The sequence below is a fragment of the Spirillospora sp. CA-142024 genome, from assembly GCF_050942325.1.
Classification (GTDB): domain Bacteria; phylum Actinomycetota; class Actinomycetes; order Streptosporangiales; family Streptosporangiaceae; genus Spirillospora.
This window is the reverse complement of sequence record NZ_CP192077.1, coordinates 3478528-3534255: the sequence shown is the minus strand read 5'-3', so window position 1 is coordinate 3534255 and position 55728 is coordinate 3478528. Positions and strand designations below refer to the sequence as shown.

Genomic DNA, 55728 nt, shown 5'->3' with positions numbered 1-55728 from the left:
AGGCCGCGTCGCTGACGCTGTCCGCGGCCGACCGCGTCATCGTGCTGGCGGAGAGCTGACCCCCGGTTCACCGGGTGGTGGCGGCGCGAGATCGTGTCCCGCACGCAGGGCGCTCGTGACGCGCTCGCGCAGGGCCCGCTCGGCCCGCCGGGCGTCCTCGGCCATCCCGCGGATCTCCGCGCCCGCCATCTCGTCCCCGACGGTGCTCGCCAGCAGGTCCCGGTAGCGGGCGTTCTGCTCGGGCAGCGCCTGCAGGACCCGCGACTCGTGGTAGGCGTCGTCGGCCTCGCCCGCCCGGCGCGCGTACGCCTCCAGCGCCTCGATGCGCCCGGTGACCGAGCGGACCGAGAGCTCCAGCGCCCGGTCCTGCGGGTCGAGCAGGGCCCGGACGCGCGGCGAGAGCCGTTCCGGCTGCTGGGCGAGGCGTTCCCGGCGCAGCCGCGTGTGCTCGGCGAGGGCGCCCGCGATCGCCCATTCCTGCAGCGGCAGGACGACCGCGTTGTTGATGTCGTCCAGCAGCCCGGCGCCGTGCGACTGCGACCCGAGGACGGCGTCGACGGCGCGCTGGGCGCGGACGAGGAGCCGGGCGGCGGGCCGGTCGAAGTCGGCCGGCAGCAGGTAGGAGCCGTGGTGTTCGCGCGCGAGGCGGGCCGCGGCCGGCTCCCGGACGTGCCGCAGCGCGCCGAGGACCCAGCCGGCGAAGCTCGCGGCGGCGAGCACGACGGCGGCCTCGACCTGGCCGAGCAGCAGCAGGAGGATCTGCAGGGCGGGGGTCAGCATCATCGCGAGGACGGGGAGCCGCCCCCACCGCGCCGCGCCGCCGACCAGTTCGTCGTCGTCCAGGGAGGCGATGAAGAACACCCGCAGCCATCCGCCGGGCAGGACGCCGTAGAAGATGGCGAACGCGGGGATCCACACCAGCCGCGCCACGACCGTGGCGGCGCGCAGCCGCGGGGGCGGCGGCGCCGGCATGCTCGCCGGGGCGAGCCGCCCGGGCGCCGCGGCCAGCAGCGCGCGGTCCTCGCCGCCGATGGCGGGATCGAACACCGGACGGGGACGGTCCAGCTCGTTCATCGCCACTCCCCACCGTGTCTGGGAACCCTGTGCCCGCTGGTGGATCCGAGCCTTCCACCCGGCACCCGGTTCATTCCAGCTTGTCACGGAATCCGGACATTGCACGCCGCCGCCGGCGCCCGTCCCGCGGCACCGGCTAGCCCTGCAGCTCCGCCCAGACCTCCCGGTCGCGTTCGGCCGTCCAGATCCGGGGGCGTTCGACGCCGTCCAGCTCGTCCCAGAGCCGGGAGACGTCGAACGGCAGGCAGTGCTCGAAGATCGGCCAGCGCCCGTACTCGGGCGCGAGCGCGGCGTGCACGGCGGCGAACGCGTCCTTGAGCGTGCCGTCCTCCTTCCGGACCCGCCGGGTCTCGGCGATCATCGTGTCCAGGAAGTCGCGGGTCTGCGCGACGGCGGCGCGGGCGGCGTCCCTGCCGTGCGCGACGGCGCCGCGCCCCCCGACGAGCGTCTCGGCGCCGAACGAGTTGACGTGGTCGAGCGTGCCGGACGCCCACTCGCTGTGGAACGCGTCGCCGGTGTAGAGCGCCGCCTGCGTCTCGACGAGATCGCCGGCGAACAGGATCCGGTGCCGGGGCAGCCACGCCACGAGGTCGCCCTCGGTGTGGCCGCGCCCGCAGTAGGCCAGGTCGAGGTCGCCGCGGTCGCCGCCGAGGGCGATGGTGAGCGTGCTGGAGAACGTCAGTGTCGGCCAGGTCAGCCCGGGGATGCCGCCCGGGTCCTTGAACAGCCGGGGCATCCGGCCGTACTCCGACTCCCAGTCCTGCTCGCCGCGCTCGGCGATCAGCGCGCGGGTGAGGTCGTGCGCGACGATCACCGGTGCGCCGAACGCGCTCGCGCCCAGCGTCCGTACGGCGTGGTAGTGCGACAGGACGAGGTACCGGATGGGCTTGTCGGTGTGCTCGCGCAGCACGGCGAGCCAGTCGCGGGCCGCGGCGGGCGTGGCGCGGGCCTCGAAGCAGACGAGGAAGTCCTCGCCCTCGATCGCGCCGACGTTCGGGTCCCCCTCGGCCGTGAGCGTGTAGACCCCGTCGGCCAGGACCTCAAGCGTCTGCGTCTTGTCGCCCAGATCTGCGGACGACGCGAACGGTCTGGGCATGGGCGCCCCTCTCGCACTCGTGGCCGCGGCCCCGGTTCGTGGCGGTGCTGCAGGTGCAAGGGGTTCATTCCACGCGGAGCGGTCGATAACCGTCCCGCACCCCTGGGGGAGGACGGCCCGCGCGGGGTAGAAGGGATCTCGACCGTGCCGCGCGGAAGGAGGAGCCCCGGGTGAACGCCGCGCTCGGACTGCTGGCCGTCCTCGTGCTGACCGCCGCGACCGGCTACTTCGTCGCCCAGGAGTTCGCGTTCGTCACCGCGGACCGCCCGGCCCTCGACCAGCGGGCGGCGGAGGGCGACCGGGCGGCGGCGCGGGCGGTGCGGGTGATGCACCGGCTGTCGTTCATGCTGTCGGGCGCGCAGCTCGGCATCACGGTCACCGCGCTGGTGGTCGGGTTCATCGCCAAGCCCGCGCTGGCCGACCTGATCGACCCGGCGCTGCGCGCGGCCGGGGTGCCGCACGCGGCGTCGGGCGGGGTGGCGGTGGCACTCGGGTTCGCCCTCGCCACCGTGATCCAGATGGTGCTGGGAGAGCTGTTCCCCAAGAACCTGGCGCTGGCGCGGGCGGAGGCGCTCGCCCGCGCCCTGGCATCGTCCACTCTCGTCTACCTGACGTTCGCAGGGCCGCTGATCAGGCTGTTCGACGCGTCCGCGAACCGGCTCGTCCGCGCGTTCGGCATCGAGCCGGTGGAGGAGCTGCGGCACGGCGCGACGCTGGAGGAGCTCGGTCACATGATCGGCGAGTCCGGGGAGCAGCTCCAGGCGGGCCACGCCGACCTGCTGGAGCGGGCCCTGGCCTTCTCCGAGCGGGACGCCGAGGAGGTCATGGTCCCCCGCGTCGAGGTGGTGACCGTGCCCGCCTCCGCGCGCGCGGCCGAGGTCAGCGACGTCATCGCGGCGAGCGGGCACACCCGCTATCCGGTTCTCGGCGAGGGTGTGGACGATGTGGTCGGGGTCGTCGGGCTGGAGCAGCTGATCATGCTCGACGCGGACGCGATGGCGCGCACCGAGGTCCGCGAGATCGCCAGGGCGCCGCTGCTGCTGCCGTCGTCGCTGCCGCTCCCGGACGTGGTGCTCCGGCTGCAGGGCGCCGCCGAGCCGATGGCCTGCGTGGTGGACGAGTACGGCGGCTTCGCCGGGATCGTCACCTGGGAGGACGTCGCCGAGGAGCTGGTCGGGGAGATCGCCGACGAGAACGAGCCGGGCGAGGAGCTGGCGGTCCGCAGCGGCGAGTGGTGGACGACCGACGCGGGTCTGCGGATGGACGAGGTCGCCCACGAGACGGGCATCGCGCTGCCGGAGGGCGACTACGAGACCGTCGCCGGGCTGGTGATGAAGCGGCTCGGCCGGGTCGCCCGGCCGGGCGACGTCGTCCGGGTGGAGCTGCCGCCGGCCCGGCTGGACGAGCCGCGCCGGACGGCCGTGGTCGAGGTCCTGACGATCCACCGGCACGTGCCCAGGCTGATCCGCATCCGCACCGTGGAGGAGGACCGGTGAACCTCGCGCTGGGCGCCCCCGTCACGCTGGCGCTGCTGGCGGGCAACGGGTTCTTCGTCGCCACCGAGTTCGCGCTGGTGGCGGCGCGGCGACCCCGTCTGGAGCGGGCCGCCGCGCGGGGCGGACGGGCCGCGGGCGCGGCGGTCGCCGGTATCGACGAGCTGTCGCTCACCCTGGCCGGCGCACAGCTCGGCATCACGATGTGCTCGCTCGGCCTCGGCCTGGTGTCCGAGCCGGTGTTCGCGGACACCCTCACACCGCTGTTCCACGCCGCGGGGCTTCCGGAGGGGGCGGCGCACGCGGTCGCGTTCGTGCTGGCACTGGCGCTCGTCACGTTCCTGCACATGGTCGTCGGCGAGATGGCGCCGAAATCCTGGGCGATCGTCGATCCGGAACGCTCGGCGACCGTGCTGGGCCTGCCGTTCCGCGCGTTCGCGACCGTCGTCCGGCCGGTGCTGGCGGCGCTCAACGGGGCGACGAACCTGCTGCTGCGCGTGGCGGGCGTGCGCCCGGACGGCTCGCGGGAGGTGTCGCGCACCCCCGAGCAGCTGCGCAGCATCGCGGAGGAGTCGCGGCGGCTCGGGCTGATCGGGCAGCGCGAGCTGACGCTGCTCACCGCCGCGCTGGACGTGCCGCGCGCCCCGCTGGCCGGCCTCGTGGTCCCGGTCTCCGCCATCGTTTCGGTGCCGGCCGCGGCGTCACCGCAGGAGGTCATCGACGCCGCCGCCCGCACCGGCCACATCCGGATCATGCTGCGCGGCTCGGGGCGGCCGGACCAGGCCCGCATGGTGCACGTCCGCGACGCCTACGTGGCCCGCGCGCGGGGCCGCGCGACCCCGGCCGTGGAACTGGCGCACCCGGTCCCGGCGATGCCGATCGGCACCCCGGTCGGCGAGGCCGTGGCCACCCTGAGGGCGAACCACAGCCACCTCGGCCTCGCCGTCGCCCCCGACGGCCGCGTCGCCGGCCTGGTCAGCCTGGACGACCTGCTCACGACCCTGCTGACCGTCCGCTGACCCCGCGAAGCTGTCAACGTTGATTGACATGAACGAGATGTCAACCTACATTGACACCTATGAGCGATGGAGTGACGCTCGCCCAGGAGGCGAGCAGCCGGGACCCGGCGGTGGGGCTGCGGGCCGTGCGCGCGCTGCGCGAGCTGGCCGAGCGGCTGGAGGCGCTGCAGGTCGCCAGCGCGCGCGACCAGGGCTGGTCCTGGCAGGAGATCGCGGTCTGCCTGGGTGTGAGCCGGCAGGCCGTCCACAAGAAGCACGGCGGTGGGCGCCGCCTTCTCAAGAAGGAGCAGTAGAGGGATGTTCGAGCGTTTCACCGAGGAGGCCCGCCAGGCCGTCGTCGGCGCCCAGACGGAGGCGCGGACGCTGCGCGACCACCACATCGGCACCGAGCACGTACTGCTGTCCCTGGTGACCGGCGACGACGCCACGGGCCGCGCGCTGCGCGAGCAAGGGCTCGACGCGGCCGACCTGCGGACCCGGATCGCCCGCGTCAACCGGACCGGCGGCGACGTTCTCGACTCCGATGCCCTGAGGAGCATCGGGATCGACCTCGACGCCGTCCGCGAGGCCACCGAGCAGAGCTTCGGGGAGGGCGCCCTCGACGTCCCCGCCGGGAAGCTCGGACGGTACAACCGCGGGCACATCCCGTTCACGCCGAAGGCGAAGAAGGCCCTGGAGCTGAGCCTGCGGCACGCGATCCGGCTCAAGCAGAAGCGCATCCACAGCGGGCACATCCTGCTCGGCATCCTGCACGACGACGACTTCCTGTCGGTGCGGCTCGCGACAGAGGCGGGCGTGGACGTCGGGTCGCTGCGCGCGCGCATCGACCGGCTGCTCGCCTCCGAGGCCGCCTGACCGATGTGATTTCGTGGGGGCATGCCCGGACTGCTGGATTCGCTGCGCCGCCTCGTCCCCGCCGACCGGGTCGTCACCGACCCGGACGTGATCGCCGCCTACGCGCACGACGAGGCGGAGTGGGCGCCCTTCGGGACGCCCGCCGCGCTCGTCCGGGCCGGGTCGACCGAGGACGTGCGGGCCGTCGTCACCGTGTGCGCGGAGCGGGGCGTCCCGATCGTCCCGCGCGGCGCGGGCACCGGCCTGTCGGGCGGCGCGAACGCGCTGGACGGGTGCGTGCTGCTGTCCCTGGAGGCCATGCGGGACATCGTCGAGATCGACACCGCCGAGCGGCTCGCGGTCGTCCAGCCGGGAGTGGTGAACGACGCCCTCCGGCTGGCCTGCGCCGAGCGGGGCCTGTGGTATCCGCCGGATCCGGCGAGCGCGCCCTGGTCGACGATCGGCGGGAACGTCGCCACCAACGCGGGCGGCCTGTGCTGCGTCAAGTACGGCGTGACCCGCGACTACGTCCTCGCCCTGGAGGCCGTCGCCGGGCGCGGCGAGGTGGTGCGGCTCGGCCGCCGGACGGCCAAGGGCGTCGCTGGATACGACCTGTGCGGGCTCATGGTCGGGTCCGAGGGCACGCTCGGCGTGATCACCGAGATCACGGTGCGGCTGCGCTCGGCCCGCCCACCCGAGCGCACGATCGTCGGCTATTTCGACACCCTCCAGGCGGCGGGCGAGGCGGTCGCCAGGGTCACCGCGGCCGGGATCGTCCCGAGCGCGCTGGAGCTGATCGACCGGCACTGCCTGGAGGCCGTCGACGCGTGGCGGAACATGGGGCTGTCGGCGGACGCTAACGTCCTGCTCCTCGGCCGCACCGACCTGCCCGGCGAGTCCGGGGAGGCGGAGGCCGACGCGATGGTGCGGCTGTTCAAGGAGGCGGGCGCGACGTGGAGCGCCCGGTCGTCCGACGAGGCCGAGGCGGAGGCGCTGTTCTCCGCACGCCGGCTCGCCTACCCGGCGCTCGAACGGCTCGGGCCCGTGCTGACCGAGGACGTGTGCGTGCCCCGCGGGCTCGTCCCGGAGATGCTGACCCGCATCGAGGCCGCCGCGGCGGACAACGACACCCATATCGCCAACATCGCGCACGCGGGCGACGGCAACCTGCACCCGCTCATCATCGCGCCCGCCGGCGACGACGACGCCCGCGTCCGGGCCCAGCGCGCCTTCGACCGCATCGTCGCCGACGCCATCGCCCTCGGCGGCACCGTCACCGGCGAGCACGGCGTCGGGCTGCTCAAGCGGCGCGGCCTGCACGACGAGCTGGACCCGGCCGTGATCGCCATGCACCACGCGGTCAAGGGCGCGCTGGACCCGGCCGGCGTCTTCAACCCGGGCAAGGTGTTCGGGACGCCCTGACCGGCTCAGCCGCGCGCCGCCTCCCAGCCCTGGACCAGCAGGGCGGTGTCGTCGCCGACGAGGCCGACCTTGAGGCCCTCCTCGCCCTGCTCGACATGGACGCCCACCGGCCGCAACTCCGGGACGCGCCCGCCGTACAGGGCGTCGCGCTCGGCCATCGCCTCGTAGCCGCCCGGCCGCCACCAGTACACCTGGGGGCTGATCGGCCGCTCCCCGGTACCGGCGAGCCTGGCCGCGACCTCCTGGACGGTCTTCAGCGCGATGACCAGGTGCTGCTCCGTCCCGATCTCGTGGACCATGACGTACTCCGGGAGCGGGAACGCGACCAGCGCGCCGAACGGCAGCTGGCCGGGGAAGTAGCGCCGCAGCACCTGGACGTGCGCACCGATGTAGCGGTGCTGCTCACCGATGTTGGCGATCTTGATGCCCTGCACGTCGGTGGCCTGGACGTAGTGGGGCTCGCGCTCGATCGACTGCGTCAGCGCGTGGCCGAACGCCTCGCTCTCGGCGAGCCCGCCGAGGTCCGCCCGGTTGAGCGGGACGATCGAGTCCGGGTGGTCGACGACGACGGTCTGGAGCAGACCGGGCGCGAGCGGACGGGTCACGAGCGCGGCCCGCATCTGCTCGTCGAGGGCGTTCTCGGGGTAGAGCCGGACGCGCAGGCTCCCGGTGTCGAGGCGCCCGCCGGCCGGTGCGGGGGCCGGCTGCCGCTCGAACGCCTGCACCGCCTGGTCGGCGTACTGGGCCGCGATGCCCGGCAGCGCGGACCGCGGGTTCCGCCCGGCGTGCGCCCGCCATTCCGCGATGCCCGCCTGCACGCGGGCGCCGTCCTTGAGCGTCACTGCGACCGTGTCGGGGTCGGGCAGCGCCGCCTGGTAGCCGCGCTGCGCGAACGCGTCTATGAGGGCCATGCCGATGATGTCGTGGCTGTTGGGGTTCATGGTGATGTACGACTTCCGGCGAGGGCCATAGGTTCCTGGTCAGCCCCCGAAGGCTTGTGTGAGAGCGGCGACACAGGCCGCGCGGCGGCGGGGGTCGTCCGGGAAGCGCCGCCGGCACTCGGCGCCGATCCATGACGGGGCCTTGGGGCGGCTCGGGCGCGCCTTGTGCGTCGCAGGCGGACGAGGGCGTCGCACGGGGCGGTGCCGCGTGCGCGGCGGGACGGCCCGCTCCCGGCGGGGAGGCCGTCTCGGCAGGCTTGAGCGGCGCGCGGACGGCGTGCGGTGAGATTCGGCCGCCTTCCGTCCGGACGCGGGCGCGAGCGAAGGGCTGGGGCGCTCGGCGGACGGGACGGGTGTGGCCGCGTCCGGCGTCACCGTGCGGGGCGGCGCCGTCCGCGTCGTGGTGAAACCGGCGGCCAGGAGCAGCCCGGCGCCCAGGACGAGCGTGGCGGCGATGAGCGCCGGGCGGCGCAGGCGGGGGCCGGGCGGACGGGGTTCCGCGCGGGTGAACCCGGCGGGCGGGAGGCTGGAGGAGAGACGCACCCTCCGATCGTCACGCTGAGCACCCGTTCGGACACGGAGAATCGGGGCGACCGTTGCCACCTCGATACACCGGGCGGGGTCACCGGCCCGCGAGCAGCTCCACCACGGGCGCGAACTCCTCGACGAACGCGGAGGAGACCGACACGTACGACACGCCGAGTTCGTCCCGGCGCCGGGCCAGGGTGTCGGCCATCTCGCGGGGCGTCCCGGACAGCTGCGCGATCGCGCCGGACTTCACCATGGCCGCGGCGTCCACCTCCATCTGGCGGCTCAGCCACTCCGGCACCTCGTCGCCGACGACGTGGACCTGCGTGCACAGCTCCAGATCGTCGAACCGCTCCCCCGCCGCCGTCCGGACGATCCGCACGTACTCGGCGAGCTTCGCATCGTCGGTCATCGGCGGGACGCCGAACGCGACCGTGTCGGCGCGCCGCGCGGCCAGTTCCAGCATCCGGGGACGGGACGCCGCGACGAGCACCCGCGGCGGACGCCCGGTCCCGGAGAACAGGCCCTCCGGCGGGCGGGCCACCGCGTCGAGCACCTGCTCGACGCGGGCCAGCCGCTCGGCGCCCGAACCGTAGGCGACGCCGAAGAGCGCCGCGTCGTCCTCGCCGCCGGGCCTGCCCGCGCCGATCCCGAGCTCGAACCGGTCGCCCGTCGCGAAGGCCATCGAGGCCGCCTCCCAGGCGATCATGTTCGGCGGCCGGGTCGCCGCGGAGAGCACGAACGTGCCGACCCGCAGCGTCGTCGTGGCGCCCGCGGCGGCGGCGAGCGACGCCGCCGGCATCGCGGTGCCGGAGGTGTCGGGGGTCAGCAGCGTCGCGTACCCGAGTTCCTCCGCGCGCCGCGCCTGCGCCGCCCAGCCCGCGCCGTCCCGCGCCCACGCCGTCATCACCGCGAACCTGAACCGCCGATCACCCATCGCCCTGCCTCCCGTCGTGCCGTCGGACCCTTCTATTTGAGTGAGCACTCACTCAATTGTCAAGCCCCGGCACCCCCGGCCGGACTCCCATGCCGGTCCTAGCCGGCCGTGGCGATCGTGAAACGGCGCAGCGCGAGCGCCGGGTTCTTCTCCCGGACGGCCGCGATGCGCTCGGGCGAGACCTCCGCGGACACGACGCCGGACCCCTCTCCCAGCGCGGCCGCGACCACGCCCATCGGGTCGACGATCATGCTGTTGCCCGCGCCCGCCGGGGCGCCCTGGTCGGCCGCCGCCACGTAGATCGTGTTCTCGATCGCGCGGGCCCGGACCAGCGTCCGCCAGTGGTCCTCCTTCAGCGGACCCGGCACCCATTCGGCGGGCACCGCCAGGACATCGGCACCGGCGTCCACGATCCGCCGCGTCACCTCGGGAAACCGGACGTCGTAGCAGGTCTGCATGCCGAACGTGACGCCGTCGACGGCGAACGTCGCGGGCTCGCCGATCTCGCCGGGCCGCACGATCGCCGACTCCTCGTACCCGAACGCGTCGTACAGGTGGATCTTGCGGTACTCGGCGACGACGTCCCCGCCGGGAGCGACCGCCACGAGGGTGTTGGAGATGCGGTCGGAGTCGCCCAGCCGCTCGTTCATCCCGGCGACGACATGGACGCCGTGCCGCCGGGCCAGGTCGCCGAGACCGGTCACGAACGGGCCGTCCAGCGGCTCGGCCGAGTCGACGAACCGCCGGTCCATCTTCGGCACGGTGAACATGGCGAACTCGGGAAAGACCACCACCTTCGCGCCGCGTCCCGCGGCCTCTCCGGCGAGCTTGCCGATCGCCGCCAGGTTCTCGTCCTTGCCCGCCCCCGGCGCGAACTGCGCAACAGCGACCTGAACCATCCGTACCTCCCTACATCCGGTCGACGCCCGTCACCCGGACGACGGCCGCACCCTCCTGGTCGGAGCCGGCGAGATCGACCTCGGCGCCGATGCCCCAGTCGTGGTGCCCCGCGGGGTCGTCGAACACCTGCCGGACCCGCCAGAGCGCGTCCTCCGGGACCTCTTCGATCTGCAGCAGCTTCGGCCCCCGCGCGTCCGCCCCGGTGAGCAGCTCCTCATGCTCCTCGAAGTACCCGTCCATGGCGTCGGCCCACGCGTCGGCACCGAAGTCGGGATCCAGCGCGCCCAGCTCGTCGTAGCGTTCCAGCGCCGCCAGCTCCACCCGGCGGAACATCGCGTTGCGCACCAGCACCCGGAACGCCCGCGCGTTCGCGGTCACCTTCGTGACCCGCTCCTCGATCGGCTCGTCCAGGTCGTCGTCGGCGGGATTCGCGAGCTGCTCCCACTCGTCCAGCAGGCTGGAGTCGACCTGCCGGACCAGCTCGCCCAGCCACTCGATCAGGTCGATCAGGTCATCGGTCTTGATCGACTCCGGCACGGTCTGCTGCAGCGCCTTGTAGGCCCCCGACAGGTACCGCAGGACGAGCCCTTCGGCCCGCGCGAGCTCGTAGTACCCGATGTACTCGGTGAACGTCATCGCGCGCTCGTACATGTCCCGCACGACCGACTTCGGCCGCAGCGGGTGGTCGCCGACCCAGGGGTGCCCGGCCCGGTAGATCTCGTACGCGGCGTCGAGCTCCTCCTCCAGCGGCTTCGGGTGGTCGACGTCCTGGAGCAGCTCCATCCGCTCCTCGTACTGGATCCCCTCGGCCTTCATCTCCTGGACGGCCTCGCCCCGCGCCTTGTTGACCTGCGCGGCGAGGATCTGCCGCGGGTCGTCCAGTGTCGCCTCGATCACCGACAGGACGTCCAGCGCGTACGACGGCGACGCCGGGTCGAGCACCTCGAACGCCGCGAGCGCGAACGTCGACAGCGCCTGGTTGAGCGCGAAGTCCTCCTGCAGGTCGACGGTGATGCGCGCGTAGCGCCCGACGTCGTCTGGCTCGGGCAGCGCCTCCACGACCCCGCCCGCGAGCAGCGACCGGTAGATCGCGATCGCCCGGGAGATGTGCCGCCGCCGCGCCGCCGGCTCCTCGTGGTTGTCGGTCAGCAGCCGCTTCATCGCCTGGAACGCGTTGCCCGGACGCGCGATCACCGACAGCAGCATCGCGTGGCTCACCTGGAACCGGGACCGGAGCATCTCCGGCTCGGCCTCCTGCAGCTTCTTGAAGACGTCCTCGTCCCAGCCGACGAAGCCCTCGGGCGGCTTCTTGCGCTGGACCTTCCGCCGCTTCTTCGGATCGTCCCCGGCCTTGGCGAGGGCCTTCTCGTTCTCCACGACATGCTCGGGGGCCTGCGCCACGACGAACCCGACCGTGTCGAACCCGGCCCGGCCCGCCCGGCCGGCGATCTGGTGGAACTCCCGGGCCCGCAGCCGCCGCACCCGGTGCCCGTCGTACTTGCTGAGCGCGGTGAACACGACCGTCCGGATCGGCACGTTGACGCCCACGCCCAGCGTGTCCGTCCCGCAGATGACCTTCAGCAGCCCGGCCTGCGCGAGCCGCTCCACCAGCCGCCGGTACTTGGGCAGCATCCCGGCATGGTGCACGCCGATCCCGTGCCGGACGAACCGCGACAGGTTCCGCCCGAACTTCGTGGTGAACCGGAAGTTGCCGATCAGCTCGGCGATCCGCGCCTTCTCCGCCTTGGTGCACACGTTGACGCTCATCAGCGCCTGCGCCCGCTCGATCGCCGCCGCCTGCGTGAAGTGCACCAGGTAGACCGGTGCCTTCTGCTCGGCGAGCAGCTCCTCGATCGTCTCGTGCAGCGGCGTCACCCGGTAGTCGTAGATCAGCGGGACGGGCCGCTCCGCCGAGGTCACCAGCGCCGTCGGCCGCCCCGTCCGCCGCGTCAGGTCCTTCTGGAAGAACGAGACGTCGCCCAGGGTGGCCGACATCAGCAGGAACTGGGCCTGCGGGAGCTCCAGCAGCGGAATCTGCCACGCCCACCCCCGCTCGGGCTCGGCGTAGAAGTGGAACTCGTCCATGACCACCACGCCGATGTCGGCCTCGGCGCCGTCCCGCAGCGCGATGTTGGCCAGCACCTCGGCGGTGCAGCAGATGATCGGCGCGTCCGCGTTCACGCTGGCGTCGCCGGTCATCATCCCGACGTTCTCGCGCCCGAACATCTCGCACAGGTCGAAGAACTTCTCCGACACCAGCGCCTTGATCGGCGCCGTGTAGAACCCCACCTGGTCCTTGCCGAGCCCCGCGAACAGCGCCCCCGCCGCCACCAGGCTCTTGCCCGACCCGGTCGGCGTCGAGAGGATCACGTTCGCCCCCGACACCACCTCGATGAGCGCCTCCTCCTGCGCGGGATACAGCGTGATCCCGCGCCCCGACACCCACCGCTCGAACGCCTCGAACAACGAATCGGCGTCGGCGTCGTTTCCAGAGGGAAGCTCATCGATAAGGCTCACCCCTCCATCCTGCCCCCGATCCCCCACTGCCCGCGCCGCGCGCCGCACCCCGCTCCCCAGCCCGGCCGATCCCCGCGACCGCGCACAGGTCCGGAAAATGGCGATGCCCCGGAACGGGGGTCCCGGGGCATCATCGTGTCGTCAACGCCTACGGCGTCACACCCTCGGACTTGGCGACCAGACGCGCCAGCGTCCCGGCCATCTCCTCCTGACGCGCGGCCATCTTGCCTATCTCACCCATGATCAGATTGACCGCTGAACCGAGTTCTCGCGCGAGGTCGTCCTTGGTGACGAGGTTCTTGAGGTCGTCCTTGGTGGCCAGGTCAGCGAGGGTGACCTGTTCGAGGGGCTTGGGCGCCATGACGGGCATGTTATCTCTCCTTCTGGTCCTGTGTTCGCTGGAGAGCGACACCTCAACCTGACACGCCACGAGGACTCTCAGTCGTCATTCGATCACGTTTAGCCACAACGAGCCATCCTCGAATCACCCCACCCTCCGGCGACGTTCCCTTGGGTGCCCCTAGGCCAGGGTGTGCCCGTGCTCCATTGCGAGGGGGTTCAGGTCGGGGTCGCCGTAGACGCCGCGCATCGCCTCGAACGCGGCGGCCTTGTCCGCGCCGAACCGCCGCACGCGACGCGCGTACGCCGCGGCGGAGACGAACGTGGGCGGGTCGGTCTTGCTGTGGAACTTGTCCGCGTACATGACGAGCCGCTCCTCGCCGGTCTCGGCAAGGTAGTCGGCGACGGGAATCGGGAGGCCCTGCCGCTCGACGTCCTCCCGTGTGAGCCCCACGCCGGTGTGGTGGGAGCAGAACCGGCAGAGTTCCTCGGCGAAGCCCTCGTCCCGGAGAAGGTCGTGGCCCAGTACCCCGTGGCGCACGTACTCCCCGTGGTCGATCTCGCCGGACGGGCCGTACAGGCGGAAGACGCCGATGTCGTGGAGCAGGCAGCCGGCGCGCACGAGATCCTTGTCCAGGTCGAGCCCGTCGATGAGCCGCTCGGCGATCTCGCAGACGATCACGCAGTGCGTCCAGACGAGGTCGAACGCCTTCCGGCTCGGTGCGTGCCGCTCGTGCAAGGCCCGGATCTCGTCGTCCGCAGGAATCCTCACCCGCACGACCCTATGCCGGGCGGCCGCGCCGATCGTCTGGTGCGGGCCGTCCGGCAGGGATCGCGAGCCTCAGGCGGTCGTCTCCGTGCGGTCGGCGCCCCAGAGGGTGTGGAAGCTGCCCTCGCGGTCTACGCGGCGGTAGGTGTGGGCCCCGAAGAAGTCGCGCTGGCCCTGGGTGAGCGCGGCCGGCAGGCGGTCGGCGCGCAGCGAGTCGTAGTAGGCCAGGGCGGTGGAGAAGCCGGGTGCGGGGATGCCGAGGCGGGCGGCGGTGGCGACCACGTCGCGCCAGGCGTCCTGGGCGTCGCCGACGGCCTCGGCGAAGTGGTCATCGGTCAGCAGCGTCGGCGTGCCCGGGTCCGCCGCGTAGGCGGCGCGGATGCGGTCCAGGAAGCGGGCGCGGATGATGCAGCCGCCGCGCCAGATGGTCGCCATCGCACCGAGGTCGATGTTCCAGCCGTACTCGGCGCTGCCCGCCTGGATCTCGTGGAAGCCCTGCGCGTAGGCGACGATCTTGGACGCGTAGAGGGCCTTCTCGACGGCGTCGGCGAAGCCCGAGTCGGCGATGCTGCTGCGGGACGGCCCGGGCAGGTTCCGTGCCGCCTCGCGCAGGTCGGCGTGGCCCGAGACGGAGCGGGCGAAAACGGCCTCGGCGATGCCGCCGACGGGGACGCCCAAGTCGAGGGCGGTCTGGACGGTCCAGCGGCCGGTGCCCTTCTGCTCGGCCTGGTCGAGGACGACGTCCACGAACGGCTTGCCGGTGGACGCGTCGGTGTGCGCCAGGACCTCGGCGGTGATCTCGATGAGGTAGGACTCCAGCCGGCCGGTGTTCCAGGTGCGGAACACCTCGGCGATCTCGGCGGGGGCGAGGCCCGCGGCGTGCCGCAGCAGGTCGTAGGACTCCGCGATCAGCTGCATGTCGGCGTACTCGATGCCGTTGTGCACCATCTTCACGAAGTGGCCGGCGCCGTCGGGGCCGACGTGGACGCAGCAGGGCGTCCCGTCGACCTTGGCGGAGATGTCCTCCAGCAGCGGGCCGAGGGCCGCGTAGGACTCGGCGGAGCCGCCCGGCATGATGCTGGGTCCGTGCAGTGCGCCCTCCTCCCCGCCGGAGATGCCGGTGCCGACGAAATGGACGCCGCGATCGCGGAGCGCGGCCTCGCGGCGGCGGGTGTCGGCGAAGTTGGCGTTGCCGCCGTCCACGATCATGTCGCCGCGCTCCAGCAGCGGGGCGAACTCGTCGATGACGGCGTCGGTCGGGCCGCCCGCCTTGACCATGACGACCAGCCGGCGGGGCCGCTCCAGTGACGCCACGAACTGCTCCGGCGTCTCGGCCGGAAGGAAGGTCCCCTCGTCGCCGAAGCCCTCCACGAGCGACTTCGTCCGGGTCGGGGTGCGGTTGTGCACGGCCACGGGATGCCCGTGCCGGGCCAGGTTGCGGGCCAGGTTCCGGCCCATCACCGCCAGCCCCGTGACGCCGATTCGCGCCTTCTCCATTGGCTCACTCCTCCTCGTGTGCGACCCTGACCAAGGGGTTGTACGCGGATCATGATGCCCTCGTTCGAGCACCGTTCCCCGCGTTCGGCTGCGGGAACGGGACGCGATTCAGGATCCTTTTTCGATGGTGACATTCTCCAGGGGGGTGCGAATGCTGGGACTGCCGGACGAGGCGGCGGCGTGTCTCTTCGATCTCGACGGGGTGCTGACCCGGACGGCGGCCGTCCACGCCGCGGCGTGGAAGGAGATGTTCGACGGCTACCTGCGCGACCGCGCGCGGCGGACCGGTGAACCGTTCACCGAGTTCGACCCCGTGAACGACTACGGCCGGTACGTGGACGGCAAGAAGCGCGAGGACGGGACGCGCTCGTTCCTGGAGTCGCGCGGTATCACCCTGCCGGAGGGAGACCCGGACGACCCGCCCGAACTGGAGACGATCCGGGGCCTCGGAAACCGCAAGAACGCCCTCGTCCTCAAGCTCATCGAGGAGAAGGGCGTCGAGACGTTCGACGGGTCGATCGACTTCGTCCGGGCGGCGCGGAAGGCCGGGCTGAAGACGGCCGTGGTGTCGTCCAGCGCCAACACCGTCCAGGTCCTGCGGACGGTCGGCATCACCGGCCTGTTCGACGCGCGCGTGGACGGCGTGGTCGCGGCCGAGCGGCATCTGCCCGGCAAGCCGGCCCCGGACATGTTCCTCGAGGGGGCCCGGGAGCTCGGCGTCCCGGCGGCGAAGGCGGTGGTGTTCGAGGACGCGCTCGCCGGCGTCCAGGCGGGGCGGGCCGGCGGGTTCGCCTACGTCGTCGGAGTGAACCGGGTGGGCGACGCGCATGCCAAGGCGCTCGCCGAGCACGGCGCGGACGTGGTGGTCGACGACCTCTCCGAACTGATGGAGGCCGAGTGACCGAGCGGGAGGGCCAGACGAGCGCCGACCGGCCCGTGTTCACGGTGGAGCCCTGGTGCGTGCGGGAGCCGGAACTCCGGCTGGACCGGCTGGCGCAGACCGAGTCGGTGTTCGCACTGTCCAACGGGCATCTCGGCATGCGCGGCAACCTGGACGAAGGGGAACCCCACGGGCTTCCCGGAACGTACCTGAACTCCTTCTACGAGCAGCGTCCGCTGCCGCATGCCGAGACCGCCTACGGCTATCCGGAGTCGGGCCAGACGGTCATCAACGTCACCAACGGCAAGGTCATCCGGCTGCTGGTGGACGACGAGCCGCTCGACGTCCGCTATGGCCGCGTCCTTCGCCATGAGCGCACCCTCGACATGCGGGCGGGGACGCTCACCCGGCACGTGGAGTGGACGTCCCCGGCCGACAAGACGATCAGGGTGACGTCGGTCCGCATGGTGTCGCTGACCCAGCGGGCGGTGGCGGCGATCTGCTACGACGTCGAGCCCGTGGACGCGGCGGTCCGGGTGGTCGCCCAGTCGGAGCTGGTGGCCAACGAGGCGCTGCCCGGCGGCGCCAAGGACCCGCGGGCGTCGGCGATCCTGAGCAGCCCGCTCGTGAGCGAGGAGCACGTCGCCAACGGCACGAAGGTCCTGCTGCTGCACCGGACGCGGCAGAGCGGGCTGCGGATGGCGGCCGGGATGTCGCACCACATCGAGGGCCCGGAGTCGATGGCGATCGACACCGAGAGCTCCAAGGACGTCGGGCGGCTGACGGTCGCGACCCGGCTGGAGCCGGGCCAGCGGCTCCGCATCGTGAAGTACATCGCGTACGGATGGTCGAGCCGGCGGTCCCGGCCCGCGCTGCACGACCAGGTGGTCGGGGCGCTGGCGGGCGCGCGGCAGACCGGCTGGGACGGCCTGCTGACCGAGCAGCGCGAGTACCTCGACGATTTCTGGGAGGGCGCGGACGTCGAGGTCGACGGCGACGCCGAGATCCAGCAGGCGGTCCGGTTCGGCCTGTTCCACGTCCTGCAGGCGGGCGCGCGCGCGGAACGACGCATGATCCCGGCCAAGGGCCTGACCGGCCCCGGCTACGACGGGCACACGTTCTGGGACACCGAGACGTTCGTCCTGCCCGTGCTGACCTACACCTCACCGGGCGCCGCGGCGGACGCGCTCGCCTGGCGTCACATGACGCTGCCGCTGGCGGTGGAGCGCGCCAATCAGCTCGGCCTGGACGGCGCCACGTTCCCCTGGCGGACGATCCGCGGTCACGAGTGCTCTGGCTACTGGCCCGCCGGCACCGCGGCGTTCCACATCAACGCCGACATCTCCGACGCCGTCGTCCGGTACGTGGACGCCACCCGGGACGAGCAGTTCGAGCGGGAGGTCGGCCTGGACATCCTGGTGCAGACGGCCCGGCTGTGGCGGAGCCTCGGCCACCACGACGTGGGCGGCGTGTTCCGCATCGACGGGATCACCGGCCCGGACGAGTACAGCGCGGTCGTGGACAACAACGTCTACACCAACCTCATGGCGCGCCGGAACCTGCAGGAGGCCGCCGAGACGGCGATGCGCGATCCGGAGGGCGCCGCCCGGCTCGGGGTGAACGCCGAGGAGGCCGCGTCGTGGCGGGACGCGGCGGCGGCCATGCTGATCCCCTACGACGACCGGCTGGGCGTCCACCCGCAGAGCGAGAGCTTCACCAACCACGCCCGCTGGGACTTCGCGGCCACCAAACCCGACCACTACCCGCTGCTGCTGAACTACCCCTACTTCGACCTCTACCGCAAGCAGGTCGTCAAGCAGGCGGACCTGGTCCTCGCGCTGCACCTGTGCGGCGACGCGTTCACCGAGGAGGAGAAGGAGCGCAACTTCGCCTACTACGAGGGCCTGACCGTCCGCGACTCCTCGCTGTCGGCGCAGACGCAGGCGGTCGTCGCCGCCGAGGTGGGCCAGCTGGAGCTGGCGCACGACTATCTCGGCGAGACCGCGCTGATGGACCTGCACGACCTGAACCACAACACCCGCGACGGGCTGCACATCGCGTCCATGGCGGGCGCGTGGAGCGGGCTCGTCGCCGGGTTCGGCGGGATGCGGGCCGGCAAGGGCAGGCTCCGGTTCGCGCCGCGGCTGCCCGGCGGGATCAGCCGGCTGGCGTTCCGGATGCGGTACCGGGGCAGCCTGATCAAGGTCGGCGTGACGGCGGAGGCGGCCCGCTACGAGCTGCTGGACGGCCCGGACATCGAGCTGTGGCACCACGGCGAGCGGTTCTCCCTCGGGGACGAGCCCGTGGAGCTGCCGATCGAGCAGATCCCGGCGCGTCCGGCGCCCACCCAGCCGGCCGGCCGGGAACCCGCGCCGCGGCGCATCGACCCGCACAGCCGCGATCCGCGCCGCCGCTGACCCGCGGGCACCGGCCGGAGCCGCTAGCCGTGGGCGCCCGCCGCGCAGCCGTCACAGTCCGGATGCGGCGCGGCGCCCGTCCCGTTCGCCTCCACCGCGGGCGGGCGGGTCGCTCCGTCGCCGGTGCCGTCCTGCACGAGCAGCCGGCGCGGGCCCGGTCCCTCGTCGCCGAGCCGGTCGTAGGGGTTGGCCAGCGCGCACCTGCTGATCGACAGGCAGCCGCAGCCGATGCAGTCGGTGAGGTCGTCGCGGAGCCGTTCGAGCTGCCGGATGCGCGCGTCGAGGTTGCTTCGCCACGCCTCCGACAGCCGCGCCCAGTCCGCCACCGTGGGGGTGCGCTCCTCCGGAAGGGTGGCGAGGGCGTCGCGGATGTCGCTGAGCGGGATGCCGACGCGCTGCGACACCTTGATGAACGACACCCGGCGGAGGGTGTCGCGGCTGAACCGGCGCTGGTTGCCGGCCGTCCGGCGGCTGCTGATCAGGCCCTTGGACTCGTAGAAGTGCAGGGCCGAGACCGCCACGCCGCTCCGCTCGGCGAGCTGGCCGACGGTCAGTTCGTGCACCCGGTGCTCCAGCCGCGTCATGCACCGCATCCTATGCGGGCCCGACCACGGCCGAGGTTCCGGCGGCCGGGCTACGGGAGGGCCCTGGCGCCCATGCCGGGCCTGGTCTCCCGCGTGGCGTGGCCGAGCCTGCGCAGCCGGAAGGCGGCGCCGACCATGGCGGCGCCGAACAGGATGGAGAACAGCCCGATCAGCCAGACGATCGCCACCGCGCCGGACACCGGCCACGCGAACAGCAGGATCCCGAAGATCACCGAGATCGCGCCGGTCAGCACGTACGCCCACTCGCCCTTCAGCTCCTTGCGCAGCGCGAACGCGACGACGACCTCCAGGACTCCGGTCGCGACCGCCCACGCGGCGATCAGCATCAGCAGCACGAACGCGGTGATGCCCGGCCACACCAGGGCCGCGATGCCGAGCGCGATCCCGGCGACGCCGGACAGCACGAGCATGCCGCGCGGGCTTCCGGTCGTCCCGCGGAACGCCTCCGCGAGGGCGACCACGCCGTCCGCCAGCGCGTAGGCGCCGAAGAGCACGACCAGCGCCCAGACGGTGATGCCCGGCCATGCCCAGGCCACGATGCCGAAGAGGATCGCGAACGCGCCGCGCAGCGCGAGGACCCACCAGTGGCGGGTCATCAGCTCGAACATGCCTGCCTCCCGTGGCTCGGGCCTCCGCGTCCCGCGGCCGCCTTCCCCGCGGCGGGGCCTAGTCCCACTGCTTGCCGCTCGGCCGTGCCGGGATGCCCAAGCCCATCCCCAAACTAGGCAAATTCGGGTGATAGCGGATATAAGTCGCGCCCGTTCCCGGGCGAAACGCCGGGGAACGGGCGCGAGAGGCGCCGGCGGCTAGTGGTCCAGGCGGCGGACGAGGTCGTGGTACTCGTCCCACAGCGCCTTCGGCATGTGGTCGCCGAACTTCTCGAAGTGCTCGGGGACGAGGGCCGCCTCCTGCTTCCACACCTCGGTGTCGACCGACAGCAGGGTGTCGAGGTCGGCGTCGTCGATTTCCAGGCCCTCGGTGTCCAGCGCCTCCCTGGTCGGCAGGTGCCCGATCGGGGACTTGACGGCGTCGGCGCGGCCGTTGAGCCGCTCGACGATCCACTTGAGGACGCGGCTGTTCTCGCCGAAGCCGGGCCAGATGAACCGGCCGTCGGCGTTCTTGCGGAACCAGTTCACGTAGTAGATCCGCGGGAGCTTCTCCGCGTCGGTGGCCTTGCCGATCTCCAGCCAGTGGCCGAAGTAGTCGCCCATGTTGTAGCCGCAGAACGGCAGCATGGCGAACGGGTCGCGGCGCAGCTCGCCGACCTTGCCCTCGGCGGCGGCGGTCTTCTCGGACGCGACGTTGGCGCCGAGGAACACGCCGTGCTGCCAGTCGAACGACTCGGTGACGAGCGGGACGGCGGACGCGCGCCGGCCGCCGAACAGGATCGCCGAGATCGGGACGCCCTTCGGGTCCTCCCACTCGTCGGCGATGATCGGGCACTGCCCGGCCGGGGTGGTGAACCGGGCGTTCGGGTGGGCGGCCGGGGTCTCGGACGCCGGGGTCCAGTCGTTGCCCTTCCAGTCGGTCAGATGCGCGGGCGGCTCGTCGGTGAGGCCCTCCCACCACACGTCGCCGTCGTCGGTGAGCGCCACGTTGGTGAAGATGCTGTTGCCCCAGAGCGTCTTCACGGCGTTGGCGTTGGTGCTCGCGCCGGTGCCGGGCGCGACGCCGAAGAACCCGGCCTCCGGGTTGATGGCGTAGAGGCGGCCGTCGTCGCCGAACCGCATCCAGGCGATGTCGTCGCCGATCGTCTCGACGTTCCAGCCGGGGATGGTCGGCTCCAGCATGGCGAGGTTGGTCTTGCCGCACGCCGACGGGAACGCGGCGGCGACGTAGCGGGTCGCGCCCGTGGGCGGCGTGAGCTTCAGGATGAGCATGTGCTCGGCCATCCAGCCCTCGTCGCGCGCCATCGTGGAAGCGATCCGCAGCGCGTAGCACTTCTTGCCGAGCAGCGCGTTGCCGCCGTACCCGGACCCGTAGGACCAGATCTCCCGGGTCTCGGGGAAGTGCGTGATGTACTTCGTGGAGCTACAGGGCCACTTCACGTCCGCCTGGCCGGGCTCCAGGGGGGCGCCGACGGAGTGGACGGCCTTGACGAACGAGCCGCGCTCCTCGATGAGCCGCAGCGCGCCCTCGCCCATCCGCGTCATGACCCGCATGGACACGGCGACGTAGGCGGAGTCGGTGATCTCGACGCCCAGCTGGGAGATGGTGCCGCCGAGCGGGCCCATGCAGAAGGGCACCACGTACATGGTGCGGCCCTTCATGCAGCCGTCGAAGAGACCGTCCAGGGTCTGCTTCATCTCGGCGGGCGCGACCCAGTTGTTGGTGGGGCCGGCGTCGGCCTCGTTCTCGGAGCAGATGAACGTCCGGTCCTCGACGCGGGCGACGTCGGTGGGGTCGGAGGCCGCGTGGAAGCTGTTCGGCCGTTTGGCCGGGTCGAGGCGCGTGAGGGTGCCCTGGTCGACGAGGAGGCCGGTCAGGCGCTCCCACTCCGCGTCCGAGCCGTCGCACCATTCGACGCGGTCCGGCTTGGTCAGCTCGGCGATCCCGCGTACCCACTCAATCAGTTCGGGGTGGCCGGTAGGGGCCTGGTCGAGGCCGGGGACCTGGTTGGACACGGGCAACTCCTTCAGCTGTTCGCAGGATGTTTGCATGATGAACAACACCCGTCTTTTTGGCCATTTGGTCTGGACCAATCCCGTCGGCTTTTGGGCCTTCCTGCCCGCTTTTGTGATTGATATCACCTGGATACGGGGGCGGGCCGCGGGGTGCGTCCCGCCCTCGGCGTGAACCCGCTCAAGCTGGGTAAACGTGGGTTTCGGTGGCCTTCACGGCCGCCCAAATCGCGCTGCCCTCCGACAATTGGAGCTCCGCGACGGCGGCCGGAGTCACGTCCGCGACGGCGTCGAAAGGCGGGCCGGACAACCGCACCCGGACGCGGTCCCCGTGGCGCTCGACCGCGGCGACGCGGGTCCGCCAGAGGTTGCGGGGGCTGCCGTCGGGACGCGTCCGGTACAGCGCCACCGAGGATGGCGCGAAGGCCAGGAAGACCTCGCCGTCGAGCGAGTCCACACTGTCGAGGGTGGCAGCCCCGTCACCGATCGTGACCGCGCCCGCCTCGGCCCGTCCCCGGTACAGGTTCAGCCCGACCAGGCGCGCGACGTAGCCGGTGCGGGGGCGGCGCGCGACGTCGGCGGGAGTCCCCTCCTGGACGAGCCGGCCGCCCTCGACGACGACGATGCGGTCGGCCAGCACCATCGCGTCCAGCGGGTCATGGGTGACGAGCACGGCGGCCCCGGAGAACCCGGCGAGGTGGCGGCGCAGCGCGGCCCGGATCTCCAGCCGGGTGTGGGCGTCCAGGGCGGCGAGCGGCTCGTCCAGCAGGAGCAGCCCGGGGTCGACCGCCAGCGCGCGGGCCAGCGCGACCCGCTGCGCCTGCCCGCCCGACAGGGCCCGGGGACGGGCGGACGCGTGCTCGGCGAGCCCGACCCGCTCCAGCCACTCCGCGGCGATCCGGCGGGCGGCGCGGCGGCCGGTGCCTCGGCAGCGCGGCCCGAAGGCGACGTTCTCCAGCGCGCTGAGGTGCGGGAACAGCAGGTAGTCCTGGAAGACCATGCCGATGCCGCGGCGGTCGGGCGGCAGCGCGCGCAGGTCTTCGCCGTCCACCCGGACGTGCCCGCCCGCCATCGGGACGAGCCCGGCCAGCGCGCGCAGCGCCGTGCTCTTGCCCGCGCCGTTCGGGCCGAGCAGCGCCACGACCTCGCCCGGCCGGGCGGTGAGCGCGAGATCGAGGTCGAACGCGGCGCGCCGCACGACGAGCCGCGCGTCCAGTCCGCGGCTCCCGCCCTCTGCCGGGACCACCTCCCGGTCCGCTCCGCTCATCCCGCGGTGTCCACCCAGCGGTCCCGGAGGGCGGCCAGGACGAGGACCGAGACGGCGAGCAGGACCAGGCTGAGCACGATCGCCGCCTGCGGGTCGGTCTCCAGCGCCAGGTACACCGCCAGCGGCATCGTCTGCGTCCGGCCGGGGAAGTTGCCGGCGAAGGTGATCGTCGCGCCGAACTCCCCGAGCGCCCGTGCCCAGCACAGGATCGCCCCGGCGGCGACGCCGGGCGCGACGAGCGGCAGCGTGACCCGCCGGAAGATCGTCCAGCGGCCGGCGCCGAGGGTGGCGGCGGCCTCCTCGTAGCGCAGGTCGGCGGCGCGCAGCGCGCCCTCCACGCTGATCACCAGGAACGGCATCGCGACGAACGTCTCGGCGAGGACCACGCCAGCGGTGGTGAACGGGAACGTGATGCCGAACGTGTCGTCCAGCCATCCGCCGATCAGACCGCGCCGCCCGAGCGCGAGCAGCAGCGCGACGCCGCCGACGACGGGCGGGAGCACCAGCGGCACCGTCACCAGCGCCCGGACGAGGCGGACGCCCGGGAACCGGACCCGGGCGAGCACCCAGGCCAGCGGGACGCCGAACAGCAGGCACAGGCAGGTCGCGAGGGTGGCCGTGAGCAGCGAGAGCCGCAGCGCGTCCAGCACCTGCGCCTCCATGAGGCGGGTGCCGAGCGTCGACCACGGCGCCCGGGCCAGCAGCCCGAGCAGCGGCAGCACCAGGAACGCGAGCCCGGCCAGCGCGGGCAGCAGCAGGATCCACGGCGGCCGCCCCGGCAGCCGGTCGGCCTCCCGCCGCGGGGAGGCCGCCCCCCGCGCCCCCCGGAGCGCCCTCGGCGCCGGTCTCACGGCGCCTCGAAACCCGCCCCGCTCAGCGCCGCCTTGCCCCGGCTCCCGAGCACCGGCCCGATGAACTCCCCGGCGAGCGCAGTGCGCTTGATCACGATCCTCCTCGACGACCCCGGGCGTCAGCCCGGGTCCGGCAGCTCGACCACGACGTTCGTCGACTTCACCACGGCGTCGGCGACGACCCCCGCCCGCAGGCCGAGGTCGTCGGCGGCCTCGCGGCTCATCAGCGACACCACCCGGAAAGGCCCCGCCTGGATCTCCACCTGCGCCATCACTCCGTCCCGCACGACCTCGGTGACGATCCCCCGGAGCCGGTTGCGCGCCGAGGAGAACCGCTCAGCCTGGCCGGACGCCCCGCCCTCGCGCGCCTGGTCGCGCACGAAGGCGGCGAGATCGGCCCCCGGCACCCGCCGGTGGCCGTGCTCGTCCCGGGAAGCCGGGAGCCGGCCCCCGTCCACCCAGCGGCGCACGGTGTCCGCGCTGACCCCGAGAAGCGCGGCGGCCTCGCTGATCCTGAACGTGGTCACGCGGCCAAGCCTAGCCATCCGCAGATACCAGGGAAAGAGCGGTTCCAGGCCCGAATCTGCAAGGCCTTCAAGTAAGCCTCCCTGCGGATGCGGGGGAACGAGCCTCGCTCTCGGCGCCCTCATGCGAGACCCGCGGCCGCCCGGGTCAGCATGTCTCCAGCAGAACCTCGGCGATCATGCCGAGGTTCGCCGCGTCCACCCGCCGCTCCCGCCTGATCCGCCCGAAGTCGGACACCCCGACCTCGGTGCGCTCGCCGTCCGCCGCCACCCCGTGCGGACCGGAGGCCCGGAGCCGCGCCACCTCGTCCGCCGAGACCTCGGCGGAGTACAGGTGCACCCGGTGCGTGGACAGCGTGGCGGTCACCTGCCGGCTCCCGTGCGCGCGCAGCCGCTCCGGCTCCAGCGCCAGCCCGGTCTCCTCGGCGACCTCCGCGAGCGCGACCTCGGCCGCGCCGCCCGCACCCGACCCTCCCGGCAGCTCGTGGACGTGCCCGTGCACGCCCGGGCTCCGGTACTCCCGGACGAGCACGACCTCCGTCTCGTCGAGCGTCGCCCCACGCCGATAGAGGACGACGGCCGACACGTCCGGCCGCCCGATGACGATCTCGTTGTCCTTGACCCGGTCCTCGGCGGCCACCCGGACGCGGACGTGCAGGCCCCAGCAAACGCCGAACCGGAACACCACCCGCGCGCCGAGCAGGACGTCGCCCGCCTCCCGCTGCCCCGCGTACCAGCTCTGGAACGCCGCGTCACGCCACAGCAGCAGCGGGATCTCCCGTTCGCCGCCCGTCCGGGACGCGCCCGTGCCGATCCGGCGCAGCGCCGCCGCGACCGTGTCCCGCAGATCGGTCGCCGCCGGAACACCGAACTTCGTCGCGTAGTGCAGCAGGTAGCGGTTCCGCGGCGCGTCCGGCGGCGCGCCGAACACCACCCGGCCGCTGTCGTGCCACATCCCCCACTCCACGTTCGTGGTGAACGCGGGCATCGTCTCGATCTCGCGCGGGACCCAGAACACGACCTCGTCGGACAGATGCAGGCAGCGCTCCTCCCACTCGATCTGACCGTCGTAGTCGCCGTAGCGGTCGTGCCGGTGCTCGGGGACGAACACCACGAGCCGTCCGCCGCCGCGCCACCGGCCGCGCAGCTCGGCGACCGCGTCCGGGCGCCACGACGCGACCCCGCGCGTCCGGGGCGTGGGCCCGGCGAGGAAGACGGCGGCGTCCCACCGGTCCGGCGGTTCCTCGCGCGCGTAGACGACGGTGATCTCGTTCTCCATGCGGTGTGCCTCTCTCGGGCCGTGTGGATCGGCCATGTACGGGTAAACGGTGATTCAAAACAGAATCACACGCCCGGTCAGGAGGAATGATCATGACTGGGACCATGCGCGTACCACGCTCCCGCGGCGGCTTCAGCGGATTCCTGCTGATCCTGCTGGGCCTGTGGGGCGGCCTGCTGCCCTTCGCCGGCCCCTATTTCGACTTCGGCTTCGCGCCGGACGACACCTGGGTCTACAACTCCGACCGGCTTCAGCTCGGCATCGCTCCCGGGGCCGCCGCCGCGCTGGGCGGCCTGATCGTACTCTTCAGCGCCAACCGCGCGTTCGCGATGTTCGGCGCGTGGCTCGCCGCACTCGGCGGCGCCTGGTTCGCCGTCGGCCCGCCCGTCGCCACGCTCTGGGACGTCCCCGGGGTCGGCGCGCCGCTCGGCACGGGCGAAAACCGCCATGTCGCCGAGCAGCTCGCCGGGTTCACCGGGCTCGGCGTCGTCATCGTGTTCCTCGCCGCGCTCGCGCTCGGCCGGTTCGCGGTGGTCGGCGTCCGCGAGCGGGCATCGCAGGCCGAGCCCGAACCGGGCGGATCCAACACCACGCAACCGCTCGTCTACGGGCGGTACGCGCGGGAGAACCCGCCCGGGCAGGGACCGCCGCCGGCCGGCGACCAGCACGTCGCCGGCGAGACGCGCTACGACCGCTAGCGGTTACGGCCCCGCATGTTGCGGACGGACTTGGTGGTCTCGTAGCTGCCGCGCTCCTCGTCCAGCCGCACATCGTCACGGTCGGTGAACATGGCGACGAAGGCGACCAGCAGTCCGACGCCGCCGATCCACGGCTCCCGCCACGCGAAGCTGAGCGCCACGCAGACGACGGCAACGGAGATGAGCAGCAAGAGCTTCACGTCGCACCCCTCGACCGCGCCCGGTGTCCGGGGGACCCGGTCACCCGGACGAGAACATGTGTCCGCCACGGGATGAGCGAGTAATGGAAGACTTACTCGCGGCCCGTACGGGCATCCTGTCATGCCGCGGCCCGCCGGGGAAAGATCCCCGGCGGGCCGCCGGCCGAAAGTTCCGCTACTTCTTGCTCTTGCCGCGCTTTTCGCGGATCTTCATGGCGATGTCGAGCGGGGTCCCGGCGAACCCGAACTCCTCCCGCAGCCGCCGCTCGATGAACCGCCGGTAGCCCTCCTCCAGGAACCCCGACGTGAACAGCACGAACCGCGGCGGCCGCACCCCCGCCTGCGTCGCGAACAGCACGCGCGGCTGCTTGCCGCCCCGCACCGGGTGCGGATGGGAGTTCACCAGGTCGGCGAAGAACTGGTTCAGCTTGGACGTAGGGACGCGGGTGCCCCAGCCCTCCAGCGCCGTCTCGATGCCCGGCACCAGCTTCTCCATGTGCCGGCCGGTCTTGGCGGAGATGTTCACCCGCGGCGCCCAGCGGGCGTTGTGCAGCTGCCGGTCGATCTCGCGCTCCAGGTAGTGGCGGCGCTCCTCGTCCAGCAGATCCCACTTGTTGTAGGCGATGACCAGCGACCGGCCCGACTCGATCACCATGGAGATGATCCGCAGGTCCTGCTCGGCGAGCGGCTGGTCGGCGTCCACCAGGACCACCGCGACCTCGGCCCGCTCCAGCGCGGACTGCGTGCGCAGCGTCGCGTAGAAGTCGGCGCCCTGGTTCTCCCGGTGCCGCCGCCGGATCCCGGCGGTGTCGATGAACCGCCACGTCCTGCCGCCCAGCTCGATCAGCTCGTCGACCGGGTCGCGGGTCGTCCCCGCCACCGAGTCCACGACGGCGCGGGCCTCCCCCGCCAGCTGGTTCAGCAGGCTCGACTTGCCGACGTTGGGACGGCCGAGCAGCGCGACCCGGCGCGGCCCGCCCGGCTCGCCGAACGTCTCCGCCGGGGGCTCCTCCGGCAGGGCGTCCAGCACGGCATCGAGCAGGTCGCCGCTGCCGCGCCCGTGCAGCGCGCTCACCGGGTACGGCTCGCCGATGCCGAGCGACCACAGCAGCGCGGCGTCGGACTCGGCGCCCGCGTTGTCGACCTTGTTGGCGACCAGCACCACCGGCTTGCCGGACCGGCGCAGGATCTCCACCACGGCCTCGTCCACGTCCGTGGCGCCCACCGTCGCGTCGACGACGAACATCACGACGTCGGCCAGCTCGACCGCCAGCCGCGCCTGCTCGGCGATCGCCGCGGCGAGGCCGGACGAGTCCGGCAGCCAGCCGCCGGTGTCCACGACGGTGAACCGGCGGCCGCTCCACGCGGCGTCGTAGGCGACCCGGTCACGGGTCACGCCCGGGACGTCCTCCACGACGGCCTCGCGGCGGCCGAGGATCCGGTTGACCAAGGTCGACTTGCCGACGTTCGGCCGTCCCACCACGGCGACGACCGGCGCGGGCGCCGCGTCTTCGGCGACGTCATCGACGACGTCCACCGTTTCGATCTCGTATTCGCTCACTGTCACATTCCCCGGCGGGAGCCGTCAGGCGGCCCGCTACTCGTGCGCTTTGGCGAGGCGGACGACCGCCTCGACGACCTCGGCGAGGCTCAGCTCGGTCGAGTCGATCTCGTACGCGTCCGCCGCCCTGGTCAGCGGCGACGCCTTGCGGGTCGAGTCGAGCCGGTCCCGCCGGGCCTGCTCGGCCTGCGTGACGGTCACCGACGCGCCCGGGTCGGCGGCGAGGTCCTTCGCGCGGCGCGCGGCCCGCGCCTCCTCGCTGGCCGTCAGGTACACCTTCACCGGCGCGTCCGGCGCGACGACCGTGCCGATGTCGCGCCCCTCGACCACGATGCCGCCGGCCCCGATGATCTCCCGCTGCAGCTCCACGAGCCGCGTGCGGACCGCCGGGACGGAGCTGACGGCGCTGACCGCGTTCGTCACCTCGCGGGTGCGGATCGGGCCGGACACGTCCACCCCGTCCACCGCGATCGCGGGCGCGTCCGGGTCGGTGCCCGAGTCGATCACCGGGTCCAGAGCGCGGGCCGCCACGGCGACGCCGTCCTCGACCGGCACGCCGTTGTCGAGCATCCACCAGGTGACGGCGCGGTACATGGCACCGGTGTCCAGGTACCGCAGCCCGAGCGCGCGGGCGACGCCCTTGGACGCGCTGGACTTGCCCGACCCGGACGGGCCGTCCATGGCGATGACGAGCGGCACGGTCGCTCCCTCTCTGATCGTCGGAGCGCCCGCCGACGACGGATCGGCGGGCGAATCGGGCGGCGCTCGTCGCCGCGCCGGCGCGCGGGAGTCCCCGGGACAAGCCCCGGCGAAACAGGCTACCGGCCCCGCGGACTAGCCGGGCACGGACCAGCCGCGGGCCCGCAGTTCGGCGGCGAGGCGGTCGGCGGCCTCCGGGACGACCGACAGCTCCAGCACGCCCAGCGGCCGGCCCGGGGAGTGCTCGATCGTCACGTCCTCGATGTTGACCTGAGCGATCCCCGCCGCCTGGAAGATCATCGCCAGCTCGCCGGGACGGTCCGGGATGACCACCTGGACGGTCGCGTACGCGGGCTGGTCGCCGCCGTGCTTGCCGGGGATGCGGGACCGGCCCGCGTTCCCGCGCAGCAGCAGGTCGGCGACGTGCGCGGCGGCCTCCTCGCTGCCGTCGCGCAGCAGCGACGCGGCCACCGCGAGGTCGGTGGCGACGGCCTCCAGCACGTCCGCGACGGGCTGGGAGTTCGCCGACAGGATGCCGATCCACAGCCGCGGGTCGCTCGCCGCGATCCGGGTGACGTCCCGGACCCCCTGCCCGGACAGGCCCAGCGCCACGTCGTCCGCGCCGGTCAGCCGGGCGGCGACCGCGGCCGACACCACGTGCGGCGCGTGCGAGACGAGCGCGACGGCACGGTCGTGCTCGGCGGCGTCCACCTCCACGGGCATCGCGCCGCACGCCGTCGCGAGGCCGGTGACGGCCTGGACCGTCTCGGGGGTCGCCTCCGGGGTCGCGCACAGCGCCCAGGGGCGGCCGAGGAACAGGTCGGCGCGGGCCGCGCCCGGCCCGGACCGCTCGCTGCCGGCGAGGGGGTGCCCCGCCACGAACGTCGTCAGGTCGCAGCCCAGCTCGGCCGCCTGCGCCAGCGGCGGCGCCTTCACGCTCGCCACGTCGGTGTAGGCGGTGGCGAGGCCGCGCTTCTGCGCGTCCAGCAGCGTCACCGCGACCGCCGCGGGCGGCACCGCCAGCACCGCCAGGTCGGCGGGCTCCTCGTGCGCGCCGTCCGGCAGCGCCTCGCCGGCGCCCAGCTCGACGGCGAGCGCCAGGGCGGCCGCGTCGCGGTCCGTCAGCAGAACCTCGGCGCCGCGCTCCCGCATCGCCAGGGCGATCGACGTCCCGATCAGGCCCGTCCCGACCACGACGATGCGCCGTGCCACCACGTCCTCGCTCACGCCCGTCACCCTACTGCGCCCCACACCTTGCCTCGCTCCGTGTGGGGCGCTACTGCGCCCCACCCCATGCCTCGCTCCGCTCGGGCGCTACTGCGCGATGTCGAGGCGGAGCGCCGTCGCGCCGCGCAGGTACACGTGCTGGACGGCGGAGCGGGGACGGTCCGTCTCGATGTGCGCCATCAGCCGGACCACCCGGGGCAACGAGCCGGGGACGCCGATCTCGGTCGCGCACAGCAGCGGCACGTCGTGGAACCCGAGCTTGCGGGCGGCGAGCGCCGGGAACTCCGCCGTCAGGTCCGGTGTCACCGTGAAGATGACGCTGATGACGTCGTCGGTGCTCAGCTCGTTGCGTGCCATCACCGCGGAGACGAGCTCGGTCGTCGCCTCCAGGATCTGGTCCCGGTCGTCGGCGTCGATCTGCGTCGCCCCACGGACCGCGCGTACCGCCACAGTCGTCTCCCCTTCTCGTGTCCGGTGTCCTACAGCCCGACGGCCTTGTACAGCTCGCCGATCTCCCGCACGGTCAGCGCCCGCATCCCGCCCGGCTTCAGCGAGCCCAGCTTGATCGGCCCGAACTCTATGCGGGCGAGCTGCTGGACCGGGAAGCCGACCTCCTTCAGCAGCCGCCGGACGATGTGCTTGCGCCCCTCGTGCAGCGTGATCTCGACGAGGACGCGCCGGCCGACCTGGTCGAAGATGCGGAACCTGTCGGCCTTGGCGGGCCCGTCGTCCAGCGTCACCCCGGCCTTCAGGCGCCTGCCGAGGTCCCGCGGGATCGGCCCGTGGATCTCCGCCAGGTAGGTCTTGCTCACGCCGAAGGACGGGTGGGTGAGCCGGTGCGACAGCTCCCCGTCGTTGGTGAGCAGGATCAGGCCCTCGGTGTCGGTGTCGAGCCGGCCGACGTGGAAGAGCCGCTCGGGGACCTCCACGTAGTCGGCGAGGGACTTGCGGCCCCGCTCGTCCGACATCGTGGACACCACGCCGCGCGGCTTGTTGATCGCGTAGTAGCGCATCTCGGACCGGGTCTCGACCCGCTTGCCGTCCACGTGGATGACGGCGCGCTGAGGGTCGACGCGCTCGCCGAACCGGAACACCTTCTTCCCGTCGACGGTGACGCGGCCCTCGCCGATCAGCTCCTCGCAGTGGCGGCGGCTGCCGATCCCGGCCTCGGCCAGGACCTTCTGCAACCGCACGCCCTCGTTGTCACTCACGTGTCCTCAACTATGTCATCTGGCAGGTCATCGGGCAGGTAGGGGGCGAGCTCGGGGAGCTCGCCGAGGTCGCGCAGGCCCAGCCGTTCCAGGAAGTACCCGGTGGTCCGGTAGAGGTGCGCCTGCGACTCGGGGTCCTGGCCGGCGTCCTCGATCAGGCCGCGCAGCGTCAGGGTCCGCATGACGCCGTCGCTGTTGACCCCGCGGATCGCCGACACGCGGGCCCGGCTCACCGGCTGCCGGTAGGCGACGACGGCGAGCGTCTCCAGCGCGGCCTGGGTGAGCCTCGCCTGCTGGCCGTCGGTGACGAACCGCTCCACCACCGGGGCGCACACGTCCCGGGTGTAGAACCGCCATCCGCCGGCGACCTCCCTGAGATCGAACCCGCGGCCCTGCTCGGTGTATTCCGCGGCCAGCTCCCGCAGCGTCCCGGCGACCTCGCCGCGGGGACGCTCCAGCAGCTGCGCCAGCGTCATCTCGGTGACCGGCTCGTCCACCACCAGCAGGATCGCCTCGATCGAGGCGCGCAGCGCCGGAAGCTCCGGCGCGTCCGCGCCGGGTTCCTCAGTCATCGTCTCCCTCGTCCTTCCGGCCGGCCTCGTCCTTCCGGCGGGCCTCGTCGCCCTCGTCCTTCTTGGCGGCGCCCTCGTAGTCGTCGCCGACCTCGACGTCGCCCTCGTCGGTTCCGGTCCAGGTCACGTGCAGCTCGCCGAGGGGCGCGTCCTGCTCGAACGTGACGGCCTGCTCCCGGTACAGCTCCAGCAGCGCCAGGAACCGCGCGACGACCTCGTAGGTGCCCTCGGCGTCCGCCGCCAGGACGCGGAACGTCGTCCGGCGCAGCCGGCGCAGGCGCTCCACGACGATCGCGGCCTGCTCCTTGACGCTGGCCTTCGGCTGGTACATGTGCTCGACCGACACCGACGGCGGCGCCTTCGGCGTGAACGCCTTGGCGGCGAGCCGGGCGAACTCGTCCGGGCCGAGGCCGAGCAGCACCTCCGGCAGCAGGCCGGCGAAGCGCGGCTCCATCGGCACCAGGCGCGGGAACCGCCGGCTCGCGTCGGCGATGCGCCCGGCGATCACCTGCGCGACCTCCTTGTAGGCGCGGTACTGCAGCAGCCGCGCGAACAGCAGGTCGCGGGCCTCCAGCAGCGCCAGGTCCTCCTCGTCGTCGACCTCGCCGGACGGCAGCAGCCGGGCGGCCTTCAGGTCCAGCAGGGTCGCGGCGACCAGCAGGAAGTGGCTGGCCTGGTCGAGGTCCCAGTCCGCGCCGTGCGAGCGGATGTGCGCGATGAAGTCGTCGGTGACCTTGTGCAGCGACACCTCGGTGATGTCGAGCTTGTGCTTGGAGATCAGCCCGAGCAGCAGGTCGAACGGTCCCTCGAAGTTGTCCAGGTGGACGCGGAAACCCTGCTCCTCCTCGGCGTCCCGCCCCGGCTCGGGCGACGTGTCGTCCACGTCGCTCACGGTAGCGGACGACTCCTCCCGCGCTGTGCTCACCGGCCTCATCGTCCCATGCCCGGCGTGCGCTCGCACCACGGACGATCACGAGCGGTGACGGGACGTCCGGGGGCGGGCGCTACGACCCGGTCAGCCGCCGGACGAGGCCCTCCGCGTAGGCGCGGGTGAACCTGTCGGCCGGCCCTTGGACGTCGACCTGGCCGCCGGAGATGGCCTGCATCACCTGCGCGGGCTCCGAGACCAGCGTGCCGCCGACGAGCATGCCCATCCGGCCCGCCGGCAGCCGGTCCGCGTACGCCTGCGCGGCCTTGCCGGTCAGCTCACCGAACCGAGGCGCGTCCGCCGAGGTCAGCCTCAGCCGCACGGTCCAGCCCGGGCTGCCCCGCGCCGGGTCGGGCGGCACCGCCCTGATCTCCTCCAGCCGGCGGACGGTCAGCTCGTCGGAGCCGAACGTGTAGCACTCGGAGGCGCCCTCGACGGTGACGGCCCCGCCGGTGCACGGTGCGGCGGACACCTGCGCGACCAGCCTGAACGTCAGCGGTTCGCGCAGGTCGGCCGGGCCGGCCGAGGCGGGCGCGGGGTCGTCCCCGTCGCCGCCGGTGGCCACGAGGTAGCCCGCGAGGACGCCGATCACGAGGAGGACGGCGACGACCGCGGCGATCAGCACGATGACCGGCGTCCCCGGCCCCCGAGCGGGCCTCGGAGGCGGGAGGGCGCCGCCGGGCGGCGGGTCGTAGGGCAGCGGCGGGGGGTGGCCCATGTGCACACTCCAGCGGGGACTCCCGGGGCTCCGGGGGGTTAGGGGGTGCCCGACGGGGTCACTCGGTCTCCGCCCACCTGATGAGCACCTCCCGCGCCAGGCTCCGGTACGCGTTCGCGCCCATCGAGCTCGGGTCGAAGAAGGTGATCGGCTCGCCGGCGACCGTCGCGTCGGGGAACCGCACCGTGCGGTTGATCACGGTGTGGAAGACCTTGTCGCCGAACGCCTCGACGATCCGCCCGAGCACCTCGCGGGTGTGCAGCGTCCGCGAGTCGTACATGGTGCCGAGGACGCCGTCGATGACCAGGTCCGGGTTGATCCGGCCCTGCACCTTCTCGATGGTCTCCATCAGCAGCGCGACACCGCGCATCGCGAAGTACTCGCACTCCAGCGGGATCAGCACGCCCTCGCTGGCGGCCAGCGCGTTGACGGTGAGCAGGCCGAGCGACGGCTGGCAGTCGATGAGGATGTAGTCGTAGTGGTCGACGGCCGACTTCAGCGCGCCCTGCAGGATGTACTCGCGGCCCACCTCGTGGACGAGCTGGACCTCGGCGCCGGACAGGTCGATGTTGCTCGGCAGCAGGTCCATGCCGTCGACGCCGGTCTCGATGACGATGTCCTCCCACTCGGTGTCGCGTTCGAGCAGCAGGTTGTGGATCGTCACGTCGAGCTGGCGCGGGTCGCCCTTGCCGAGGCCGACCGACAGGGCGCCCTGCGGGTCGAAGTCGACGAGCAGGACGCGGCGGCCGTACTCGGCGAGCGCGGCGCCCAGGTTGATCGTCGTGGTGGTCTTGCCGACGCCGCCCTTCTGGTTGCAGACGGCGACGATCCGTGCGGGCCCGTGCTCGGCCAGTGGTTCCGGCTCAGGGAACACCGGTACGGGTCGCTGAGTAGGCCCGAGGGCCCGGCTCGGATCGGTCTCGATGGTGGCGGAGGAAAGGACTCCTTCCGCACCCTTAGTGCTGGTCACCAGATCCCTCCCCGGCGGCCCGGAAATGCCATCCAGAACCGGGACTCTAGGGCCGTCCACCCCGTCGCTCAAGCCGACGCGCGCCGAACGTCGGGATTTGTCGCCGCGGCGGATGGTCCGATTCGTCCCCCGGCGCACGTCCCCGGCGTTCAGTTCCTCGCGCGCGGATGCGACGTGGCGTACACCTCGCGCAGCAGCTGGACCGTGACGAGGGTGTAGACCTGCGTGGTCGTGACGGAGGCGTGCCCGAGCAGCTCCTGGACGACGCGGACGTCGGCTCCCCCGTCCAGCAGGTGCGTGGCGAACGAGTGCCGCAGCGTGTGCGGGGACACCTCCGACAGCTGCGCCCGGTCCGCGGCGGCGCGCAGCACCATCCACGCGCCCTGCCGCGAGAGCCGCCCGCCGCGCGCGTTCAGGAACAGCGCCGGGCCGCCGCGCCCGGCCCCGGCCAGCTCGGGGCGGGCCCGCACCAGGTAGGCGTCCACGGCCTCGCGGGCGTAGTCGCCGATGGGCACGACCCGGGCCTTGCCGCCCTTGCCGGCGACGCGCGCGAACCCGTCCCGCAGGTCGAGGTCGTCGACGTCCAGGCCGACGGCCTCGGAGATGCGCGCGCCCGACCCGTAGAGCAGCTCCAGCAGCGCGCGGTCGCGCAGGCCCCGGGCGGCGCCGGAGTCGCCGCCGGACGGCCCGGTGACGGCGGCGAGCAGCCGCTCGACCTCGTCAAGCGAGATGGCCTTCGGCAGCCGGCGCGGCGGCGTCGGCGGCTTGACGTCGTGCGCGGGATCGGCGGCGGCGAGGCCCTCGCGCAGCGCGAACCGGTGCAGGCCCCGCACGGCGACGAGCGCCCGCGCCGCCGAGCCCGCCGACAGCGGCGGGTGGTCCGCGTCGCCCTCGCGCAGGCCCACCAGGAAGGCGCGGACGTCGTCCTCGGTGATCTCCCCGACCGCGGTGCGGCCCCGCCCGTCCTGCACCCGCACGTAGCGGCGCAGGTCGCGGCGGTAGGAGCTGAGCGTGTTGGCGGCGAGGCCCCGCTCGACGGCCAGATGCCCCAGATAGGCGCGCACCGCGGAGTCGAGCGCGGAGCCCGCGCCGGCGTCGGACACGGCGCTCCGGGGGGACGGGCTCGGGGACAGGGCGGCACCTCTTCCGGCCGTGGGCTCCGGGACCCGCCCATCATGCCCCCTCCGCCCGCCGGAGGGGGACCTCATCCGGCTCAGTCCTCCGGCGCGTCGACCGGCCGCAGATCACCGAACCCGGACGCCCGCGCCGCGTGCACGGCGAGGATCCCCATGCAGGCGATCATGTTGTGCAGCTCACCGGCGAACACCTTGCGGACCGCCTCGTCCAGCGGCACCCATACGACCGGCATGTCGGCCTCCTCGTGGACGCGCTCGAAGCCGATCTGGTCGGCGGGCACCTCGGTGAGACCGCGGGCGAGGAAGATCCGGACCCGTTCGTCGGTCATGCCGGGCGAGGGGAACACGTCGAGCAGGGTGTCCCAGCGCTCGGCGCGGTACCCGGACTCCTCCAGCAGCTCCCGCTCGGCGAGCTTGTGCAGGGGCTCGCCGTCCACGTCCCGCAGCCCGGCGGGCGCCTCCCACAGCAGCCGCGACACCGGGTGCCGGTACTGGCGCAGCAGCAGCACCCGGTCGCGGTCGTCGAGGGCGAGGACGCCGACGGAGCCGATGTGCTCGATCACGTCGCGGCCGACGGCCTCCGTGCCGTCGCCGCGCGGCATCTCGACCCGGTCGCGCCGGACGCCGAACACGCGCCCCTGGAACGCCGTCGAGGACTCCACGACGTTCCAGCGGTCGGGCCGGTCGCGGACGTCGCCCGGCCCGAGCTCCTCGCCCCCGGTCATGACGCGGCCACGGTCCCCGCCTCGCCCTCGTCCGCGCGCACCTCGGCGTAGTCGATGGCGGCGGCGACGAGGCCGGTGAACAGCGGGTGCGGGCGGGTCGGGCGGGACCGGAACTCCGGGTGGGCCTGCGTCCCGACGAAGAACGGGTGCACCCCACGCGGCAGCTCGACGTACTCGACCAGGCGCCCGTCCGGCGACAGGCCGGAGAACCGCAGCCCGGCCTGCTCCAGCCGGTCGCGGTAGGCGTTGCTGACCTCGTAGCGGTGCCGGTGCCGCTCGGACACCTTCGCCTCCCCGTACAGGTCCCGGACGACGGAGCCCTCGGCGAGATCGGCCGGGTAGAGACCGAGCCGCATCGTCCCGCCCATGTCGCGCTCCCCGGCGACGACGTCGACCTGGTCGGCCATGGTGGCGACGACGGGATGCTCGGTGGTGGCGTCGAACTCGGCGCTGCCGGCGTCGGCGAGCCCGCCGAGCGTCCGCGCCGCCTCGATGACCATGCACTGCAGGCCGAGGCAGATGCCGAGCAGCGGGACGTGGTTCTCGCGGGCGTGCCGGACGGCGCCGAGCTTGCCCTCGATGCCGCGGACCCCGAACCCGCCGGGGATGAGCACGCCGTCCACGCCGTCCAGCTCCCGCTTGGCGCCCTCGGGCGTCTCGCAGTCGTCGCTCTTCACCCAGCGGATGTGCACCTTGGCGTCGTTGCCGAACCCGCCGTGCCGCAGCGCCTCGGTCACCGACAGGTACGCGTCGGGCAGGTCGATGTACTTGCCGACCAGCGCGATCGTGACCTCGCGGGCGGGTTTGTGGACGCGGCGGAGCAGCTCGTCCCAGGCGCCCCAGTCGACGTCGCGGAACGGCAGGTCGAGGCGCCGCACGACGTAGGCGTCCAAGCCCTCGGAGTGCAGCACCTTCGGGATGTCGTAGATGCTCGCGGCGTCCACCGCCGACACGACGGCCTCGCGGTCCACGTCGCACATCAGGCTGATCTTGTGCTTGAGCCCGTCGGTGATCGGCCGGTCCGACCGGCACACGATCGCGTCGGGCTGGATGCCGATGGAGCGCAGCGCGGCCACCGAGTGCTGCGTCGGCTTGGTCTTCAGCTCCCCGGACGGGCCGATGTAGGGCAGCAGCGACACGTGCAGGAAGAAGCAGTTCTCCCGGCCGATCTCGTGCCGGATCTGCCGCACCGACTCAAGGAACGGCAGCGACTCGATGTCGCCGACCGTCCCGCCCACCTCGGTGATGACGATGTCGACGTCCCCGTCGTCCGCCATCCCGCGGATGCGGTCCTTGATCTCGTTCGTGATGTGCGGGATCACCTGCACGGTGTCGCCGAGGTACTCCCCGCGCCGCTCCTTGGCGATCACGTTGGAGTAGACCTGCCCGGTGGTGACGTTCGCGGACCCGTGCAGCTCGGTGTCCAGGAACCGCTCGTAGTGCCCGATGTCCAGGTCGGTCTCGGCGCCGTCGTCGGTGACGAACACCTCGCCGTGCTGGAACGGGTTCATCGTGCCGGGGTCGACGTTGAGGTAGGGGTCGAGCTTCTGCATGGTGACCCGGAGGCCGCGGAGGGCGAGAAGCCGCCCGAGGCTGGACGCCGTCAGTCCCTTGCCGAGGCTGGAGGCGACACCGCCGGTGACGAAAAGATGCTTGGTAGGACGTGACCTACCAGTGGCTGCCGAAGGCAAGAAGGCGCTCCCGTGGTCGAAACGATGCGGACGGTACCGCACATGTCCACGGGCCTCTAGCTTATTGCATTTCTCTCCTCCTTCGGGCCCCGGGGGCCCTCCATCGTCGAGAAACGCTGTGCGATCGCTGCATCGCTCCGTCTCGCCTGGCGGCTCGCTGCGCGATCAGGGTCTCGCGTCGCTCGCCCCTGCCTTCGGACGCGATCGCGACGATTGAGCTCGTCGCGGGGTTGCGGCGGTGGCCGATGCGGGCGCGATCCGCTCCCGTTCAGTGCTGGCTGATGCGGACGCGGTCGCCGCGTTCAGCGGTGGCCTGTGCGAACGCGATCGCTCCATTCAGCACTGGCCGATGCGGGCGTGGTCGCTCTGTTCAGCCGTGGCTGAGCCGTACCTCACAGAGGCTCCCTGGGTCCTGAAGCTCAGCCGGGGCGCGGGCAGGCGAGTGCAGCGAGCGGGGCGCGCATGCCCGTCGAGCCGAGCGACCGCAGCGCCACGTCACCAACCCGCACGGTCGCAACGACCTGCGCCGTGGCGTGAGGATCGACCGGCTCGCGACGGGGGTTCCAGGGGGTCGCCCCCCTGGGCCGACACAGCCCCCTACAGACGGGGCGTGGCCGCTGTGGGCATGATCGTGCGGAGTTGCCTGGTGAGTTCGTCGATCAGGGAGCGGGCCTGGTCGGCGGCCTGGCGGGCAGCGTCGCGTTCCTGGGACAGCTCGGCGATCTGGGCGCGCTGCTCGGTGACGGCCTGGGCGAGCTGGTCGACCCACTGGTCGCGCTCGGCGAGCTTCTCGGCGACGGCGTCGCGCTCGGCGGCCAGCTGCCGCATCGCGGCGACCGTCTTGTCGCGTTCGCGGCCGGCCTGGTCGGCGCGGCCGCGGGCCAGGGTGAGCTCGGACTCGGCGCGCGCCTGCGCCTGGACGGCGGCCTCCCGGTTCCGCTCGGACGCCTCCCGCGCCTTGGCGCTGCCGTCGCGCTCCCGCTCGGCCTTCTTGGCGGCCTCGAGGGACTGCGCGGCCGTGTCGAGCGCCTGCTGCCGCTCGGCCTCGGCGGCCTCGGCCCGCCCGGAAGCGTCCTGGATGCGGCGCTCGGCGTCCTGGGCCCGCCGTTCGGCGTCCTGGGCGCGGCGCTCGTTCTCCTGGGCGCGCCGCTCGGCGACCTCGGCGCGGCGCCGGCTCTCGTCGGCCTCCTTGCCGGCGGCGACGACGGCGTGCTGCAGGTTCTGCGCGGTCATCTCCGCGTCGGTGACCTTGGCGCGGAGCGCCGACAGCTCGCCGTGGGCGGTCTCCAGGGCGCGGGACAGCTCGGAGGCCTGCTCGGCGACGCGGTCGCGCTCGGACTCGGCGGAACGTCGCCCGCCGACGGCGTCCTCGACGGCGCGCAGGGCGTCGTCGCGGGCCTCGCTCATGGCGTCGCGCTGCTGGATCGCCTGCCGGACGGTGGCCTCGGCCTCGGAGAGGCGCCGTTCGGCCTGCTCGACCTGGGCCTGCACCTGCTCCATCTGCGCGCGCGCCTGGTCGGCCTGGGCGCGGGCCTGGTCTGCCTGGGCGCGCCCCTGCTGGGCCTGGTTCCAGGCGGCGGCCGCGTCGCGCTGCGCGTTCTCCTTCTCGGTCTGGAGCGCGGCGATCTGCGTGACCGCCTCGTTCTGGACCTCGGCCGCGCGGCGCTCGGCGTCGGCGAACTGACGCTCGGCCTCCACGGCGCGGCGTTCCGCCTGCTCGGCCTGGCCGCGGGAGCGCTGCACCTCACCCCAGGCGGCCGCGGCGTCGCGCTGCGCCGACTCCTTCTCCGCCTGGATCGCAGCGACCTGCGACGACGCCTCGTTCTGGGCCTCGGTGACGCGGCGCTCGGCCTCCACGGCGCGGCGGTCGGCCTGCTCGGCCTGGCCGCGGGCGCGCTGCACCTCGCCCCAGGCGGCGGCCGCGTCGCGCTGCGCCGACTCCTTCTCCGCCTGGATCGCAGCGACCTGCGAGGCGGTCTCGGTCTGCGCCTCGTTGACCTTGCGCTCACCTGCGGCGAGCGCGTCGCCGATGAGGTCGGCCATCTGGCGGAGCCGCTCGACGATGTCCCACGGCTGGGCCTCGGGCTGCTCGACGTCGGGACGCACGAGCTCCCCGGTCCGGTTGTGCGGCCCCGGCTGGCCGTGCTGCGCCGGCATTCCGTGCTGCCCGGGCTTGGACATCTGGATCGGCTGCTGGGCGGCCGGAAGCGCCGGCGGCGCGCCCGGGTCGCGGCCCATGGCCGGCCAGGGCGACGCCCCGTCCGGGACGCCGCGGGCACCGCCCGATCCGTTCAGCTCGCTCACCGGTCTCCTCGCCTTTCGGCCGGGAGCCCGGCGACCGGCATGGCGCCGCTCATCCTGCTCGCTGCGTCCATCGCCCGACGGCTCGTCACTTCGATCACGTGTCTCCTCGCCCGGCGGCGCACGGCCGCGTTCGCGGGGGTCGTTGTGCACATCTCGCTCGCTCCGCAGCCGGCCCTGTGGCTCCTCGCTTCGCTCACCAGAGGCACTCTAGTCCCGACCAGCGGAACGTTTGCCCAGTTTGGGGTTTACTTTCTCGGCCCCCGTCCGGTGTTCGCGCACGCAGGACGCCTGTTCACGGCCCGCGCGGCCCGTCCGACGGTGCCATGGGTCACATCCCGGCCGGGGCCCGGCGCGGGTGGGACAATCGCGCGTCATGGAGCTTCGCACCCTGTATCCGCCGATCGAGCCGTACGACTCCGGGCTGCTCGACGTCGGCGACGGAAACCGTATCTACTGGGAGGTCTGCGGCAATCCGGACGGCAAACCCGCGGTCATGCTGCACGGCGGCCCGGGTGCCGGGTGCAGCCCGGCGCACCGCCGGCAGTTCGACCCGGAGGCGTACCGGATCGTCCTGTTCGACCAGCGCAACTGCGGGCGCAGCCTGCCGCACGCGAAGGATCCGGAGGTGTCGCTGGAGGCGAACACCACCTGGAACCTGGTCGCCGACATCGAGCGGCTCCGCGAGCACCTCGGCATCGAGCGCTGGCTGGTGTTCGGCGGGAGCTGGGGCAGCGCGCTGTCGCTGGCGTACGCGCAGACGCACCCGGACCGGGTGACCGAACTGGTGCTGCGCGGCATCTTCACGCTGCGGCCGTTCGAGCTGTACTGGTTCTACCAGGAGGGCGCTTCGCTGCTGTTCCCCGACCTGTGGGAGAAGTACATCGAGCCGATCCCCGAGGACGAGCGGGAGGACCTCGTCTCGGCGTTCCGCGAGCGCCTCGACTCCCCCGACCGGGACGTGCGGGTCGCGGCGGCGAAGGCGTGGGCGACGTGGGAGGGCTCGACGATCACACTGCGGCCGGACCCCGAGCTGGCCGCCGGGTTCGGCGAGCCGGACTACGCGGTGGCGTTCGCCCGCATCGAGAACCACTACTTCGCCAACGAGGGGTTCTTCGAGGAGGACCAGCTGATCCGGGACGTGGAGAAGATCCGCCACATCCCGGCGGTGATCGTGCAGGGCCGCTACGACGTGTGCACACCGGTCGCGACCGCATGGGATCTGCACCGCGCGTGGCCCGAGGCGGATTTCCACATCGTCGACGACGCGGGGCACGCCTACAGCGAACCGGGGATACTGCACCGCCTGATCGAGGCGACCGATCGCTTCGCCGGAAAAGACTGACGCGCTCCGTCCGGCCGGGCGCACGAGACGGCCCGTCGTCGGCCGCCGAGAATCGGCCGCACTCCAATGCGGCCATCTGATGTCCGGAATGCGCTCGGCGCCCGGTTTCCATGCCGGGCCCGGGCGTGTCGGATGCGACCCGAAATCCGCGAGTTCTTACCCCTTGGAAACCGCAGTCTTACCCGATCGAGATGATCCCTCCCCCTTGAAGGTGAGGGACCCCGGCCTCCCAGGACCCGCGTCAACGCCTTGCCGCACACCCGTCCCAGGCCGCTCGCGGGCGGACGACCTCGCGCGATGCGACGTGACGCCCGCCGCACCCGACCCGTTGACACCGAATCCATGTGACTTACCTCACACAACCGATACATAAATGCGCTCCCGGACCGGCGGCCGAACATTAAGGTGACGTTCAGGAAGTGCCCTGGACGCTTCCGCGACGCATCGGGGAGTCCCTCCTGCGTATCAGCGGGAAATGTGCGCGACGGCCCGAGCAAAGCCCGACGGAATTGCCGCGAAATCGGCGAAGCATTTAACCCTACCCACTGGGCCATAGGGCTAAACATCACGCTGATAACAATCAGTCGCGATCACGGGCCGAGATTCGCTAAGTTGCCTGGACATGGCAGCGCACCCCCTGGAATCACCAACCGGACGCCCCGATGGAAACGAGACGAACGCGGAAGTGCGACTCCAGGAGCCGAGCCTCACCGATGGCCCGCAGCTGTGGCGGCTCGCCCGGGACTCACGCGTCCTGGACGTCAACTCTCCGTACAGCTACACCCTTTGGTGCCGCGATTTCGCGGACACTTCCGTGGTGGCGCGTGACGGCGCGGACCCGTGCGGTTTCATCACCGGGTACGTCCGCCCGTCCCGCCCGGACACGTTCTTCGTGTGGCAGGTCGCCGTCGACCACGACCATCGCGGCCAGGGACTCGCCCGCCGCATGCTCGACCGCCTCGCCGACCGGCTGGCCCCGCGCGGCCACCGGTACATGGAGGCGACGGTCACGCCGGGCAACACCGCCTCTACCGCGATGTTCGAGTCGTTCGCCCGGGACCGCGGGTGCGAGCTCACCCGCAGCCCGCTGTTCGGCGCGCAGCACTTCCCCGAGGGGGGACACGAGCCCGAGGTGCTCTTCAGGATCGGACCGATCACCGGCGTGAACTGACCCACTCCTCGACCCCCACCCGCTCCCACCCCGACTGCCTGGAGGCAGAGATGGACGTTTTCGCCCGCCTGGAATCCGAAGTCCGCGGCTACTGCCGAAGCTGGCCCACCGTGTTCACCACCGCGCAGGGCAGCCACATGACCGACGAGAACGGCAAAACCTACCTCGATTTCTTCGCCGGCGCCGGGACACTCAACTACGGGCACAACAACCCGCAGCTGAAACGCCGGCTGCTGGACTATCTCGCCAGTGACGCGATCGTCCACAGCCTCGACATGTACACGACGGCCAAACGTGAGTTCCTGGAACGATTCAACGAGCTCGTTCTGAGCCCTCGCGGCCTCGACTACAAGGTGCAGTTCCCGGGCCCCGCGGGCAACAACTCCGTCGAGGCCGCGCTGAAACTGGCGCGCAAGTACACCGGCCGCGAGACCGTCGTCAGCTTCACCAACGCCTTTCACGGCATGACGCTCGGCGCGCTCGCCGTCACCGGGAATTCGATGAAGCGCACGGGCGCCGGCGTGCCGCTCGGGCACGGCGTGGCGATGCCCTACGACAACTACCTGGACGGCCGGACGCCCGACTTCCTGCTCTTCGAGACGATGCTCGACGACAGCGGCAGCGGCCTGGACAAGCCCGCCGCCGTGATCGTGGAGACCGTCCAGGGCGAGGGCGGCATCAACGTCGCCACCGCCGAGTGGCTGCGCGGCCTGCAGGACCTCTGCCGCCGGCAGGACATCCTGCTCATCGTCGACGACGTCCAGATGGGCTGCGGCCGCACCGGGCCGTTCTTCAGCTTCGAGGAGGCCGGGATCACCCCGGACATCGTCTGCCTGTCCAAGTCGCTCAGCGGCTACGGGCTGCCGTTCGCGGTGACCCTGATGAAGCGCGAGCTGGACGTGTGGGAGCCGGGCGAGCACAACGGCACCTTCCGCGGGTTCAACCCCGCGTTCGTCACCGCCGTCGCCGCGCTGGAGGACTACTGGACAGGCGACGAGTTCGAGAAGCAGACCCTCGCCAAGAGCCAGCAGGTCGAGGCGGCGCTCGACGACATCGCGCTCACGCACGCCGGGGCGATCGACTCCGTCCGCGGCCGCGGCCTGGCGTGGGGCCTGGTGATGCACGACGCCGAGATGGCCCCGAAGGTGTGCGGCGAGGCGTTCGCCCGCGGCCTGCTGATGGAGACGTCCGGGCCCGAGGGCGAGGTCGTCAAGCTGCTGCCGCCGCTCACCACGACGGAGGCCGAGCTGGACCGCGGCCTGGAGATCATCGCGGACTCGGTGGAGGCCGTCCGCCAGAAGGTCGCCGTGTGAGCCGCCCCGGACACCGCACGGCACCACCGGAAGAGGAGATTTCATGATCGTTCGTTCCCTTGGGGAGATCATCGGCACGGAACGCGACGTGCAGGCGCCGACCTGGTGCAGCCGCCGGTTCGTGCTGGCCAAGGAGGGCGTCGGCTTCTCGCTGCACGAGACGATCCTGTACGCGGGGACCGAGACGAGGATGTGGTACGCCAACCACATCGAGGCCGTCTACTGCGTCGAGGGCCAGGGAGAGCTCACCAACGACGAGACGGGCGAGAAGCACAAGATCGAGCCGGGCGTGATGTACCTGCTCGACGAGCACGAGCACCACACCCTGCGCGCTCACACGGACGTGCGGACCGTATGCGTCTTCAACCCGCCCTGCACGGGGCGGGAGGTCCATGACGAGAACGGTGTCTACCCCCTGCTGACCGAGGAGGACGCATGAGCATCATCGAGTCCCACCCGACCATCGACGACGCCTACCCCACCCGGAAGGCCGCCGAGGCGGCGCTGCTGTACCGGCAGGACCCGGTGGTGTACGGCACCGCGCAGGACGGCCCGGTCGACGCCGCGACCCTGGACTCCTTCGAGGCCAACGGCTTCCTGTCCGTCGACCAGCTGCTCGCGCCGGAGGAGGTCGAGGACTACCGCGCCGAGCTGCGCCGGCTGTCGGCCGACCCGCAGATCCTGGCCGACGAGCGCACGGTCACCGAGCGGGGCTCGGACGAGGTCCGCTCCATCTTCGAGGTGCACAAGATCAGCGAGGTGTTCGCCGAGCTCGTCCGCGACCCACGCGTGGTCGGGCGGGCCAGGCAGATCCTCGGCTCGGAGGTTTACGTGCACCAGAGCCGGGTGAACTACAAGCCAGGCTTCACTGGCAAGGACTTCTACTGGCACTCGGATTTCGAGACCTGGCACGCGGAGGACGGCATGCCCCGGATGCGCGCGGTGAGCATATCTATCGCGCTCACCGAGAATTTCGTGCACAATGGCGGGCTAATGATCATGCCTGGCTCGCACAAGACCTTCGTGGCCTGCGTCGGGGAGACCCCGGACGACCACTACAAGGAGTCCCTGCGCGGCCAGGAGGTCGGCACGCCCGACCCCAACAGCCTGTCGATCCTGGCCGACAAACACGGGATCGAGCTGTTCACAGGGCCGGCGGGCTCTGCCACCATGTTCGACTGCAACTGCATGCACGGCTCGAACGGGAACATCACCCCGTTCCCGCGCTCCAACGTGTTCATCGTGTTCAACAGCGTGGAGAACACATGCGTCGAGCCGTTCTCGGCGCCCGCGCCCCGTCCGACGTTCATCGGCTCCCGTGACTTCACTCCCGTCGGCGCCGGAGGCGCTTCCGAGGGCCTGTCCGGGGCCTGAATGATCACAACAATTCGATAACCCCGACCCACCCGCTCAGCGCCCGTAGGGGGCCGTCCGGCCCCCTACGGGCGTTGAGCACACCCACCAGGAGTTCAACGATGACTTCTTCGAGACGCGACTTCCTCCGCAACGCGGTGCTGCTGTCCGCCGCGGTGCCGCTGGCCGCGGCGGGCTGTTCGACGACGAATCCGGAGGAGGAGAAGTCGGGCGGCGGCACGCTGGACAAGGCCAAGAGCGCCGGCTCGATCACGGTCGGCTTCGCCAACGAGGCGCCCTACGGCTACACCGACAAGTCCGGGAAGCTGACCGGTGAGGCGCCCGAACTGGCCCGCGTCATCTTCAAGAACCTCGGCATCGACGAGATCAAGGGCGTCCAGGTCGACTTCGGGGGACTCATCGCCGGGCTCAACGCCAAGCGGTTCGACGCGATCGCCGCCGGCATGTTCATCACGCCGGAGCGGTGCGCCTCGGCCGCGTTCGCCAACCCCGAGTACGTCGCCAAGAGCGCCTTCATGGTGCCCGAGGGCAACCCGAAGGGCCTGAAGGCCGCTGAGGACCCGGGCAAGAAGGGCGTCAAGGTCGGCGTGCTCACCGGCGCGGTCGAGGCCGGCTACGCCGAGAAGACCGGTGTGAAGAAGGGCGACATCAAGACGTTCGCCGACCAGGCGAGCGCCTTCGAGGGCCTGAAGGCGGGGCGCATCGACTGCATCTGGCTGACCCGCATCTCGCTGGCCGACCTGCTGACCAAGCACAAGGGCGAGGGCTTCGAGGTCACCGACGCGTTCACCCCGGTCATCGACGGCAAGGAGCAGCTGGGCGCCGGCGCGTTCGCGTTCCGCAAGGCCGACACCGATCTGGTGAACGCGTGGAACGAGCAGCTCGCCAAGCTGAAGCAGGAGAACAAGCTGCTGCCGATCCTGCAGCCGTTCGGCTTCACCCAGGCGGAGATGCCCACCGCGGACGACACCGCCGCCAAGTTCTGCCAGGGCTGACCCGTGTCCGATGTCCTCGACAGCTATCCCCAGTGGCTGGACGGGGCGTGGGTCACGGTCCGGCTCACTCTCCTCGGCGGCGCGCTGGCGCTGGTGCTCGCCCTGATCTTCGGGTTGGCGGGCACCTCGCGCCACTCGGGCGTGCGCGTGCTGAACCGGGTGTACGTGGAGTTCTTCCGCGGCAACGCGACGCTCGTGCTGCTGTTCTGGTTCTTCTACGCGCTGCCCCTCATCGGCCTCCGGTTCTCCACGATGTTCGCGGCCGTGCTGGCCCTCGGCCTGAACGTCGGCGCCTACGGCGCGGAGGTGGTCCGCGGCTCGATCAACGCCGTCCCGAAGGCGCAGTACGAGGCGACGATCGCGCTGAACTTCACGCCCCTCCAGCGGATGCGGCGCGTCCTGCTCCCCCAGGCGTTCGCGCTGATGCTCCCCCCCTTCGGCAACCTGATCATCGAGCTGATGAAGGGCACGGCCATCGTGTCCCTGGTCGGGCTCGTCGATCTGACCCGGGTGTCGAAGAACATCCAGGGCAGCACCGGCCAGACCGTCGCGGCGTTCTCGGTCGTCCTCGTCCTGTACTTCGTGATCGCGCAGATCCTGCAGCTGTTCGTCCGCTACGCCGAGCGGCGCGTGGACCGCATGCTGGGCCGCAGGCTGCCGAGTGAGCCGTCCCTCGGGACGATCGCGGCCGGCGCGCCGGGGACGGGGGTGAACGCCTGATGAGCTGGGACTGGCAATACTCAGGTGACATCCTCCCCGACCTGCTGGACGGGCTGCGCTACACGGTCATCGCGACGCTGCTCGGCTATGTGCTCGCGCTGGTCCTCGGGCTGGTGTGGACGCTGCTGCGCCGCTCGCCGAGCCGGGTCTTCAACCAGGTGATCCGGTGGATCACCGAGTTCATCCGGTCCACGCCGCTGATCCCGCAGCTGTACTTCGTGTTCTTCGTCCTGCCCGCGTGGGGCATCACCATCGGTTCGCTGACCGCGGGCGTCCTCACGCTCGGGATCCACTACTCGACCTACACGGCCGAGGTGTACCGCGCCGGGATCGCCGACGTCCCGAAGGGTCAGTGGGAGGCGTGTACCGCGCTGAACCTGCCGCGTTCGCGGGTGTGGCTCGATGTGATCCTTCCGCAGGCGATCCGGCGGGTGATCCCGACGCTGGGCAACTACCTGATCGCGATGTTCAAGGACTCGCCGATGCTGCTGGCGATCAACGTCGCGGAGCTGCTGTTCTCCGCGTACCAGGTGGGGTCGAAGTCCCTGCAGTTCCTGGAGCCGATCACGATGGTCGGCCTGTTGTTCGTCATCGTCAGCGTCATATCCTCGATACTTGTCCGCCGCTTGGAGAGGCGTTATGCCACCAACTGACACCACACCGGAAGCCCCCACGCCCAACGGGCCGGACGGCGGCGCCGAGCAGAAGGACGCCGCCGCCGGACAGGACGCGTCCACGCAGAAGGAGAGCGTGTCCACGCAGAAGGGCGGCGCGACGAAGAGCGAGCCGGCCGCCGACCTGCCGCACGGTGAGGCGCCCGGCATCCGCTTCGAGAAGGTCGTCAAGCGGTTCGGCTCGAACGTCGTGCTCCGCGAGCTGGACTTCACCGTGGAGCCTGGCGAGCGCGTGACGCTGATCGGGCCGAGCGGGTCGGGCAAGACCACCATCCTGCGGCTGCTGATGACCCTGGAGACCCTCAACGAGGGGCTCATCTGGATCGGCGACGAGACGCTGTGGCACATGGACCGCGGCGGCAAGCGCGTCCCGGCGAACGAGAAGCACCTGCACGAGATGCGCAAGCAGGTCGGCATGGTGTTCCAGCAGTTCAACCTGTTCCCCAACATGAACGTGCTGCGCAACCTCACCGAGGGGCCGGTGCGCGTGCTCGGGGTGTCCAAGGACGAGGCGGTCGAGCGCGCCAGGGGCCTGCTGGACATGGTCGGCCTGTCCGACAAGGAGAACGCGCACCCGACCCAGCTGTCGGGCGGCCAGCAGCAGCGGGTGGCGATCGCGCGGGCGCTCGCCATGCAGCCGCGCGTCCTGCTGCTGGACGAGGTCACCTCCGCGCTGGACCCGGAGCTCGTCGTCGGCGTCCAGGACCTGCTGCGCGACATCGCGCGGCAGAGCGACCTGACCATGCTGTGCGTCACCCACGAGATGACCTTCGCCAAGGACATCTCCAACCGGGTCCTGATGTTCGACCAGGGCCAGATCGTCGAGGAGGGCCCGCCGGAGCAGATCTTCGGTGAGCCGTCCGAGCAGCGCACCCGGGATTTCCTGCAGGCCGTTCTCGCGTCCTGACCAGGGACCCCATCCCCGCGTCGCCCGCGTCCCCGTCGCCCCGGGGACGCGGGCGACTCCCGTTTCAGCGCATGCCGGGCCAGGCGGCGGCCACGAGATCCGCCCAGGTGGGACTGGCCGGGCCGACGCCGTACTGGCGGGCGACCTCCGCGGGCAGGCTGCCCATCGGGGCCTTTGCCGGGTTCTCGGCGATCTGGTCGACGATGAGGCCGGTGAGGCCGCAGTCCTGCTCAAGACGGGGGAACGCGGCGTGCACGCGCTCGGCGAGGCCCTCGGGGAGCGACCCGGCGCGGAGGCCGGCCATGTCGGTGCCGGTTCCGGCGTGGGTGAGCGCGATCTCGGGCCGCATCAGGTGCGCGATGCCGGTGCTGGTGTGCAGGGCGATCGCCTCCCAGACCACGCGGGTCCGCTCCTCGTCCAGGCCGTTCCCGCTCACGAACCGGGCGGCGAGGTCGGCGCCGTCCACCTCGAAGCGCCGGCCGCCGTTCCCCTGTTCGGTCAGGCCGAGGTCGTGCAGGACGCTCGCCAGGAACAGCGCCTCGTCGTCGTAGTCGCCGCCGGGGTGAAGGCCCCGCGCCTCGCCGAGCGCACGGCCGAACAGGTAGGTCCGGACGCTGTGGTGGGCGAGCGCCGCCGTGCCCGTGGCGAACACCAGGTCGTACGCCTTGCGGGTCAGGTCGGTGTCGGGCATGGAGAATTCGGCGAAGCGGTCGGCCATCGAGGCTCCTCGGGTGTGCTGTGAACGGACCCCACCGATCGTGCGGTGCCGGACCGGAGGCCGAACAGTGTCCGGACTGCCGATGTGCGCTACGTTCTGGCCATGCACGTGGTCGCGGTCCTGGCGCTGGACGGAGTGGTGGCGTTCGACCTGTCCATCCCGGGCCAGGTGTTCGGTGTGACGACGACGTCCGGGAACGTCCCGCTGTACGAGATCCGGGTGTGCACGCCGCCGGGCGGTGCGGAGACGTCCCCGATGCTGGGGCGCATGCGGGTGGACGGCCCGTTCGGGCTGGACGCGCTGGCCTCGGCCGACACCATCGTCGTCCCCGGGCATGAGGACGCCCTGTCCGCTCCGCCGGACGAGGTGCTGGACGCGCTGCGCGACGCCGCGTCCCGCGGCGCCCGGATCGCGTCGATCTGCGTCGGCGCGTTCGTGCTCGCCGCGGCCGGGCTGCTGGACGGGCGGCGCGCCACCACGCACTGGCGGTACGCGGCCGCGCTGGCCCGGCGGTTCCCCGGTGTCGAGGTCGACCCGTCGGTGCTGTACGTGGACGGCGGCCAGGTCCTCACCTCGGCCGGGGTCGCGGCGGGCATCGACCTGTGCCTGCACATGGTCCGCCACGACCACGGCTCCGCGGCGGCCGCGCGCACCGCGCGGCGGATCATCATGCCGCCGCAGCGGGACGGAGGCCAGGCCCAGTTCATCCGCCATGAGGACCCGCCGGACGGGGACGCCGCGCTCCAGCCCACGCTGGCGTGGCTGGAGGCGAACCTGCACCGTCCGCTGACGCTGGACGACATCGCGCGGCACGCGTCCGTCAGCGTCCGGACCCTGACGCGGCGGTTCCGCGACCAGGCGGGGACGACGCCGCAGCAGTGGCTGGCGCGGGCCCGCGTCCACCGGGCGCAGCAGCTCCTGGAGAGCACGGACCTGCCGGTCGAACGCGTAGCGGCCGAGGCCGGGTTCGGCTCGCCGGTCACGCTGCGCGCCCACTTCGCCCGCCGTGTCGGGGCGTCCCCCCTCGCATACCGGAGTGCCTTCCGGGCTCGTGATCACCCCCGCCCGGACGTCTGCCGAACGTGATTCTGTACCGTGGCGCTACCGGACAGGGGAGGACGGACAGTGGCACGAGCAGAGGACGGCGCTCGCGGAGCGGACGGGGAACGGAGGTGAGGCGGTGAACACCGCGATCGCGGGGCTCGGGATGACCGAGCTCGGCAAGGTGTACGGGCGGAGCCCGCGGCGGCTCGCCGCCGACGCGGTACGGCTGGCCGCCGCCGACGCGGGCCTCGCGCTCGGCGACCTGGACGGCCTGCTGGTCAGCCACGGCATGAGCGGCTCCCCCGGCATCGAGCTGGCCGACACGCTCGGGCTCCGCGACCTGCGGCTGCTGTCCCTGGTCAGCTCCTTCGGGGCCACGGCCGGGGCCATGGTGTCGTACGCCGCGATGTCGGTGCTGAACGGGTCGGCGACCACGGTCGCGTGCGTGTTCGCCGACGCGCCGCTGAAGCCGAAGCAGTCGTCGGGCTCCGCCTACAACCGGGACGCCCGCGAATGGTACGGCTTCGGCGGGATGACGGCCGCGCTCGGCCTGCGCAGCGTCAACTCCCACTACGCGCTCGCCGCCCAGCGCCACATGGCCCGGTACGGGACGACGAGCGAGCAGCTCGGCGCGATCGCCGTGTCCACCCGCGCGTGGGCGGCCGGCAACCCGCTCGCCCAGATGCGGGACCCGATCACGATCGAGGACCACCAGAACTCCCGCTGGGTGTCCGAACCGCTGCACCTGCTGGACTGCTGCCTCGTCTCCAACGGCGCCGTCGCCGTCATCGTGACCAGCGCCGACCGGGCCCGCGACCTGGCGCGCCCACCCGTCCACCTGTGGGGCTGGGGGCAGGGGCATCCCGGGCATCGCAAGGAGCGCGGCAGCGACTACGGCCTGACCACCGGGGCCGCGGCGTCCGGCGCGGCGGCGATGAAGATGGCCGGGATCACCGCGGCCGACGTGGACGTCTGCGAGCTGTACGACTGCTACACCTACACCGTCCTGGTGACGCTGGAGGACTACGGGTTCTGCGGCAAGGGCGAGGGCGGCGCGTTCGCCGCGTCCGGCGCGCTCGGCCCCGGCGGGTCGCTGCCGACCAACACCGGCGGCGGGCAGCTGTCGGCGTACTACATGTGGGGCATGACGCCCCTGTCGGAGGCCGTGATCCAGGCGCGCGGGGACGGCGGGGAGCGGCAGGCGCCGTCCGCCGGCGTGATCCTCGTCAGCGGGAACGGCGGCATCCTCGACCACCACTCCACGCTGATCGTCAGCCCGCACGAGAAGGGGGCCTGACCATGGACATCGGCGTTCTGCGGCGGGACGGCCGGACCGACCCGTTCTTCGACGGCGCCGCCACCGGCCGGCTCGTCGTCAAGCACTGCGAGGCGTGCGACCGCTGGTTCGCGCCGGACGCGTCCGGCTGCCCCGGCTGCGGCGAGGAGGACCTCGGCTGGGCGGAGGCGAGCGGCCGGGCGACGCTCGTGACCTGGACGATCCTGCCCAAGGACCCGCCCGCCTTCCTGGCGCTCGTCGAGCTGGCCGAGGGGCCGTGGCTGCACACCCGCCTGGACGGCGTATCCCGCGACGACCTCCGCGAGGGCCTGGCGTTGCGCGCGACGTTCGAGCACCCGGACGAGGGCGAGGCGTACGTCCTGTTCCGGCCCTAGACCGAATGCGGTTCGGTCCATTAGCGTCGACGTCATGAACACCGAGGTCTGCGCACGGTTCGGCATCGAGTTCCCGCTGTTCGCCTTCAGCCACTGCCGCGACGTGGTCGCCGCCGTCACCAACGCCGGCGGCTTCGGCGTCCTCGGGGCCGTCGCCTACACCCCCGACCGGCTTGAGGAAGAGCTGCGCTGGATCGACGACCACGTGAACGGCCGCCCCTACGGCGTGGACGTCCTCGTCCCCGGCAAGATCGACAAGTCGGCGGAGGGCGGCGGCGGCCTCGACGCGATGCTCGCCGCCATCCCCGACGAGCACTGGACCTTCCTCACCGGCCTGTTCGCCAAGTACGACGTCCCGCTGCCGGACTTCGAGAAGGCCAAGCGCTCCAACGCGCGCGGCGGCACCCAGGTCACGGCCAAGGGCGCGACCGAGCTGATCGACGTGTCGCTCGCCCACCCCATCGGCCTGATCGCCAGCGCCCTCGGCACCCCTCCCCCGCTGATGGTGGAGAAGGCGAAGGCCGCCGGGATCCCCGTCGCCGCGCTCGTCGGAACGTCCGAGCACGCCCGCCGCCAGGTCACCGCGGGAACGGACCTGATCGTCGCGCAGGGCGGCGAGGCCGGCGGCCACACCGGCGAGATCTCCACGATGGTCCTCGTCCCCGAGGTCGTCGACACCGTCGCACCGGTTCCCGTCCTCGCCGCGGGCGGCATCGCCACCGGACGCCAGATGGCCGCCGCGCTCGCCCTGGGCGCGTCCGGCGTCTGGTGCGGCTCCGTGTGGCTCACCACCGAGGAGGCGGAGACGTCCCCGCCGGTGAAGGAGAAGATGCTCGCCGCCACGTCCCGCGACACGATCCGGTCCCGCTCCCGCACCGGCAAGCCCGCCCGCCAGCTCCGCTCCGCCTGGACGGACGAGTGGGAGGGCCCCGCGAGCCCGGGCGCACTCGGCATGCCGCTCCAGATGATCGTCGCCGAGGGCGCCATGCGGCAGATCACCAAGGTCGCCGAGTCCGGCAACCCGGGCGCCCAGGCCCTCGCCAACTACTTCGTCGGCCAGTGCGTCGGCCTCATGAACACCGTCAAACCCGCCCGCCAGGTGGTCTACGACATGGTCGAGGACTTCGCCAACGCCGTCGACCGCCTCAACACCATCACCGAGGCTGACTGAACGGCGGCGGGCCCGGGAACCGCATCCACACGGTCGTCCGATCGCCATCCGCCCGGACGCCCCACTCCAGCGCCAGCGCGTCGATGATCCGCAGGCCGCGTCCGTCCTCGGCGAGCGGATCGTCCCGCATCACCGGCAGCGCCCCGAGCGCCCCGTCGTCGGTGACCTCCGCAACGACATCCCCGCCCAGCACGGTGAACACGACCGTGACCCGCCCACGCCGCCGACGCCCGGACGCCGTGTGCTCGACCGCGTTCGTGAACGCCTCGTTCACGCACGTTTGGACGTCCGCGAGGGACGGATGCCCGTCCCCCAGCACGTCCCGGACGAACACCCGCGCGAACTTGGCCGCCTGCACCACACCCGGCAGGGTGAGCGCCGCGATGACCTCGCTGATCGCCATCAGAGTCCTCCCTCTCGGGACTCAGGCTCCAAGCGCAGCGCAGCCGCAACAACACGTTCCGTATCCCCCGAAAGGACTCCCCACTAAAATTTCAGCGGCGGTCGGTTCTCCGGACATCTGACTCCGCAGCGTGACACTCTGATCGCATGTCGGAAGCGACCCTCTCGACCACTCGCCGCCGCAAGATCGGAAGAGTCCTCCGCCGCCTCAGGGAGGAGTCCGGCTACACCCTCAAGACCGCCGGTAAGCACCTCGAACGCTCCCCCTCGTCCCTCAGCCAGATCGAGAACGGCGTGCAGTGGCTGCGCCTCCGCGACCTCGGCTTCATCCTGGACCAGTACAACGTCCCGACGGACGTCCGCGCCGCCCTCATGACCCTCGGCGAGCAAGACCGCCAACCCGGCTGGTGGGACGCCTACAAGGACCTGGCCACGCACGAGGCCCTGGATCGCGTCTCCCTCGAACACGACGCCTCACGCATCATCACCACGGAGACAACGTTCATCCCGGGCCTCCTTCAAACCGAAAGCTACGCCCGCGCGGTCAATTCCACGAGAGTTCCAGTAAGGCCAGACAACCTGGTAGAGCGCTATGTAGCCTTCCGCATGGCACGGCAGGAGATCCTTCACCGGGAGAAGCCGCCATGCCTAGAAGTGATCCTCGATGAGGCAGTGCTTCGCCGAGTGCGTGGCGGTCGCCAGGTCATGCGCAGCCAACTCCGGAGGATCCTCAACGAATCCGAGCAGGAGCATGTCATCCTGCAAGTCCTGCCACTGGCTGTGGACCCCGGCTCGGCATACGTTGGCCAGTTCCAACTCATTGAAATCGGCTGCCCACCGATCCTAAGCACAGTGCTGACCGACCATTTCACGGGTCAGTGGATCATGGAGGGTGGTCAAGAGATCCAGCTCTACCGTGAGAAGTTCACAGACTTGCGGACTTCAGCACTCCCCGAACCTTCTTCTCGCGAACTGATCAACAGAATAATCTCAGAGCTATGACGGGTTCAGAGTTGCCATACGTCATCTGGCGCAAGAGCACCTACAGCGGCTCCCAGGCTGACGACTGCGTCGAGTTGGCGTCCATCTGGCGCAAGAGCAGTCACAGCGGCTCACAAGCTGGCGAATGCGTCGAGGTGACGCCGACCGGGCGGGCGGTGGCCGTGCGGGATTCGAAGGATCCGGACGGGCCTGTGCTCGCCTTCGAGCCGCAGGCGTGGAGTGCGTTCCTCACCACCCTCAAGCGGCAGGACGGCTGATCGGGTGAACGGTGCTGGCGTGCAGAGGCCGGAGCGTCCGGCGGATCTGCCGGAACCGTCCGAGCTGTGGGTGCGGGCCGCAACGATGGCAGCGGTAGAGGCAGCGATTCCATACGACTTCTCCGCGTCGTTCTCGGTCCACTCCAACGGCGTCACGCATGATGATTCCGGCGGCAATGAGTGGACCCTGGCACTGATTGAAGGGGGACGGGCCGTCCTGTACGGATGTGATCACGAGGCGAGCGAGACCAGGTTCCGCGAACCGCCTCTCGATCTGCTGGCTGACGCACCCCACTGGCTCCCCCTCAAGCGGCTTCAGTACCTCCAGGACGGCCACGAACTCGGATTCGTCTACTGGTACGACGCCGAGTGGCGGCGGGTCGAGTATCCGGCGGACGTCCGGGACGATGGGCTGGCCAGCACGGTGGGCCGCACAGTCGATCTGCAGGCACTGGTCTTCACCGTGGCCGATGTCGTGTTCGGCTACAAGCTGGGCGAAAGCGTCGACGCCGACGAT

Annotated in this window: 58 protein-coding genes (2 of these 58 cut by a window edge); 25 read left to right on the top strand and 33 right to left on the bottom strand. The window is 72.1% G+C overall.

Translation table 11 applies throughout. The annotated features are described in order from the left end of the window. Window positions 1–59 carry the 3' end of a CASTOR/POLLUX-related putative ion channel gene (locus ACQPZP_RS17115; protein WP_433478595.1) on the top strand. It extends 1819 nt beyond the left edge of the window, so only the last 59 of its 1878 coding nucleotides appear in the window; the start codon falls outside the window, past its left edge; its stop codon occupies window positions 57–59. Here ACQPZP_RS17115 and ACQPZP_RS17110 read toward each other — a convergent pair. After that, entirely contained in the window at window positions 37–1074 is a 1038-nt protein-coding gene (locus ACQPZP_RS17110; protein ID WP_433478594.1) for a hypothetical protein, read from the bottom strand. The genes ACQPZP_RS17115 and ACQPZP_RS17110 overlap by 23 nt on opposite strands. 136 nt (window positions 1075–1210) lie before the next feature. Next, window positions 1211–2170 (bottom strand): MBL fold metallo-hydrolase, encoded by a 960-nt coding sequence (locus ACQPZP_RS17105; protein WP_433478593.1) that lies wholly within the window; start codon window positions 2168–2170, stop codon window positions 1211–1213. Window positions 2171–2340: 170 nt separating this feature from the next. Between ACQPZP_RS17105 and ACQPZP_RS17100 the strand changes: the two genes are divergently transcribed. The 5 genes from ACQPZP_RS17100 to ACQPZP_RS17080 are packed head-to-tail and all read left to right on the top strand — an operon-like array spanning window position 2341 to window position 6938. After that, window positions 2341–3666: a hemolysin family protein gene (locus ACQPZP_RS17100; RefSeq protein WP_433478592.1), complete on the top strand. Its 1326-nt coding sequence runs from the start codon at window positions 2341–2343 to the stop codon at window positions 3664–3666. Beyond that, window positions 3663–4682: a CNNM domain-containing protein gene (locus tag ACQPZP_RS17095; protein WP_433478591.1), complete on the top strand. Its 1020-nt coding sequence runs from the start codon at window positions 3663–3665 to the stop codon at window positions 4680–4682. The genes ACQPZP_RS17100 and ACQPZP_RS17095 overlap by 4 nt, the downstream gene beginning before the upstream one ends. Window positions 4683–4741: 59 nt before the next feature. Beyond that, window positions 4742–4975, top strand: a complete 234-nt coding sequence (locus ACQPZP_RS17090) for a helix-turn-helix domain-containing protein (protein WP_067794089.1) — start codon at window positions 4742–4744, stop codon at window positions 4973–4975. Window positions 4976–4979: 4 nt separating this feature from the next. Next, on the top strand, window positions 4980–5537 hold the full coding sequence (locus ACQPZP_RS17085) for a Clp protease N-terminal domain-containing protein (RefSeq protein ID WP_433478590.1): 558 nt from the start codon (window positions 4980–4982) through the stop codon (window positions 5535–5537). Between the two features lie 21 nt (window positions 5538–5558). Next, window positions 5559–6938, top strand: coding sequence for an FAD-binding oxidoreductase (locus tag ACQPZP_RS17080; protein ID WP_433478589.1), 1380 nt, complete (start codon window positions 5559–5561; stop codon window positions 6936–6938). Between the two features lie 5 nt (window positions 6939–6943). Here the strand turns inward: ACQPZP_RS17080 and ACQPZP_RS17075 are convergent, their stop codons facing one another. The 8 genes from ACQPZP_RS17075 to gndA all read right to left on the bottom strand — a co-directional run bounded on the left by ACQPZP_RS17075 (window position 6944) and on the right by gndA (window position 15366). Beyond that, window positions 6944–7879, bottom strand: a complete 936-nt coding sequence (locus ACQPZP_RS17075; protein ID WP_433478588.1) for a hypothetical protein — start codon at window positions 7877–7879, stop codon at window positions 6944–6946. A 39-nt stretch (window positions 7880–7918) separates the two neighbouring features. Next, entirely contained in the window at window positions 7919–8422 is a 504-nt protein-coding gene (locus ACQPZP_RS17070) for a hypothetical protein (RefSeq protein ID WP_433478587.1), read from the bottom strand. A 79-nt stretch (window positions 8423–8501) separates the two neighbouring features. Further along, window positions 8502–9344, bottom strand: a complete 843-nt coding sequence (locus tag ACQPZP_RS17065) for an LLM class flavin-dependent oxidoreductase (RefSeq protein WP_433478586.1) — start codon at window positions 9342–9344, stop codon at window positions 8502–8504. Window positions 9345–9442: 98 nt separating this feature from the next. Then, window positions 9443–10243 carry a carbon-nitrogen hydrolase family protein gene (locus ACQPZP_RS17060; RefSeq protein ID WP_433478585.1) on the bottom strand — a complete coding sequence of 267 codons (801 nt, stop codon included), beginning with the start codon at window positions 10241–10243 and terminating at the stop codon, window positions 9443–9445. Between the two features lie 10 nt (window positions 10244–10253). Then, window positions 10254–12761, bottom strand: a complete 2508-nt coding sequence (locus ACQPZP_RS17055; RefSeq protein WP_433478584.1) for a DEAD/DEAH box helicase — start codon at window positions 12759–12761, stop codon at window positions 10254–10256. A gap of 148 nt (window positions 12762–12909) precedes the next feature. Next, a complete protein-coding gene (locus ACQPZP_RS17050) occupies window positions 12910–13122 on the bottom strand; it encodes a hypothetical protein (protein ID WP_433478583.1) in 213 nt (70 codons plus the stop codon). Between the two features lie 159 nt (window positions 13123–13281). Then, entirely contained in the window at window positions 13282–13872 is a 591-nt protein-coding gene (locus tag ACQPZP_RS17045) for an HD domain-containing protein (RefSeq protein ID WP_433478582.1), read from the bottom strand. Window positions 13873–13941: 69 nt separating this feature from the next. Then, window positions 13942–15366 carry an NADP-dependent phosphogluconate dehydrogenase gene (gene gndA, locus ACQPZP_RS17040; protein WP_433478581.1) on the bottom strand — a complete coding sequence of 475 codons (1425 nt, stop codon included), beginning with the start codon at window positions 15364–15366 and terminating at the stop codon, window positions 13942–13944. Window positions 15367–15517: 151 nt separating this feature from the next. On the opposite strand from gndA, the gene ACQPZP_RS17035 reads away from it, so the two are divergent. Together ACQPZP_RS17035 and ACQPZP_RS17030 are read left to right on the top strand one after the other, a co-directional pair. Then, window positions 15518–16267 (top strand): HAD family hydrolase, encoded by a 750-nt coding sequence (locus tag ACQPZP_RS17035; protein ID WP_433479624.1) that lies wholly within the window; start codon window positions 15518–15520, stop codon window positions 16265–16267. Then, window positions 16264–18663 carry a glycoside hydrolase family 65 protein gene (locus ACQPZP_RS17030; protein ID WP_433478580.1) on the top strand — a complete coding sequence of 800 codons (2400 nt, stop codon included), beginning with the start codon at window positions 16264–16266 and terminating at the stop codon, window positions 18661–18663. Before ACQPZP_RS17035 ends, ACQPZP_RS17030 begins: the two co-directional genes overlap by 4 nt. A gap of 23 nt (window positions 18664–18686) precedes the next feature. Here the strand turns inward: ACQPZP_RS17030 and soxR are convergent, their stop codons facing one another. The 7 genes from soxR to ACQPZP_RS16995 all read right to left on the bottom strand — a co-directional run bounded on the left by soxR (window position 18687) and on the right by ACQPZP_RS16995 (window position 25810). Then, window positions 18687–19247, bottom strand: a complete 561-nt coding sequence (gene soxR, locus ACQPZP_RS17025; protein ID WP_433478579.1) for a redox-sensitive transcriptional activator SoxR — start codon at window positions 19245–19247, stop codon at window positions 18687–18689. A gap of 50 nt (window positions 19248–19297) precedes the next feature. Then, window positions 19298–19876, bottom strand: coding sequence for an HdeD family acid-resistance protein (locus tag ACQPZP_RS17020; protein ID WP_433478578.1), 579 nt, complete (start codon window positions 19874–19876; stop codon window positions 19298–19300). Between the two features lie 198 nt (window positions 19877–20074). Next, a complete protein-coding gene (locus ACQPZP_RS17015; protein ID WP_433478577.1) occupies window positions 20075–21892 on the bottom strand; it encodes a phosphoenolpyruvate carboxykinase (GTP) in 1818 nt (605 codons plus the stop codon). A gap of 178 nt (window positions 21893–22070) precedes the next feature. Beyond that, the gene (locus ACQPZP_RS17010) at window positions 22071–23156 is read right to left on the bottom strand and encodes an ABC transporter ATP-binding protein (RefSeq protein WP_433478576.1); all 1086 of its coding nucleotides are present in this window, start codon (window positions 23154–23156) and stop codon (window positions 22071–22073) included. Continuing rightward, window positions 23153–24007: an ABC transporter permease gene (locus tag ACQPZP_RS17005; RefSeq protein WP_433478575.1), complete on the bottom strand. Its 855-nt coding sequence runs from the start codon at window positions 24005–24007 to the stop codon at window positions 23153–23155. Before ACQPZP_RS17005 ends, ACQPZP_RS17010 begins: the two co-directional genes overlap by 4 nt. A 119-nt stretch (window positions 24008–24126) precedes the next feature. Next, entirely contained in the window at window positions 24127–24534 is a 408-nt protein-coding gene (locus ACQPZP_RS17000; protein ID WP_433478574.1) for a TOBE domain-containing protein, read from the bottom strand. 145 nt (window positions 24535–24679) lie between these two features. Beyond that, window positions 24680–25810 carry a nucleoside 2-deoxyribosyltransferase domain-containing protein gene (locus ACQPZP_RS16995; protein WP_433478573.1) on the bottom strand — a complete coding sequence of 377 codons (1131 nt, stop codon included), beginning with the start codon at window positions 25808–25810 and terminating at the stop codon, window positions 24680–24682. A 104-nt stretch (window positions 25811–25914) separates the two neighbouring features. On the opposite strand from ACQPZP_RS16995, the gene ACQPZP_RS16990 reads away from it, so the two are divergent. Then, window positions 25915–26508: a hypothetical protein gene (locus ACQPZP_RS16990; RefSeq protein WP_433478572.1), complete on the top strand. Its 594-nt coding sequence runs from the start codon at window positions 25915–25917 to the stop codon at window positions 26506–26508. On the opposite strand, the gene ACQPZP_RS16985 is transcribed toward ACQPZP_RS16990, so the two are convergent. The 14 genes from ACQPZP_RS16985 to ACQPZP_RS16920 form a co-directional block, all read right to left on the bottom strand. Continuing rightward, the gene (locus ACQPZP_RS16985) at window positions 26505–26708 is read right to left on the bottom strand and encodes a hypothetical protein (RefSeq protein ID WP_433478571.1); all 204 of its coding nucleotides are present in this window, start codon (window positions 26706–26708) and stop codon (window positions 26505–26507) included. The two genes, ACQPZP_RS16990 and ACQPZP_RS16985, sit on opposite strands and share 4 nt — an antisense overlap. Window positions 26709–26883: 175 nt before the next feature. Continuing rightward, on the bottom strand, window positions 26884–28269 hold the full coding sequence (der, locus tag ACQPZP_RS16980; protein ID WP_433478570.1) for a ribosome biogenesis GTPase Der: 1386 nt from the start codon (window positions 28267–28269) through the stop codon (window positions 26884–26886). A 36-nt stretch (window positions 28270–28305) separates the two neighbouring features. After that, the gene (gene cmk / locus ACQPZP_RS16975; protein WP_433478569.1) at window positions 28306–28968 is read right to left on the bottom strand and encodes a (d)CMP kinase; all 663 of its coding nucleotides are present in this window, start codon (window positions 28966–28968) and stop codon (window positions 28306–28308) included. A gap of 135 nt (window positions 28969–29103) precedes the next feature. Next, window positions 29104–30195, bottom strand: coding sequence for a prephenate dehydrogenase (locus tag ACQPZP_RS16970; protein ID WP_433478568.1), 1092 nt, complete (start codon window positions 30193–30195; stop codon window positions 29104–29106). 87 nt (window positions 30196–30282) lie between these two features. After that, window positions 30283–30645, bottom strand: coding sequence for a chorismate mutase (gene aroH / locus ACQPZP_RS16965; protein WP_433468738.1), 363 nt, complete (start codon window positions 30643–30645; stop codon window positions 30283–30285). Between the two features lie 29 nt (window positions 30646–30674). Next, window positions 30675–31406 (bottom strand): pseudouridine synthase, encoded by a 732-nt coding sequence (locus tag ACQPZP_RS16960; protein ID WP_433478567.1) that lies wholly within the window; start codon window positions 31404–31406, stop codon window positions 30675–30677. Beyond that, a complete protein-coding gene (gene scpB / locus ACQPZP_RS16955) occupies window positions 31403–31978 on the bottom strand; it encodes an SMC-Scp complex subunit ScpB (RefSeq protein ID WP_433468736.1) in 576 nt (191 codons plus the stop codon). The genes ACQPZP_RS16960 and scpB overlap by 4 nt, the downstream gene beginning before the upstream one ends. Beyond that, window positions 31971–32861 (bottom strand): segregation and condensation protein A, encoded by an 891-nt coding sequence (locus tag ACQPZP_RS16950; protein ID WP_433479623.1) that lies wholly within the window; start codon window positions 32859–32861, stop codon window positions 31971–31973. Before ACQPZP_RS16950 ends, scpB begins: the two co-directional genes overlap by 8 nt. A gap of 121 nt (window positions 32862–32982) precedes the next feature. Next, entirely contained in the window at window positions 32983–33624 is a 642-nt protein-coding gene (locus ACQPZP_RS16945) for a hypothetical protein (RefSeq protein ID WP_433478566.1), read from the bottom strand. Window positions 33625–33682: 58 nt separating this feature from the next. Further along, window positions 33683–34549 (bottom strand): ParA family protein, encoded by an 867-nt coding sequence (locus ACQPZP_RS16940; protein ID WP_433479622.1) that lies wholly within the window; start codon window positions 34547–34549, stop codon window positions 33683–33685. Window positions 34550–34743: 194 nt separating this feature from the next. Further along, a complete protein-coding gene (locus ACQPZP_RS16935) occupies window positions 34744–35697 on the bottom strand; it encodes a site-specific tyrosine recombinase XerD (RefSeq protein ID WP_433478565.1) in 954 nt (317 codons plus the stop codon). Window positions 35698–35807: 110 nt separating this feature from the next. Beyond that, complete coding sequence (locus tag ACQPZP_RS16930) at window positions 35808–36455, bottom strand: NUDIX domain-containing protein (RefSeq protein WP_433478564.1); 648 nt, start codon at window positions 36453–36455, stop codon at window positions 35808–35810. Then, window positions 36452–38146, bottom strand: a complete 1695-nt coding sequence (locus ACQPZP_RS16925) for a CTP synthase (RefSeq protein WP_433478563.1) — start codon at window positions 38144–38146, stop codon at window positions 36452–36454. The genes ACQPZP_RS16930 and ACQPZP_RS16925 overlap by 4 nt, the downstream gene beginning before the upstream one ends. A 597-nt stretch (window positions 38147–38743) precedes the next feature. After that, on the bottom strand, window positions 38744–40450 hold the full coding sequence (locus ACQPZP_RS16920; protein ID WP_433478562.1) for a hypothetical protein: 1707 nt from the start codon (window positions 40448–40450) through the stop codon (window positions 38744–38746). A gap of 373 nt (window positions 40451–40823) precedes the next feature. Between ACQPZP_RS16920 and pip the strand changes: the two genes are divergently transcribed. The 9 genes from pip to ehuA all read left to right on the top strand — a co-directional run bounded on the left by pip (window position 40824) and on the right by ehuA (window position 48946). Continuing rightward, the gene (pip, locus tag ACQPZP_RS16915; RefSeq protein WP_433468730.1) at window positions 40824–41792 is read left to right on the top strand and encodes a prolyl aminopeptidase; all 969 of its coding nucleotides are present in this window, start codon (window positions 40824–40826) and stop codon (window positions 41790–41792) included. Between the two features lie 622 nt (window positions 41793–42414). Then, the gene (ectA, locus tag ACQPZP_RS16910; RefSeq protein WP_433478561.1) at window positions 42415–42963 is read left to right on the top strand and encodes a diaminobutyrate acetyltransferase; all 549 of its coding nucleotides are present in this window, start codon (window positions 42415–42417) and stop codon (window positions 42961–42963) included. A gap of 50 nt (window positions 42964–43013) precedes the next feature. Further along, the gene (gene ectB, locus ACQPZP_RS16905; protein WP_433478560.1) at window positions 43014–44276 is read left to right on the top strand and encodes a diaminobutyrate--2-oxoglutarate transaminase; all 1263 of its coding nucleotides are present in this window, start codon (window positions 43014–43016) and stop codon (window positions 44274–44276) included. A 43-nt stretch (window positions 44277–44319) separates the two neighbouring features. Then, window positions 44320–44715 carry an ectoine synthase gene (locus ACQPZP_RS16900; RefSeq protein WP_433468727.1) on the top strand — a complete coding sequence of 132 codons (396 nt, stop codon included), beginning with the start codon at window positions 44320–44322 and terminating at the stop codon, window positions 44713–44715. Then, window positions 44712–45650, top strand: a complete 939-nt coding sequence (gene thpD / locus ACQPZP_RS16895; RefSeq protein ID WP_433478559.1) for an ectoine hydroxylase — start codon at window positions 44712–44714, stop codon at window positions 45648–45650. Before ACQPZP_RS16900 ends, thpD begins: the two co-directional genes overlap by 4 nt. A 101-nt stretch (window positions 45651–45751) precedes the next feature. Then, window positions 45752–46645, top strand: coding sequence for an ectoine/hydroxyectoine ABC transporter substrate-binding protein EhuB (gene ehuB / locus ACQPZP_RS16890; protein WP_433478558.1), 894 nt, complete (start codon window positions 45752–45754; stop codon window positions 46643–46645). Between the two features lie 3 nt (window positions 46646–46648). Beyond that, window positions 46649–47365 (top strand): ectoine/hydroxyectoine ABC transporter permease subunit EhuC, encoded by a 717-nt coding sequence (ehuC, locus tag ACQPZP_RS16885; RefSeq protein ID WP_433478557.1) that lies wholly within the window; start codon window positions 46649–46651, stop codon window positions 47363–47365. After that, window positions 47365–48018 (top strand): ectoine/hydroxyectoine ABC transporter permease subunit EhuD, encoded by a 654-nt coding sequence (ehuD, locus tag ACQPZP_RS16880; RefSeq protein WP_433468723.1) that lies wholly within the window; start codon window positions 47365–47367, stop codon window positions 48016–48018. The genes ehuC and ehuD overlap by 1 nt, the downstream gene beginning before the upstream one ends. Next, entirely contained in the window at window positions 48005–48946 is a 942-nt protein-coding gene (gene ehuA / locus ACQPZP_RS16875; protein ID WP_433478556.1) for an ectoine/hydroxyectoine ABC transporter ATP-binding protein EhuA, read from the top strand. Before ehuD ends, ehuA begins: the two co-directional genes overlap by 14 nt. 64 nt (window positions 48947–49010) lie before the next feature. On the opposite strand, the gene ACQPZP_RS16870 is transcribed toward ehuA, so the two are convergent. Next, window positions 49011–49664, bottom strand: a complete 654-nt coding sequence (locus tag ACQPZP_RS16870; protein ID WP_433478555.1) for an HD domain-containing protein — start codon at window positions 49662–49664, stop codon at window positions 49011–49013. A 102-nt stretch (window positions 49665–49766) separates the two neighbouring features. Between ACQPZP_RS16870 and ACQPZP_RS16865 the strand changes: the two genes are divergently transcribed. The 4 genes from ACQPZP_RS16865 to ACQPZP_RS16850 all read left to right on the top strand — a co-directional run bounded on the left by ACQPZP_RS16865 (window position 49767) and on the right by ACQPZP_RS16850 (window position 53550). Next, the gene (locus ACQPZP_RS16865) at window positions 49767–50750 is read left to right on the top strand and encodes a GlxA family transcriptional regulator (protein WP_433478554.1); all 984 of its coding nucleotides are present in this window, start codon (window positions 49767–49769) and stop codon (window positions 50748–50750) included. A gap of 94 nt (window positions 50751–50844) precedes the next feature. Then, window positions 50845–52005 (top strand): thiolase family protein, encoded by a 1161-nt coding sequence (locus tag ACQPZP_RS16860; protein ID WP_433468719.1) that lies wholly within the window; start codon window positions 50845–50847, stop codon window positions 52003–52005. A gap of 2 nt (window positions 52006–52007) precedes the next feature. Continuing rightward, window positions 52008–52379: a Zn-ribbon domain-containing OB-fold protein gene (locus tag ACQPZP_RS16855; RefSeq protein WP_433478553.1), complete on the top strand. Its 372-nt coding sequence runs from the start codon at window positions 52008–52010 to the stop codon at window positions 52377–52379. A gap of 34 nt (window positions 52380–52413) precedes the next feature. After that, complete coding sequence (locus ACQPZP_RS16850) at window positions 52414–53550, top strand: NAD(P)H-dependent flavin oxidoreductase (RefSeq protein ID WP_433478552.1); 1137 nt, start codon at window positions 52414–52416, stop codon at window positions 53548–53550. Here ACQPZP_RS16850 and ACQPZP_RS16845 read toward each other — a convergent pair. Beyond that, entirely contained in the window at window positions 53534–53953 is a 420-nt protein-coding gene (locus ACQPZP_RS16845; RefSeq protein ID WP_433478551.1) for an ATP-binding protein, read from the bottom strand. The two genes, ACQPZP_RS16850 and ACQPZP_RS16845, sit on opposite strands and share 17 nt — an antisense overlap. 146 nt (window positions 53954–54099) lie before the next feature. On the opposite strand from ACQPZP_RS16845, the gene ACQPZP_RS16840 reads away from it, so the two are divergent. The 3 genes in view from ACQPZP_RS16840 to ACQPZP_RS16830 are tightly spaced (at most 19 nt apart) and all read left to right on the top strand, a layout consistent with a single transcriptional unit that may run on beyond the window. Next, entirely contained in the window at window positions 54100–54954 is an 855-nt protein-coding gene (locus tag ACQPZP_RS16840; RefSeq protein ID WP_433478550.1) for a helix-turn-helix domain-containing protein, read from the top strand. Continuing rightward, window positions 54951–55211, top strand: a complete 261-nt coding sequence (locus ACQPZP_RS16835; RefSeq protein WP_433478549.1) for a DUF397 domain-containing protein — start codon at window positions 54951–54953, stop codon at window positions 55209–55211. The genes ACQPZP_RS16840 and ACQPZP_RS16835 overlap by 4 nt, the downstream gene beginning before the upstream one ends. A 19-nt stretch (window positions 55212–55230) precedes the next feature. After that, window positions 55231–55728, top strand: partial view of a hypothetical protein gene (locus ACQPZP_RS16830; RefSeq protein ID WP_433478548.1) — the 5' portion only. Its footprint extends 222 nt past the window's final position; only the first 498 of its 720 coding nucleotides appear in the window; it begins with the start codon at window positions 55231–55233; the stop codon falls past the right edge of the window.

Bases quoted from the DNA above. Each gene is read 5' to 3' on its own strand.
- ACQPZP_RS16870 (WP_433478555.1), bottom strand. From the start codon at position 49,664: ATGGCCGACCGCTTCGCCGAATTCTCCATGCCCGACACCGACCTGACC.
- ACQPZP_RS17010 (WP_433478576.1), bottom strand. From the start codon at position 23,156: ATGAGCGGAGCGGACCGGGAGGTGGTCCCGGCAGAGGGCGGGAGCCGC.
- scpB (WP_433468736.1), bottom strand. From the start codon at position 31,978: ATGACTGAGGAACCCGGCGCGGACGCGCCGGAGCTTCCGGCGCTGCGC.
- ACQPZP_RS16850 (WP_433478552.1), top strand. From the start codon at position 52,414: ATGAACACCGAGGTCTGCGCACGGTTCGGCATCGAGTTCCCGCTGTTC.
- ehuB (WP_433478558.1), top strand. From the start codon at position 45,752: ATGACTTCTTCGAGACGCGACTTCCTCCGCAACGCGGTGCTGCTGTCC.
- ACQPZP_RS17110 (WP_433478594.1), bottom strand. From the start codon at position 1,074: ATGAACGAGCTGGACCGTCCCCGTCCGGTGTTCGATCCCGCCATCGGC.
- ACQPZP_RS16835 (WP_433478549.1), top strand. From the start codon at position 54,951: ATGACGGGTTCAGAGTTGCCATACGTCATCTGGCGCAAGAGCACCTAC.
- ACQPZP_RS16995 (WP_433478573.1), bottom strand. From the start codon at position 25,810: ATGGAGAACGAGATCACCGTCGTCTACGCGCGCGAGGAACCGCCGGAC.
- ACQPZP_RS17065 (WP_433478586.1), bottom strand. From the start codon at position 9,344: ATGGGTGATCGGCGGTTCAGGTTCGCGGTGATGACGGCGTGGGCGCGG.
- ectB (WP_433478560.1), top strand. From the start codon at position 43,014: ATGGACGTTTTCGCCCGCCTGGAATCCGAAGTCCGCGGCTACTGCCGA.
- ACQPZP_RS17085 (WP_433478590.1), top strand. From the start codon at position 4,980: ATGTTCGAGCGTTTCACCGAGGAGGCCCGCCAGGCCGTCGTCGGCGCC.
- ACQPZP_RS16945 (WP_433478566.1), bottom strand. From the start codon at position 33,624: ATGGGCCACCCCCCGCCGCTGCCCTACGACCCGCCGCCCGGCGGCGCC.
- ehuA (WP_433478556.1), top strand. From the start codon at position 48,005: ATGCCACCAACTGACACCACACCGGAAGCCCCCACGCCCAACGGGCCG.
- ehuD (WP_433468723.1), top strand. From the start codon at position 47,365: ATGAGCTGGGACTGGCAATACTCAGGTGACATCCTCCCCGACCTGCTG.
- ACQPZP_RS17020 (WP_433478578.1), bottom strand. From the start codon at position 19,876: ATGTTCGAGCTGATGACCCGCCACTGGTGGGTCCTCGCGCTGCGCGGC.
- ACQPZP_RS16855 (WP_433478553.1), top strand. From the start codon at position 52,008: ATGGACATCGGCGTTCTGCGGCGGGACGGCCGGACCGACCCGTTCTTC.
- ACQPZP_RS17060 (WP_433478585.1), bottom strand. From the start codon at position 10,243: ATGGTTCAGGTCGCTGTTGCGCAGTTCGCGCCGGGGGCGGGCAAGGAC.
- ACQPZP_RS17090 (WP_067794089.1), top strand. From the start codon at position 4,742: ATGAGCGATGGAGTGACGCTCGCCCAGGAGGCGAGCAGCCGGGACCCG.
- gndA (WP_433478581.1), bottom strand. From the start codon at position 15,366: ATGGAGAAGGCGCGAATCGGCGTCACGGGGCTGGCGGTGATGGGCCGG.
- ACQPZP_RS17080 (WP_433478589.1), top strand. From the start codon at position 5,559: ATGCCCGGACTGCTGGATTCGCTGCGCCGCCTCGTCCCCGCCGACCGG.
- thpD (WP_433478559.1), top strand. From the start codon at position 44,712: ATGAGCATCATCGAGTCCCACCCGACCATCGACGACGCCTACCCCACC.
- ectA (WP_433478561.1), top strand. From the start codon at position 42,415: ATGGCAGCGCACCCCCTGGAATCACCAACCGGACGCCCCGATGGAAAC.
- ACQPZP_RS16990 (WP_433478572.1), top strand. From the start codon at position 25,915: ATGCGCGTACCACGCTCCCGCGGCGGCTTCAGCGGATTCCTGCTGATC.
- ACQPZP_RS16845 (WP_433478551.1), bottom strand. From the start codon at position 53,953: ATGGCGATCAGCGAGGTCATCGCGGCGCTCACCCTGCCGGGTGTGGTG.
- ACQPZP_RS16840 (WP_433478550.1), top strand. From the start codon at position 54,100: ATGTCGGAAGCGACCCTCTCGACCACTCGCCGCCGCAAGATCGGAAGA.
- ACQPZP_RS16900 (WP_433468727.1), top strand. From the start codon at position 44,320: ATGATCGTTCGTTCCCTTGGGGAGATCATCGGCACGGAACGCGACGTG.
- ACQPZP_RS16865 (WP_433478554.1), top strand. From the start codon at position 49,767: ATGCACGTGGTCGCGGTCCTGGCGCTGGACGGAGTGGTGGCGTTCGAC.
- ACQPZP_RS16930 (WP_433478564.1), bottom strand. From the start codon at position 36,455: ATGACCGGGGGCGAGGAGCTCGGGCCGGGCGACGTCCGCGACCGGCCC.
- ACQPZP_RS17075 (WP_433478588.1), bottom strand. From the start codon at position 7,879: ATGAACCCCAACAGCCACGACATCATCGGCATGGCCCTCATAGACGCG.
- ACQPZP_RS17035 (WP_433479624.1), top strand. From the start codon at position 15,518: ATGCTGGGACTGCCGGACGAGGCGGCGGCGTGTCTCTTCGATCTCGAC.
- pip (WP_433468730.1), top strand. From the start codon at position 40,824: ATGGAGCTTCGCACCCTGTATCCGCCGATCGAGCCGTACGACTCCGGG.
- ACQPZP_RS17050 (WP_433478583.1), bottom strand. From the start codon at position 13,122: ATGGCGCCCAAGCCCCTCGAACAGGTCACCCTCGCTGACCTGGCCACC.
- ACQPZP_RS17105 (WP_433478593.1), bottom strand. From the start codon at position 2,170: ATGCCCAGACCGTTCGCGTCGTCCGCAGATCTGGGCGACAAGACGCAG.
- soxR (WP_433478579.1), bottom strand. From the start codon at position 19,247: ATGACGCGGCTGGAGCACCGGGTGCACGAACTGACCGTCGGCCAGCTC.